Annotated in this window: 49 protein-coding genes; 21 read left to right on the forward strand and 28 right to left on the reverse strand. The window is 73.2% G+C overall.

Features of this window, described 5'->3' with window-relative positions; translation table 11 throughout:
• Positions 1 to 114: 114 nt before the first annotated feature.
• The 6 genes from AC2TEW_RS17585 to AC2TEW_RS17610 all read right to left on the reverse strand — a co-directional run bounded on the left by AC2TEW_RS17585 (position 115) and on the right by AC2TEW_RS17610 (position 3,058).
• Entirely contained in the window at positions 115 to 303 is a 189-nt protein-coding gene (locus AC2TEW_RS17585; protein ID WP_484624302.1) for a hypothetical protein, read from the reverse strand.
• A 121-nt stretch (positions 304 to 424) separates the two neighbouring features.
• The gene (locus tag AC2TEW_RS17590) at positions 425 to 1,597 is read right to left on the reverse strand and encodes a methyltransferase domain-containing protein (protein WP_484624303.1); all 1,173 of its coding nucleotides are present in this window, start codon (positions 1,595 to 1,597) and stop codon (positions 425 to 427) included.
• Positions 1,598 to 1,600: 3 nt separating this feature from the next.
• Complete coding sequence (locus AC2TEW_RS17595) at positions 1,601 to 1,780, reverse strand: hypothetical protein (RefSeq protein ID WP_484624304.1); 180 nt, start codon at positions 1,778 to 1,780, stop codon at positions 1,601 to 1,603.
• 258 nt (positions 1,781 to 2,038) lie between these two features.
• Positions 2,039 to 2,173: a hypothetical protein gene (locus AC2TEW_RS17600; RefSeq protein ID WP_484624305.1), complete on the reverse strand. Its 135-nt coding sequence runs from the start codon at positions 2,171 to 2,173 to the stop codon at positions 2,039 to 2,041.
• Positions 2,170 to 2,436: a DUF7848 domain-containing protein gene (locus tag AC2TEW_RS17605; RefSeq protein ID WP_484624306.1), complete on the reverse strand. Its 267-nt coding sequence runs from the start codon at positions 2,434 to 2,436 to the stop codon at positions 2,170 to 2,172. The genes AC2TEW_RS17600 and AC2TEW_RS17605 overlap by 4 nt, the downstream gene beginning before the upstream one ends.
• 364 nt (positions 2,437 to 2,800) lie before the next feature.
• On the reverse strand, positions 2,801 to 3,058 hold the full coding sequence (locus AC2TEW_RS17610; protein WP_484624307.1) for a hypothetical protein: 258 nt from the start codon (positions 3,056 to 3,058) through the stop codon (positions 2,801 to 2,803).
• Positions 3,059 to 3,207: 149 nt separating this feature from the next.
• Between AC2TEW_RS17610 and AC2TEW_RS17615 the strand changes: the two genes are divergently transcribed.
• Both AC2TEW_RS17615 and AC2TEW_RS17620 read left to right on the forward strand, forming a co-directional pair.
• Positions 3,208 to 3,951, forward strand: coding sequence for an XRE family transcriptional regulator (locus AC2TEW_RS17615; protein WP_484624308.1), 744 nt, complete (start codon positions 3,208 to 3,210; stop codon positions 3,949 to 3,951).
• Positions 3,952 to 3,955: 4 nt separating this feature from the next.
• Positions 3,956 to 4,426 (forward strand): NUDIX domain-containing protein, encoded by a 471-nt coding sequence (locus AC2TEW_RS17620; RefSeq protein WP_484624309.1) that lies wholly within the window; start codon positions 3,956 to 3,958, stop codon positions 4,424 to 4,426.
• 81 nt (positions 4,427 to 4,507) lie between these two features.
• On the opposite strand, the gene AC2TEW_RS17625 is transcribed toward AC2TEW_RS17620, so the two are convergent.
• The 5 genes from AC2TEW_RS17625 to AC2TEW_RS17645 all read right to left on the reverse strand — a co-directional run bounded on the left by AC2TEW_RS17625 (position 4,508) and on the right by AC2TEW_RS17645 (position 9,897).
• Positions 4,508 to 5,002 carry a phage terminase small subunit P27 family gene (locus AC2TEW_RS17625; protein WP_484624310.1) on the reverse strand — a complete coding sequence of 165 codons (495 nt, stop codon included), beginning with the start codon at positions 5,000 to 5,002 and terminating at the stop codon, positions 4,508 to 4,510.
• Positions 5,003 to 6,247: 1,245 nt separating this feature from the next.
• A complete protein-coding gene (locus tag AC2TEW_RS17630) occupies positions 6,248 to 6,745 on the reverse strand; it encodes a hypothetical protein (RefSeq protein ID WP_484624311.1) in 498 nt (165 codons plus the stop codon).
• A 2-nt stretch (positions 6,746 to 6,747) separates the two neighbouring features.
• Positions 6,748 to 6,996 carry a hypothetical protein gene (locus tag AC2TEW_RS17635; protein WP_484624312.1) on the reverse strand — a complete coding sequence of 83 codons (249 nt, stop codon included), beginning with the start codon at positions 6,994 to 6,996 and terminating at the stop codon, positions 6,748 to 6,750.
• A 131-nt stretch (positions 6,997 to 7,127) separates the two neighbouring features.
• A complete protein-coding gene (locus AC2TEW_RS17640; protein ID WP_484624313.1) occupies positions 7,128 to 7,403 on the reverse strand; it encodes a hypothetical protein in 276 nt (91 codons plus the stop codon).
• Positions 7,404 to 8,454: 1,051 nt separating this feature from the next.
• Complete coding sequence (locus AC2TEW_RS17645) at positions 8,455 to 9,897, reverse strand: recombinase family protein (protein WP_484624314.1); 1,443 nt, start codon at positions 9,895 to 9,897, stop codon at positions 8,455 to 8,457.
• A 53-nt stretch (positions 9,898 to 9,950) separates the two neighbouring features.
• On the opposite strand from AC2TEW_RS17645, the gene AC2TEW_RS17650 reads away from it, so the two are divergent.
• Both AC2TEW_RS17650 and AC2TEW_RS17655 read left to right on the forward strand, forming a co-directional pair.
• Positions 9,951 to 10,736, forward strand: a complete 786-nt coding sequence (locus tag AC2TEW_RS17650) for an MmyB family transcriptional regulator (protein ID WP_484624315.1) — start codon at positions 9,951 to 9,953, stop codon at positions 10,734 to 10,736.
• A gap of 13 nt (positions 10,737 to 10,749) precedes the next feature.
• Positions 10,750 to 12,303: a hypothetical protein gene (locus tag AC2TEW_RS17655; RefSeq protein WP_484624316.1), complete on the forward strand. Its 1,554-nt coding sequence runs from the start codon at positions 10,750 to 10,752 to the stop codon at positions 12,301 to 12,303.
• A 63-nt stretch (positions 12,304 to 12,366) separates the two neighbouring features.
• On the opposite strand, the gene AC2TEW_RS17660 is transcribed toward AC2TEW_RS17655, so the two are convergent.
• The 3 genes from AC2TEW_RS17660 to AC2TEW_RS17670 all read right to left on the reverse strand — a co-directional run bounded on the left by AC2TEW_RS17660 (position 12,367) and on the right by AC2TEW_RS17670 (position 16,862).
• Entirely contained in the window at positions 12,367 to 14,001 is a 1,635-nt protein-coding gene (locus tag AC2TEW_RS17660; RefSeq protein WP_484624317.1) for a DEAD/DEAH box helicase, read from the reverse strand.
• 205 nt (positions 14,002 to 14,206) lie between these two features.
• On the reverse strand, positions 14,207 to 14,410 hold the full coding sequence (locus AC2TEW_RS17665; protein ID WP_033817632.1) for a cold-shock protein: 204 nt from the start codon (positions 14,408 to 14,410) through the stop codon (positions 14,207 to 14,209).
• Positions 14,411 to 14,699: 289 nt separating this feature from the next.
• Positions 14,700 to 16,862: an MMPL family transporter gene (locus tag AC2TEW_RS17670; protein WP_484624318.1), complete on the reverse strand. Its 2,163-nt coding sequence runs from the start codon at positions 16,860 to 16,862 to the stop codon at positions 14,700 to 14,702.
• A 533-nt stretch (positions 16,863 to 17,395) separates the two neighbouring features.
• Here AC2TEW_RS17670 and AC2TEW_RS17675 point away from each other — a divergent pair.
• The 3 genes from AC2TEW_RS17675 (at position 17,396) to AC2TEW_RS17685 (ending at position 21,798) form a co-directional block, all read left to right on the forward strand.
• Positions 17,396 to 19,615 carry an MMPL family transporter gene (locus AC2TEW_RS17675; protein ID WP_484624447.1) on the forward strand — a complete coding sequence of 740 codons (2,220 nt, stop codon included), beginning with the start codon at positions 17,396 to 17,398 and terminating at the stop codon, positions 19,613 to 19,615.
• 188 nt (positions 19,616 to 19,803) lie between these two features.
• The gene (locus AC2TEW_RS17680) at positions 19,804 to 20,700 is read left to right on the forward strand and encodes a phosphotransferase (protein WP_484624319.1); all 897 of its coding nucleotides are present in this window, start codon (positions 19,804 to 19,806) and stop codon (positions 20,698 to 20,700) included.
• Between the two features lie 99 nt (positions 20,701 to 20,799).
• Positions 20,800 to 21,798: a polysaccharide deacetylase family protein gene (locus tag AC2TEW_RS17685; protein ID WP_484624320.1), complete on the forward strand. Its 999-nt coding sequence runs from the start codon at positions 20,800 to 20,802 to the stop codon at positions 21,796 to 21,798.
• Between the two features lie 43 nt (positions 21,799 to 21,841).
• Here the strand turns inward: AC2TEW_RS17685 and AC2TEW_RS17690 are convergent, their stop codons facing one another.
• From AC2TEW_RS17690 to AC2TEW_RS17700, 3 genes are all read right to left on the reverse strand, one after another.
• Positions 21,842 to 22,543, reverse strand: coding sequence for an exonuclease domain-containing protein (locus tag AC2TEW_RS17690; protein ID WP_484624321.1), 702 nt, complete (start codon positions 22,541 to 22,543; stop codon positions 21,842 to 21,844).
• A gap of 130 nt (positions 22,544 to 22,673) precedes the next feature.
• Complete coding sequence (efeB, locus tag AC2TEW_RS17695) at positions 22,674 to 23,909, reverse strand: iron uptake transporter deferrochelatase/peroxidase subunit (protein WP_484624322.1); 1,236 nt, start codon at positions 23,907 to 23,909, stop codon at positions 22,674 to 22,676.
• A gap of 163 nt (positions 23,910 to 24,072) precedes the next feature.
• Positions 24,073 to 25,332, reverse strand: coding sequence for a DUF5919 domain-containing protein (locus tag AC2TEW_RS17700; RefSeq protein WP_484624323.1), 1,260 nt, complete (start codon positions 25,330 to 25,332; stop codon positions 24,073 to 24,075).
• Positions 25,333 to 25,736: 404 nt separating this feature from the next.
• Between AC2TEW_RS17700 and glgX the strand changes: the two genes are divergently transcribed.
• From glgX to treZ, 3 genes are all read left to right on the forward strand, one after another.
• Positions 25,737 to 27,854 carry a glycogen debranching protein GlgX gene (glgX, locus tag AC2TEW_RS17705; protein WP_484624324.1) on the forward strand — a complete coding sequence of 706 codons (2,118 nt, stop codon included), beginning with the start codon at positions 25,737 to 25,739 and terminating at the stop codon, positions 27,852 to 27,854.
• Between the two features lie 112 nt (positions 27,855 to 27,966).
• Positions 27,967 to 30,372: a malto-oligosyltrehalose synthase gene (gene treY, locus AC2TEW_RS17710; RefSeq protein WP_484624325.1), complete on the forward strand. Its 2,406-nt coding sequence runs from the start codon at positions 27,967 to 27,969 to the stop codon at positions 30,370 to 30,372.
• Positions 30,369 to 32,114, forward strand: coding sequence for a malto-oligosyltrehalose trehalohydrolase (gene treZ, locus AC2TEW_RS17715; RefSeq protein ID WP_484624326.1), 1,746 nt, complete (start codon positions 30,369 to 30,371; stop codon positions 32,112 to 32,114). The genes treY and treZ overlap by 4 nt, the downstream gene beginning before the upstream one ends.
• 219 nt (positions 32,115 to 32,333) lie before the next feature.
• Here treZ and AC2TEW_RS17720 read toward each other — a convergent pair whose 3' ends face one another.
• Both AC2TEW_RS17720 and AC2TEW_RS17725 read right to left on the reverse strand, forming a co-directional pair.
• The gene (locus AC2TEW_RS17720) at positions 32,334 to 33,251 is read right to left on the reverse strand and encodes a transketolase family protein (protein ID WP_484624327.1); all 918 of its coding nucleotides are present in this window, start codon (positions 33,249 to 33,251) and stop codon (positions 32,334 to 32,336) included.
• A 78-nt stretch (positions 33,252 to 33,329) separates the two neighbouring features.
• Positions 33,330 to 34,049 (reverse strand): thiamine pyrophosphate-binding protein, encoded by a 720-nt coding sequence (locus tag AC2TEW_RS17725; RefSeq protein ID WP_484624328.1) that lies wholly within the window; start codon positions 34,047 to 34,049, stop codon positions 33,330 to 33,332.
• A 56-nt stretch (positions 34,050 to 34,105) separates the two neighbouring features.
• Between AC2TEW_RS17725 and soxR the strand changes: the two genes are divergently transcribed.
• The 3 genes from soxR to AC2TEW_RS17740 all read left to right on the forward strand — a co-directional run bounded on the left by soxR (position 34,106) and on the right by AC2TEW_RS17740 (position 36,057).
• The gene (gene soxR, locus AC2TEW_RS17730) at positions 34,106 to 34,594 is read left to right on the forward strand and encodes a redox-sensitive transcriptional activator SoxR (RefSeq protein WP_484624329.1); all 489 of its coding nucleotides are present in this window, start codon (positions 34,106 to 34,108) and stop codon (positions 34,592 to 34,594) included.
• Between the two features lie 156 nt (positions 34,595 to 34,750).
• Positions 34,751 to 35,602, forward strand: coding sequence for an SAM-dependent methyltransferase (locus AC2TEW_RS17735; protein WP_484624330.1), 852 nt, complete (start codon positions 34,751 to 34,753; stop codon positions 35,600 to 35,602).
• A 65-nt stretch (positions 35,603 to 35,667) separates the two neighbouring features.
• A complete protein-coding gene (locus AC2TEW_RS17740) occupies positions 35,668 to 36,057 on the forward strand; it encodes a VOC family protein (protein ID WP_484624331.1) in 390 nt (129 codons plus the stop codon).
• A gap of 560 nt (positions 36,058 to 36,617) precedes the next feature.
• Here AC2TEW_RS17740 and AC2TEW_RS17745 read toward each other — a convergent pair.
• Together AC2TEW_RS17745 and AC2TEW_RS17750 are read right to left on the reverse strand one after the other, a co-directional pair.
• A complete protein-coding gene (locus AC2TEW_RS17745) occupies positions 36,618 to 37,340 on the reverse strand; it encodes a rhomboid-like protein (protein ID WP_484624332.1) in 723 nt (240 codons plus the stop codon).
• A 211-nt stretch (positions 37,341 to 37,551) separates the two neighbouring features.
• Positions 37,552 to 38,496, reverse strand: a complete 945-nt coding sequence (locus AC2TEW_RS17750) for a LysR family transcriptional regulator (protein ID WP_484624333.1) — start codon at positions 38,494 to 38,496, stop codon at positions 37,552 to 37,554.
• 120 nt (positions 38,497 to 38,616) lie between these two features.
• On the opposite strand from AC2TEW_RS17750, the gene AC2TEW_RS17755 reads away from it, so the two are divergent.
• Positions 38,617 to 39,444, forward strand: a complete 828-nt coding sequence (locus AC2TEW_RS17755; protein WP_484624334.1) for a CTP synthase C-terminal region-related (seleno)protein — start codon at positions 38,617 to 38,619, stop codon at positions 39,442 to 39,444.
• On the opposite strand, the gene coaE is transcribed toward AC2TEW_RS17755, so the two are convergent.
• A complete protein-coding gene (coaE, locus tag AC2TEW_RS17760) occupies positions 39,432 to 40,031 on the reverse strand; it encodes a dephospho-CoA kinase (protein ID WP_484624335.1) in 600 nt (199 codons plus the stop codon). The two genes, AC2TEW_RS17755 and coaE, sit on opposite strands and share 13 nt — an antisense overlap.
• Before the next feature lie 267 nt (positions 40,032 to 40,298).
• Between coaE and AC2TEW_RS17765 the strand changes: the two genes are divergently transcribed.
• Positions 40,299 to 41,183: an alkaline phosphatase family protein gene (locus AC2TEW_RS17765; RefSeq protein ID WP_484624336.1), complete on the forward strand. Its 885-nt coding sequence runs from the start codon at positions 40,299 to 40,301 to the stop codon at positions 41,181 to 41,183.
• 78 nt (positions 41,184 to 41,261) lie between these two features.
• On the opposite strand, the gene AC2TEW_RS17770 is transcribed toward AC2TEW_RS17765, so the two are convergent.
• Together AC2TEW_RS17770 and AC2TEW_RS17775 are read right to left on the reverse strand one after the other, a co-directional pair.
• A complete protein-coding gene (locus AC2TEW_RS17770) occupies positions 41,262 to 41,873 on the reverse strand; it encodes a hypothetical protein (protein ID WP_484624337.1) in 612 nt (203 codons plus the stop codon).
• Positions 41,874 to 41,950: 77 nt separating this feature from the next.
• Positions 41,951 to 42,595 carry an MBL fold metallo-hydrolase gene (locus AC2TEW_RS17775; protein ID WP_484624338.1) on the reverse strand — a complete coding sequence of 215 codons (645 nt, stop codon included), beginning with the start codon at positions 42,593 to 42,595 and terminating at the stop codon, positions 41,951 to 41,953.
• Between the two features lie 62 nt (positions 42,596 to 42,657).
• Between AC2TEW_RS17775 and AC2TEW_RS17780 the strand changes: the two genes are divergently transcribed.
• Positions 42,658 to 43,074, forward strand: a complete 417-nt coding sequence (locus tag AC2TEW_RS17780; protein WP_484624339.1) for a MarR family winged helix-turn-helix transcriptional regulator — start codon at positions 42,658 to 42,660, stop codon at positions 43,072 to 43,074.
• Between the two features lie 136 nt (positions 43,075 to 43,210).
• A complete protein-coding gene (locus tag AC2TEW_RS17785; RefSeq protein ID WP_484624340.1) occupies positions 43,211 to 43,360 on the forward strand; it encodes a hypothetical protein in 150 nt (49 codons plus the stop codon).
• 52 nt (positions 43,361 to 43,412) lie between these two features.
• Here the strand turns inward: AC2TEW_RS17785 and AC2TEW_RS17790 are convergent, their stop codons facing one another.
• Positions 43,413 to 45,626, reverse strand: coding sequence for an MMPL family transporter (locus AC2TEW_RS17790; protein ID WP_484624341.1), 2,214 nt, complete (start codon positions 45,624 to 45,626; stop codon positions 43,413 to 43,415).
• A 190-nt stretch (positions 45,627 to 45,816) separates the two neighbouring features.
• Complete coding sequence (gene rpsA / locus AC2TEW_RS17795; RefSeq protein WP_033819128.1) at positions 45,817 to 47,307, reverse strand: 30S ribosomal protein S1; 1,491 nt, start codon at positions 47,305 to 47,307, stop codon at positions 45,817 to 45,819.
• 483 nt (positions 47,308 to 47,790) lie between these two features.
• On the opposite strand from rpsA, the gene AC2TEW_RS17800 reads away from it, so the two are divergent.
• On the forward strand, positions 47,791 to 48,624 hold the full coding sequence (locus AC2TEW_RS17800; protein ID WP_484624448.1) for a class I SAM-dependent methyltransferase: 834 nt from the start codon (positions 47,791 to 47,793) through the stop codon (positions 48,622 to 48,624).
• A 21-nt stretch (positions 48,625 to 48,645) separates the two neighbouring features.
• Entirely contained in the window at positions 48,646 to 51,144 is a 2,499-nt protein-coding gene (gene hrpB / locus AC2TEW_RS17805) for an ATP-dependent helicase HrpB (RefSeq protein ID WP_484624342.1), read from the forward strand.
• A 136-nt stretch (positions 51,145 to 51,280) separates the two neighbouring features.
• Here hrpB and AC2TEW_RS17810 read toward each other — a convergent pair whose 3' ends face one another.
• Positions 51,281 to 52,015, reverse strand: coding sequence for a hypothetical protein (locus tag AC2TEW_RS17810; protein WP_484624343.1), 735 nt, complete (start codon positions 52,013 to 52,015; stop codon positions 51,281 to 51,283).
• 59 nt (positions 52,016 to 52,074) lie between these two features.
• A complete protein-coding gene (polA, locus tag AC2TEW_RS17815) occupies positions 52,075 to 54,753 on the reverse strand; it encodes a DNA polymerase I (protein WP_484624449.1) in 2,679 nt (892 codons plus the stop codon).
• Between the two features lie 226 nt (positions 54,754 to 54,979).
• On the opposite strand from polA, the gene AC2TEW_RS17820 reads away from it, so the two are divergent.
• Entirely contained in the window at positions 54,980 to 55,432 is a 453-nt protein-coding gene (locus tag AC2TEW_RS17820) for a PaaI family thioesterase (protein WP_033820207.1), read from the forward strand.
• An 85-nt stretch (positions 55,433 to 55,517) separates the two neighbouring features.
• On the forward strand, positions 55,518 to 56,210 hold the full coding sequence (locus AC2TEW_RS17825) for a Tat pathway signal sequence domain protein (RefSeq protein ID WP_484624344.1): 693 nt from the start codon (positions 55,518 to 55,520) through the stop codon (positions 56,208 to 56,210).
• Positions 56,211 to 56,309 lie beyond the last annotated feature (99 nt).

Here is a 56,309-nt window from a genome sequence, read left to right on the forward strand (position 1 = left end):
TGGCTCGAACCGTACACCCCTCGGGATACTCGGGGAGTGGCATCCGCCTGAGCAGCACGAAGCCCCGCCCCAGCCAGCAAGGGCCAGTAGAGGGCGGGGCCAGAAGGGCCGGTGTCAGCCTCCGATCCGGATCTTCACCTTCCAGAGATTCAGCGACCCGGAGGTCACCTCGCCGTCCGCCTCGTTCCCTTCCCACTCGTTCTCAGAGTTCAGCGTGGCCCAAACGCTTGCAGGGATCTCGATCACGAGGTTGTCGGCGTCGTCGAAGCCGGAGGACCGTTCGATGTTGAGAGAGTCAGCCATGGCAGATGAGACTACCGTCACACTGCCCTCGCCCGCCTGCCGAATTCTGCGCCGACGCCCCGACCCTGATGTTGGTTCCGCTGCTACCGGGATCAGGGGTCGGGGCTCTGCGCGTACGGGGTCAGGCTCGGGTGGGCACCGGGTTGTCCGGGCTGTCGAGCCACACGGTGTGGCCGTCCGGGGTGATCGTGAGCCCGAAGCGGTTGAACCCGGGGCGGCCCTGGTCGTCCCACCAGTGCCATGCGGTGGACACTTCGCCCCAGAGGCTGCGGGGGCCGGACTGCACCACCTCGTAGCGTTCTCTGTCGGGCTCCCAGTCGGCCGTAGCCCACGACGTGACGGCCGTGTCGTGCAGCCACAGCGTGTAAGACCCGTCGTCGTACCGCTCGATCAGGGGAAACGCGCCGGGCACCTGAACCCCGATGGCGAACATCTCCTGCCATCCACCAAGTAGCTCCGGGGATAGTGAAGTTGAGGACGCAACCCCGTCAGCCGGCCAAGGCGCCGAAAGGTAGGCAAGGCTGTTCGGCTGGTCGGTGCGCTGCTGCCGGAGCCGCATGAACGCTGATGACCCGACGAACCGTCCGGATGCCTTCCCGTCGTCGCCGACCGCGAGCCGGACGATTGCTTCGCCGCCGTACTCCGGGCCCCACGGCGCGACGACCACCCCGCCGGACCGTGACTGCTCGACCCACGTGTACGGCAGGCTCCCGACCGAACAGGTGGCAATGATCCGGTCGTACGGTGCCGCCTTCGGGTACCCCTCTGCCCCGTCCCCGACCACGGGCACGGGCGAGTACCCAGCACGGGCGAGGCGGCGTTGCGCGCTGGCCGCGCTGTCTTCGTCCACCTCGACGGTGACGACGCTGCCCGACCCGAGGTGGTGGGACAGGAGAGCGGCATTCCAGCCGGTTCCGGTGCCGATCTCCATCACCGTGTTGCCGTCCTCGACGCTGAGGGCATTGAGCATCGAGAACACCATGGTGGGCATGCTGCTGGACGACGTGGGCATGGTGCCGCGCGTGCTGCCCGCATGCTCTCCGTCGTCCCACTGTGTGGTGAGCGGTACATCCGAGTAGACAGCGTTCCACCACTCGGCGGGGTTGATGCTCTTGTTGATCGCCTCGCCCTGGCGCACACCGTCCGCCTGTCCCGGCCAGATCGTGTCAGGCACGAACAGGTGACGCGGCACGGCGTTGTAGGCAGGCAGCCAGTCCGTAGTCAATGACCCGTTGGCGATGAGCGCGGAGGCCAGCCGGGTCCGACCGGCCTCCGCTTCGTGCTCGCTGCTCACCGGTTAGCGGCCCGTCGCCGGACCCTGGCCGTCCGAGGTGTTACCACCCTCGTCCGACCCGCCACCGCCGTGCTTGTTGCCGCTGCTGGAGTCGTCCTGCTGACTGCCGCCCGAGCCGGAGCCGGAACCCCCGCCGTGCTTGCCGCCCCCGCCGCTCCCGCCGCTGCTCCTACCCCATGCCATGCGTGAACTCCTGTCTTCTGTCGGTTAGTTGGTGCCGCTAGTTGGTGCGCTGCCGGGGCCGCGCGCAGCTTCGCGCCGTGCCCTGCGTGGTACCGGGTCCGGTGTCGCCCGGCGGGCGCTCGGTCGGAGTACTCATACTGGTAACTCCTCACATCGTGTCGGGCCGGACCGCCGGTCGGTGTCCGGGTCGTGCGGTGTTGCGGAGCCCGCTCCGGTCGGCTGCCTGCCAGGGATGACGGCCGGAGCGGGAGTCTTGAGTCAGTGCGGCCGGGCCAGCGCGAGCAACGTCACCGCGAGCAGCACCACAGCAGCCACCGACACCCCGTAAGCGGCCCGCCGGCTGACCGGCTCGCTCCGGGCGCGCCGATACTCGTCCTGGTCGGCTCCGGTCACGACGGTTCCTCCTCGGGGATCATCAGCCACGGCACCTCGGCGACATGCGCGAAGCTGCGGTGGTCCTGATGTTCCCGCAGGTGCTCGAACGGCCAGCGCTGCGCTTCCTGGAAGTCCTCGATCACGGGCCCTTCCGCGCCGCACGGCTTGCCGTCCTCGTCCTCCCCGAGACACCGGAACATGTGCCATGTCGGGGGCGCGTCGGGCGCGCTGTCGTGAGTGACGGTCCAGTTCAGAAACCGGTACCGCTTGCGAACCGCCACAGGCGCGCCTTTCCTCGTTCTCCGGGGCCCACACGGGCCGCCCCTGCGCCCACCACGGAACAGGCGGGGGCAGCCCGGTCCGGGCCCGGCGCTGGCCCGCCCAGAGGCCGCCGATGCCGAACACTGGTGACTCATAGGGATCAGGCATCAGCGCCGCCGGTGGATAGTCGGGCGCAAGTGCGCATCTGCTGGTCGAGCTTCCGGCGGAGCTTCATCCGCCGGGCAAGCGTCCTTCGGTAGGGACTGAACATCGTTACAGGCCAAGCGAATTGGATGTGGGCACCCCACATCCAAGCGACCGTGTTACGCGGTTCGGTCACCAGCGCCCGGAGCACACGACCCATGATGACCAGGCGAGAGGGCCTCACGACCCGATCAGCTCCGGCGCCCGGCGCGGGGCGCTCGGATGCATGACAGGGATCAGCTCCGGCACACCCGGCAAAGCTTCGATCTCGGTCGGGTAGGTCTCCCACTCCTTCCCACCCCCTCGGGGGCGGAGATAGACCATGCCGCCCACGGTGCCCATGTAGGTGCCCTCCGCGCCCTGGTGGGCGCGGTCCCGGACCACCTCTCCGACCTTGGGTAGGTAGATCGCCCCTCGGGTCGTCCTGCGCGTCGCCATCGGCCCCGCTCCTCTCCTCCGCCGAGTTGACACCAAGATCTGGCAGTCACCCGGGACGGTGGAACCTCGCTCAAAGGACACTTCAGAACGTCCCTCGTGCGGTAGAACGTCCCTACAAAAGGTCCGTGATGTGTGGGGAGACAAACGAGATGCCGAACGAGAGACTGAAAGACGTTATGGCGTCGGGAGGTTGGACGTGTTCAGCCCTGGCCGAGAGAGCCGGCGTGGACACCAAGTCGGTTGAGCGGTGGGCCAATCAGAACCGCACGCCTCGGTTAGGTACAGCCCGCTTGGCTGCCGAAGCCCTCGGAGAAGACATGTTCGCACTGTGGCCGAGTCTGCGGCAGCCGCGCGCCGCACGCGCGATAAGCCCTGAACTGGTCGCCCTGTACGAACAGCGAGCCGATCTACCGGTATCCGTCTTCGTGGACTTGCTCGGAAAGGCCACGGAGCGCATCGACGTGCTGGTCTACGCTGCCGTATTCCTTCACGAGGCGTATCCCCGGCTTAACGATCTACTTCGTGAGCGCGCCGCCGAAGGATGCGTGGTCCGGATCGCCCTCGGCGCCGCCGACAGTGAGAACGTCAAGCAACGCGGGGAAGAAGAGAGGTTCGGCCACGGCATCGAGTCCCGGTGCAGGCTCGCCCTCATGCACTACCGCCCGCTGCTCGGCACGCCCGGCATCGAGATCCGCACCCACGGAACCACGCTCTACAACAGCCTCTACCGCGCAGATGACCAGGTGCTGGTAAACGCCCATGTGTGGGGGGTCAACGCCTTCGGAGCGCCGGTCTGGCACCTGCGCCGAACCGGGGCAGGGACGCTGTTTGACACCTATGCTGCGAGCTTCGACGCAGTGTGGAACGCCGCCCTGCCGGTTGAGGAGAGCTGATCACGTGGCACGCACCGAGTTCTACGACGATCCCAACGCGCCCATGCCAAACCGGCTGGTGGTGGCAGCGTCCGCAGTGGTGACGGATGACGAAGGGCGCGTCCTGCTCCAACGGCGCACCGACAATGGTCTGTACGCGCTGCCGGGCGGCACGATGGATCTTGGTGAGTCTCTTCCGGGAACGGCGATTCGGGAGGTCCGCGAAGAGACCGGCCTTGATGTGGAGATCACTGGACTCGTCGGCACGTACACCGATCCCCGACACGTGATCTCCTACTCGGATGGCGAGGTGCGGCAACAGTTCAATGTTTGTTTCACCGCGCGTATCACGGGCGGTGAACTCCGGATCTCCGACGAGTCGACCGATCTCCAGTTCGTAGCTCCGGACGACATCGGCGACCTGCCGATGCACCACACCCAGCAACTCCGGCTTCGGCACTTCCTTGAGCACCGGGCGACTCCCTACCTGGGGTAGGGCGCGGACGACGAAGGGCCCCCGCCCCAACCACCCGCTGAGGGAGGAAGGGACGGGGGCCGTCATGGTGCTCGGGACCGGTCAGTCCCAGATATCGGAGTCGTCGCCGGACTCCGGCGGGGCAATCGCCACCCGAGCACTCGGCGATAGCCCCAACTCTCGTATATAGCGGGAGAGTTGGGATCGGTACTGTGCTGCGATGGTGGCAGCGCCGTTCTTCACTGTGCCGCGTTCGGCGGTGACCATGAGCCCGCGTGTCGACAGGTCCCGCTCGGCCTGGTCGATCCGGGCGACGCAGACGCACAGATCCTTGACGGTCGAGTGATCCACTTCGCCGAGACCGGCGGCAACTTCGAGGATCGGCACGACGCGCCGCCACTCGGCGGACGCGACTTCCCTGCACCGGATGTTCGCTTGCTGCGTCTCGGTGGCCGGTGAGTCCTTGAAGATCTCTCGCCAGTTGGGTTCAGCGAGGACGGCGCGCGGGACAATCACCCCCTCTTTGATTTCGGTCTTGGACGGGTTTCCCTCTCGGGCCCGTGCGGCTGATGGTTTCGGTCGGTATCGGTCGGCCATGGTCTCCTTTCGCATTCCGTGGCGGGCACGGCGGGCTGCCAAAAACGGCCGCAGCTCCGGCGAGAGTTTTTTGCCTCCCTGCCGTGCAATCTCAGACGACTCAGGGGGCACCCCGCCTGGGTCGGGTCAGCGGCGAATTGGCTTGACGTTTGCCGCAGCCCATCCGCCTGGCTGATTTCTCGCCGTCTCTTTGTTGTGACACGGCGTGCACAATGGGCGCAGGTATTGCGGTACATCCGGGTTGGCAACGCCGTCCGCGATAAGTTGCTTTCGGGATTTCGGGAAGTGGTCCGCCACGGTGGCGACTCGCCCGCACAGCAGGCACCACGAGTTCGCGTAGAGGTAAGCCCGGCGAACCCTGGGCCAGTTCGGGCCGTACGCGCTGCCGCCTGGCGTCTGGCGGTTCCTGGTCGCCTCGCGCTCATGAGCGGGGCAGCGTCCGCCCGTGGTCAGCTCGGGGCAACCCGGGACTGAGCACGGGGGGCGGGGTCTACGCGGCATAAGAACCTTTTGTCTCATCAAGTTACGCTTGGGGTATTTCAGTTGGATTGACGGGTACGGAAGATAGAGGGCGGCCTGATTTCGCCCGCCATTCGGCGTACTCGCGGGCGCGAGTGTTTGCCATATCGGAGATTCGTCGCTCCAATGGAGTAGTCGATGACCCCATTGAGAACCGCGTATCCAGTGCGGAACCTGGACCGGAGCAGCCATGCCTGAACGCACACCCCGACCTGCCTTCGAGCTTCGGTTCGGTGGAATCCACTTGACTATCCAGCGCATCCCTCCGTGGCTCGTCACGGCAACGGCAGCAGGAGGTACGGCGTTCACCGCCTGGTGGGCGCGAAAGTGAGCCAGTCTGGGACCGACGGCCAAGGATCCGAAGTCGGCCGCTGTCTTTCCCGGCGGCAAGTGCTATACAAGGTCCACGCGTTCTCCCACTTGGTGAGCGGCGGGCGGGATGGTTGGCCGTGTGTCGGACCAGCGCCTCATGCCGGAGCGCCCGGAGGGAAGACCGGCGGGTTGATCGGTTCGCCGTCCTGTCGCCTCGGCGTCACGTCCACGGCCAGCAGCCGGCCGGGGTTCCTCGGGTCGCGCATCTGCTGGACTCCGCGCGGCATCGGCGCCCCACCATTTAGCACTGGCAGGCCGGTTGGGGAATCCGACCACACGGGCCGCCCCCGCGCATCCCGAGGGAAGTGCGGATAGGTTCCGTCCGGGCCGGGGTCAAGTGCGTCAACGGCCATGTCAGTCCGCCGCTTCGATGTAGGCGTTCCGGGCTGTGTCCAGTTCCTCGGCGTAGGCCGCGCCGATTGCCGCAGCGGCATTGTCCACAGCGCTGGTGACGTCCTCGATGATGCGCAGGTCGTACCAGCGCTGTTCGGGGACAGTTCGCGCCTCGCCGAGGTGGGCCTGTGCGCTCTGCGCGGCGGTCAGGATCTTCTCGCGCTTGTACCGCTCGGCACGGTGTGCGACGTACGCCTGAAACCACGGCTCGGCGGACAGGAGTTCAAGGAACTCCGCGTGCAGCTCATTGCCCCGGTCGGACCGCTCGCTGGCCTGCGCCGTCCACGTCTTGAGGAATGTGCGGTCGTACTCGGCGGCGCGCTCGGCGCGGCGGGCCTGCTCAGCCTCCTGGGCGGCCACCAGGGCGGCTTCGGCATCCGCCACTGGACCAGCGAGCCGGTCGGCCTGTGCGCGCAGCTTGGCGAGCTTGTCAGCGGCTCGGGAAACGTCGTTGCTCATGGTCAGACCTCACGATCGGTAGGGGCGGAGACGTCGCGGCCGAGCTGCACGGCGGCAGCCTTCGCGGCCTCGTAGTGGCCGAGCGACAGGTGAGCGACAGCGCCCATCTGGTCGTACTGCTCGGGGCGGTCGCGCTTCATCTCGGCAAGCCGCTCCATAGCGGCGCTGTACTGGAAAGCGTCTGCGCGAAAACGGAGCCTCTTGGTCTCCCTGTCCTCGTAGGAGTAGGCGAAGCTGCCAGGGTCGATCACGGTGCTACCTCCGGTAGGCCACCTGTCGGGTGGAATGGAAAAGCCCCTGCCCGGGTCGGGAGGGGCGAAGATCGTCACGTGACGGTGTTCAACGTGCCGACATACTCACGTGCGTATGTTCGGTGGGGCGGCTACGCGGCGTCCGCCTTGCGGGCCCAGTACGCGGCCTGCTGGCATGCGTCGCAGCAGTAGAGGCGGCGGCGTCCGATCGTGCGGTTGACGACCCGGTTGGGGCAGCCCTCGCGCTGGCAGGGACCGCCGTCCCGGGTGGGTGCCAGCAGGCGCGCGGCTTCGGTGGCCTGGCGGTGCGCTTCGCCGGCTGCCGCCGCATCGCCGGACAGGGCCCGCAGAACGATCGCCTCTGCGCTGCGGATCAGCTCAAGCGCACGGGCGTGGTCGGTGTTCATCTCGAAGCCTCCAAGGCTGTTGGTGGTTGGGCGGACAGTGGGGTCTGCTCGGTCGTCGCGCGTCCCTTGCTTCCACGTGGGGCGGGACGATTGCTTGTCCTGCCCCAAGTAGGGAGGGACGATTCCTCTCTCACCCTGTAGTGGACGGGGAGGGATTCCTTGGGCCGGGATCGCACGGGTACTTGAGTGCACGGGATTCCTGGTTGCCATGACTGATACGCCGAGGGCCCGAAGATAGGAGAGGGGGACGAATTCCCCTCGCCGGGCTTGTAGGGACCGACGGTTTCTCCCTCTACTGCTGTGGAGAGTGGGCAGATGGCCCGCATATTGGGGCATTCGGGCAATCTCGGACATGTGATCTGCGTCTCACTTGGCGACGTGACGAATGACGGTCGAAGCGGTCCGGCGGCTATCCCCTTAGGACTTCCATAGGGATACCTGACTTGGCATCCAGGGCGTCACTCATCACAACTCCCAGGTCAGCGCCCCTGTGACGCTCAGCCGGCGAAGCCCTCGCCGTCACCTCCGCCACGCTGGCTCCGAAGTCCGGGAGGCAAGGTGTGCCCCGCAGGCGGCACAGCGCGGGCCCATCATGTTGGGGGACCAGAAATTTCCTACACGCTGCTTCCTGCCTCTCACTGGTTAGGGAGAGCAGATCTTCCGTCCGCGTCCGCCCGCCACGGCGGCGGCGCCCGTGCGCGTCTCGACCAACGCAGGTGACGGGGTGACGTTCAGCGGGGTGATTCTGGGTTCTCTTCTCTGCGCGGGATCTAAGAGAAACCAGAACCACCGCCTCAAACGTCACCCCGTCACCCTGGCGGTCCCACCGCGCTGCTCCGGCACGGCGAGGTGACGTGGTGACGGTTGAGAGGCGGATTTCAGTTCTCTCTAGACATGTCAGAGAGAACCAGAACAAGCCCGAGAACCGTCACCACGTCACCCGAGGTCCCGCCGCTGACCGGCGAGCCCCTGAGCGGCCTGCTGCGGGCACGAAAGAGCCCCGGCGGTCTTCGTGGGACCTGCCGGGGCTCTGGCTTCGCCGTACGGGCCGTCAGGCGGCTATTGCGCGGCGCTCCGCGACCGTGACCGGCCGGGTGGGCTTGCGCTTCTCCCTCGGGGGCTTGCTCCACTCGATCGTGACACGCCCGCCGGGTGTGCCCTGCGGGTGGATCGTGACCCGAAGCCCCTTCTCGGCGAGGTGGACGCGCTGAGTCTCTTCGTCGCTGCCCTCCCACGCGTCGTACAGGGTGGAGTCGAGCGGCACGTACGTGGTGGTCACGGTCGGGTCGTGTTCGGCCGTGAGCCGCGCCGTGCTCTCGGTGATCTCGGTCAGCTTGGCGGTCAACGCTTCGAGCGCGGGACCCTCGACCTTGGCAATGGCAGCGATCACCCGATTCTGAGACGCCGCGAGATCGGCGAGCGCGCCGGAGTGGTCGATGCCGCCCGTGTGAACGGCGCGCATCAGTTGCTCGCCGCCGAACCGCTCGCAGAACGCGGCGTCCACCATGGGCTCAAGGATGCTCGCCATGATCGACCCGTGCCCGTTCTCGCACTTGTACAGAGCCTTCTTCTTGCTCGACTTGCCGCCGTTGAAGCCGCAGGCCTGCGCGCAGACGACGAACCCGGCCAGGAATGGGGCGTCCGAGCGGGGTGCGTTCTCCGTGCGGGCAAGCTCCTTGAGTCGCTGCTGCACCCGCGCAAAGGTCACTGCGTCCAGCACCTCCGGGGCGAACTGCACCGGGGTGACCCCGTCGTCCTTCACGATCAGCTCGCCCTTGTGCTTGCGCCACCCGCGCAGCGTCACGCCGGACAGTAGCTTCTTCCACTGCTGGCGGCCGATCGGCAGCGGCTTGGACGTGCTCGCCAGCGTTCCGCCCGCCAGCAACTCCCCAACTGCCTTGATGACCAGCGGGATCATCTCGCTGTCCGCGTCCAGGTAGGCCGGGGCCTTCGGGTTCTCGCGCACGGTCATGAACGGGAACGGCGCGAACCCGGAGATCCACCGACCCTGTTCCCGCCGCTCCTGGTGGGCGGCAAGGATGCGCTCGGTCATCATCTGGCGTTCCCACTCCGCGAGCGCCACCAGGATGAGCGCGATCAGGCGTCCGCCGGGGGTGCCCGTGTTCAGCGAGCCGTCCGCCGTGGCCAGGATCACGCGCTTGTTCGGGGTCTCCGCCCACTCGACCAGGTGCAGGAACTCCCGCACGCTACGGCTGTAGCGGTCCAGCTTCCACGCCCACACGTGGGTGGGCTGGTAGGCCATGAGTTCCGACATGCCCTCGCGGTCGGTGAGCGGCGTAGCGCCGGACACGCCGTAGTCGATGAACTCGACCGCCTTGGACGGGTCGTGCCCGGCGGCCCGGATGGAGTCGTGGCACGCCTTGCGCTGCACGTCCAGCGAGGTAGAGGCGTCGTCCGCACGGGACAGACGCAGGCTGATCGCAATCCGGATCTCAGGGTGGAACGTGGCGGGGACCAGCGCGGTTGTGCTCATCGGTCGCACGGTAGTGGTCATCTGTTCGAATCTCCAGGGAAATAACCCGACGGGTGTGCACTTCCCTGGAGCAGGGGCGGGACATCAATCCGTCGCCGGAGGTGCTGTCCAGCCTGGCGAGGACGCTGCGGCTGGACCCGGCGGAGACGGCGTACCTGTTCCGGCTGGCGGGCTGTCAGGTGCAGCCCGCGGCGGTGGAGCCGGCCGTGGAGCTGCCCGGGTCGCTGGTGCGGATGGTGCGGGCGCAGTCGCCGTTCCCGGCGTTCCTGGTGGACGCCGACTGGGCGGTGCGGGCGTGGAACCCGGAGGCGGAGGCGCTGTTCGAGTTCTCCCGGTGGTCGGCGGAGGACTGCAACCTGGCCTGGGTGGTGTTCGCCAACCAGGTGCACCGGCGGCGGGCGGTGGACTGGGAGCGGCACGCCCGCCGGGTGCTGGCCCAGCTGCGTGCGGCGTACGCGGAGCGCGGTGGCGACGCCTCGCCGGGCGGGCGGCGGATCGCCGCGCTGCTGGAGCGGCTGCGGACGGGCTTCCCGGAGGCCCGGCGGTGGCTGGAAGAGCACCAGGTGGAGGAGCGGGCCGGGGTCGAGAAGGACCTGGAGCACGAGGTGCTCGGTCCGCTCCGGTTCGACCAGGTGGTGCTGAGCGCGCCCGGGGAGCTGGAGCTGGTGGTGTTCTCGCCGCGGGAGGCGGGGACGGCGGCCCGGGTGCGGCTGCTGGCCCCGGCGGGTCGGCCGTCGGCGGCACAACGCGGGGGTGGGGGAAACGCGCTTGCGCCCGCCGTCCCGACTGGCCATGATCGCCCGCAGACGTCGAATGTGCGTTCACGCATCAGGGGGTAGTCAGTTGAGGCAGATGGCAAGGTTCCCGGTCGCCGCGGCGACCGCGGCGCTCACCGCGGCCGCGGGTCTGTGCGCGGCCACGGGCGCGAGCGCGGCCGAGGCCGCACCGGTGAGCGCTCCGCTGACCGCGCCGGTACCGGGCTTCGCCGGCACCGGGCAGCAGGCCGGCTGCGGGAGCACCGGTGAGCCCGGGTGGATCGGGACCGGTGCACCCGTCCTGTCCGTGACCGCGAGTGTGCCCGAGGTCCGTTTCACGGTGCGCGACGACGCGACCGCCGCGCACACCAAGGTGTACGACACCACCGTGGCGACCGACTCCGGTACCGCACGGGCGGCGGTCACCGGCCTGGTCGACGGCCACGCCTACAGCTGGCGGGCCAAGGGCGTGCACGCCGACGACCCGACCGACGCCTGCCGCTTCCGGGTCGACACCACCGCGCCGTCCCAGGTCACCGTCGGTTCCGCGGACTTCCCGTCCGAGGGCACCCCGGCGAAGTACGCCCGCCAGGCCGGCACCTTCACCTTCGGTGGCACCGACGCCACCTCGGGGGTCGCGTGCTACCACTACACGCTGAACGGCACGCCCTCCGTGGGCTGGAGCTGCCAGGACCCGGGCAGCGTCCCGGCCGGCCCGGGCGGTACGGCGAGCGTGGCGATCACGCCGACGAGCTGGGGCAGCAACGTCCTGTCCGTGCAGGCCATGGACGAGGCGGGCAACGTCTCGCAGCCGGTCCCGTACGCGTTCTACGCGCCGTGGAACCCCAACCCGCCGAAGGCGCCCGGGGACGTGGACGGCGACGCCGTGCCCGACATCCTGGTGCCGGACGCCGCCGGGAACCTGCGGGTCGTCGGCGCGGCCGCGGCCAGCACCGCGGGCGCCACCGTGATCCCCGCCAACCGCGCCCCGGACCAGACGAGTTGGGCGAACGCCCTGCTGGCGCACCGCGGCTGGGACCAGAGCCACGACCCGGTCGACGACCTGTTCGCGGTCCGCCCGCAGAACGGCCTGTACGTGTACCGCAACAGCGACTTCGGTGCGTTCGCCCGTCCGGCGACCTACTACGGCAGCGTGTCCGGCTACACCCCGGGCTGGGCGGGCACCGAGCAGATCGCCGCGGTCGGGGCGCTCGGCACCGACGAGCGCAGCTCGCTGCTGACCGTGGCGACCGGCGGCGACCTGTGGCTGCTGACCAAGCCGGGCGTCGGCTACGGCTACCGTTCGGCGCAGCGGCTGGCCGCCGGGAGCTGGGCCGGCTTCGATCTGATCGCCCCCGGCAAGGCGGCCGACGGTTCGCTCACGGTGTGGTCGCGCGAGCGCGCCACCGGCGCCCTGCGGTCCTACCCGGTGGTGCGGGGCGCCGACGGCAGCTGGGACCTCTCCGCGCTGGCGGACCCGGCGGCGGGCGGCGTGATCGGCAGCTTCCCGGCCGCCGACTACCCGACCCTCGGCAGCTCCGGCGACGGGAACGGCGACGGCCGCCCGGACCTGTACGCCGTCACGGCCGGCGGTCACCTGCTGACCTTCGACGGCGTCGGCACGCCGAAGGACCTCGGCTCCCTCTCCTGATCGCCCGAAAGCCCGAGCCCGTCCGGTCGTGACCGGACGGGCTCGGGCTCGTGGTGGGACGGGTCAGTCGGACTTGCGGCGCTGGCGGCCGGTGCCGTAGTTGGAGCCGGACTTCGAGCCGGAACCGGGCTGGGCCCGGCCGGAGGACTTGCCGATGAACCCGGCGGCCTGACGGCGGCCGCCCGGGGCCTCGGTGCGGCCCGCGGCGGTGGCGCCGAGGCGCTGCTTGGGGCGGGGGCGGCGCGGGTTGCCGTTCAGGTCGACGTCCTTGGGCAGCCCGGAGCGCTTGGACTGCGGGCGGCGGCGGCCCTGGCCGTCCGCCTTGGCGGCCGCGGCGGCCTGGGCCGCCACCTGGGTGGGGGCCAGGATCGGCAGCACCGCGACGCCGCTGGGCGTGCGGGCGCCGGTGATCCGGTGGAGCTCGCCGTCGCCGGGGCGGACCTTGGTGACGGTCGGGCGGATCCCGGCGGTGGTCATCAGCCGGGAGACCTCGCGGCGCTGCTCGGGCAGCACCAGGGTGACCACGGTGCCGGACTCGCCGGCCCGGGCGGTGCGGCCGCCGCGGTGCAGGTAGTCCTTGTGGTCGATCGGCGGGTCGACGTTGACGACCAGGTCGAGGCCGTCGATGTGGATGCCGCGGGCCGCGACGTTGGTCGCGATCAGGGCGCTGACCTGGCCCTCCCGGAACTGGTCCAGGGTGCGGTTGCGCTGCGGCTGGGACTTGCCGCCGTGCAGTGCGGCGGCCTGCACGCCGGCGGCGCGCAGCTGCTTGGCGAGCCGGTCGGCGCCGTGCTTGGTGTGCACGAACATGATCACGCGGCCCTCGCGGGCGGCGATCCGGGCGGTCGCCTCGGCCTTGTCGGCCGGGTCGATCTGGATCACGTGGTGGTCCATGGTGGTGACCGCGCCGGCCGAGGGGTCCACCGAGTGGGTGACCGGGTCGGTGAGGAAGCGGGTCACCAGGCGGTCGACGTTGCGGTCGAGGGTGGCGGAGAAGAGCATCCGCTGCCCGCCGGGGGCGACCTGCTCGAGCAGCTTGGCGACCTGCGGCAGGAAGCCCATGTCGGCCATCTGGTCGGCCTCGTCGAGCACGGTGATCTTCACGTGGTCGAGCCGGACGTCGCCGCGGTTGATCAGGTCGTCCAGCCGGCCGGGGGTGGCGACCAGGACCTCGGTGCCGCGGCGCACCTGGTTGGACTGGCGGGTGATCGACATGCCGCCGACCACGGTGGTGATCCGCAGGTTGAGGCCGATCGCGTACGGGCTGAGCGCCTCGGTGACCTGCTGGGCCAGCTCGCGGGTGGGCACCAGGACCAGGGCGAGCGGGTAGCGGGAGTCGGCGCGCTGTCCGGCGGTGCGGGCCAGCAGCGGCAGGCCGAAGGCCAGCGTCTTGCCGGAGCCGGTACGGCCGCGGCCGAGCACGTCGCGCCCGGCGAGGGCGTCGGGCAGGGTGGCGGCCTGGATCGGGAAGGGCTCGGTGACGCCTTCCCGGCCGAGCGCGGTGAGCAGCGCCTTCGGCATCTCCAGTTCGGCGAAGCTCGCCGCCGGCGGGCGCGCCGGGGTGCCCTGGACGACGGTGAACTCCTCGGACGGGCGCGGGGTGGCAGCGCCGCGGGGCCGGGAGGCGCCGGCCGGGCGGCGCGGCGGGCGGCCGCTGCCGCCGGTACGGGTGCGCGGGGTGCGTGCGGGGTCGGTCATGGTGCTCCAAATCCTGCTCGGCCGACGGCCACGGCGGCTGCCGTGGCGGTAGGGCCCTGGTGGGCACCCCCGGCCTGGGCTGGGGGAGGGTCGGCCGTCGGAGGAGTGGAGTGCGCCGCCCCGGCCGTTCGGCGGCATGGGCGAGGGCCCGCACCCTGCGGTACGGGCCCTCGCGCAGCACTGGTGAGTCGGCTGGAAGCCGGTCTCAGATGGTGCGGATGTTCTCGGCCTGCGGGCCCTTCTGGCCCTGCGTGACGTCGAACTCGACCTGCTGGCCCTCGATGAGCTCGCGGAAGCCGTTGGACTGGATGTTCGAGTAGTGGGCGAACACGTCAGCGCCGCCGCCGTCCTGCTCGATGAAGCCGTAGCCCTTTTCGCTGTTGAACCACTTCACGGTGCCGGTAGCCATAACCGTCTCCATTTTTCACTGGGGCGTCAGGGGCCCACACCTCGTGGACCCCGAGTAGCCGCGATCCCCATCCGGAGACAAAACACCGGACAAAACAAATGCGCCTGTTGGTTGGTACCAGCAGGCGCACACACACGTTCATGGGAACCAATACTGCAACTGCGTCGACTGTAGCACGCCCGATCCGTATGGTGATCGGAACGTTTCCCTGGTCACACCATGTTTGCCCGGCGCGGCGAGGGGGCACCCGGACGGCTTCCGGGTGCCCCCTCGTACGGCGCGGGCGGGCTCAGCCGCGGCCGGCCGGCTCCAGTCGCCGGTCCTCGGCCCCGGCGGACGGCGCCCCGGCGGACGGCTCGGTCCGGCCCGGCCACCAGGCGGCCCGGCCGAGCAGCGCGGTGAGCGCCGGGGTGAAGAACATCGCCATCACGAAGGCCGACACCGCGATGCCGAAGGCCACCGAGAAGCCGATCTGGCTGAACAGCGAGTTGCCGGCCAGCAGCATGGTCGCGAAGGTCAGCGCGAGGATGCTGCCCGCCGCCGCGACGGTCGGGCCGCCGTGGCGCAGGGCCAGGCCGGCCGCCTTGCGCGGGCTGTGGCCCTCGGCCGCCTCCTCGCGCAGCCGGGCGATCATCAGGATGTTGTAGTCGGTGCCGATCGCCACCACGAACAGGTAGATGAACATCGGCAGCATGAACATCAGGCCGGCCTCGCCCTGCATCTTCTGGAAGACCAGGCTGGTGGCGCCGACGGTGGCGCCGAAGCCGAGGCCGACGGCCGCCATCAGGTACCAGGGGGCGACGATGCTGCGCAGCAGCAGCGCCAGGATCAGCATGATCAGCAGCGCGGCGACCGGGAAGACCAGCGAGTAGTCGCGGGCCATCGCGGTGTTGATGTCCTTGTACACCGAGGTGATGCCGCCGACCTTCGCCTCGCTGCCCTGCGGCGCGGAGCCGTGGGCGACCTTGCGCAGCCCGTCGATGGTGTCGATGGCCTGGTTGGTCGCCGGGGCGTCCTTGAGCATGACGGTGATGTCCGCGACGGTGCCGTCCGCGTTCAGCTGCGGCTTCGCCCCGACCTGGGCCACCCCGGGCACCTTGCCGAGCTCGCCGATGTAGCCGGTCAGTGCGGCCGGGTCGAGCTTGGCGCCGTTCTTGCTCTCCACGTAGACGTGGCTGGGGTCGGCGGCGCCGGCCGAGAAGGCGGTCATCAGGGTGTCCTGGACGACCATCGACTCCTTGGTCTTCGGCATCGAGCCGGAGGCCAGGTCGAAGGTGCCCTTGTAGCCGAAGGCGGCGAAGGAGAGCACCACCAGCATCGCGCCGGAGACCAGGGTGACCAGCAGCGGCTTGCGCTCGACGGTCCGGCCGATGGCGGCGAAGCGGGCGTTGGCGGGCTCCTTCTGCCAGGCCTTGGAGGGCCAGAACAGCACCTTCTCCGGGATCAGCGAGAGGATCGCCGGCACCAGGGTGACCGAGGCCAGGGCGGTGACGAGGACCGCGATGGCCAGCGAGGGGCCGAGCGCCTGGAACATGCCGAGGCTGGAGAGCAGCAGCACGCTGAACGCCACGATGACCGCGCCGGCCGCCGAGGCGATGGCCTCGCCGACCCGGCCGACCGCGTTGACCACGGCCTCCTTGCGGTCGTCACCGGCCCGCAGCCGTTCGCGGTAGCGGAACATCAGGAACAGGAAGTAGTCCGTCCCGACGCCGAACAGCACGATGATCAGGATGGCCGAGACCGAACTGTCCGCCTTGAGGCCGAAGGCCTTGCTGGCGTCGGCGATCAGGCCGTTGGCGACCATCGAGAAGACGAAGATCGACAGGATCGGCAGCAGCGCGATGATCGGGCTGCGGAAGATGATGCCCAGCGTGAGCAGGATGATCACGATGGTGCCGACGCCGATCAGCGTGTTGGCCAGCTTCGAGGAGTCCTGCTGGTCCAGGTTCTGGGCGGCCTGGCCGCCCAGCTGCACCTTGAGGTTGCTGCCCGCGGCCAGCTTCTTGGCCTCGTCGCGCAGTTCCTTGGCGGAGTCGGCGGCCTCGGGCTTGTGCGCCGAGTTCTTCTCCATGCCGACCATGGACAGCGCGTAGCGGCCGTCCTTGGAGGTGGACTGGTCGCTGATCGGGAGGACCTTCTCGACCAGCTTGACGTGCTGGTCGGTGAGGCCCTGGACCACCTTGCCGGCGGCCGCCTTGTCGGCGTCGTCCAGCTTGCCGCCGTCGGTGCGCTCGAAGAGCACCATCGCCGCCGGGGTGAAGTTGGCGGGGAAGGCCTTCTCCTGGACCATCGAGGCCTGGATGGACTCGTAGTGCTTGGGCAGGAAGGCGCTCTCGTCGGTCTGCGCGGTCAGCGCCGGCGCGGTGGCGACGATGGCCACGGCGGCCACCAGCCAGCCGAGGATCACCCACCACGCCCGCTTGACGACGAATTGTCCTATTCGGTGGAACATGCTCGTGTGCCTCCTGGGCATGGTTCACCGCAGCCCTTGGGGGACGGGACACCGGGCGACGGCAGGACCGGGCAGGGAGCGGCAACGGCAGCCCTTAGCCGGTCGGCAGGTAAGTACGGTCAGCATCCTACGGGCATTTACTTGCCGCCCGGCAAGTGAGTTACCGCGGGAGGGGCCGGGGCCACCCGGCCCCGCAGGCAGCCCCTAGGGGTGGCCCTCGACCATCCTCACCTGCGCACACCCTGCGACACCTCGTGCTCCGGGTGGAGATCCCTCCCCCTCAGGGTGGAGCCGGGTCCGCCCGCGAGGAGGAGATCCCGGGGACGCAGGTAGGGGAAACCCCACCACGGGGGTGGGGGAAGGCCCAGGGACGGCTCCCCCGCAAGCCGGATGTCGCTCGCGGACGCCGCTTCCTAGCCTCGGTGGTGCAGCTTCCACAGCGCGCCGGACCACCGCCGGCGACCGCTCCCGGCGGTACCGCCGCCGCTCTTCCTGGGGGAAACACAGCAGTGAAACTCGGACTCGCCGCGACGATGGGCGCCTGGAGCGCCCGGCACAGAAAGACGGCCGTCTTCGGCTGGCTCTTGTTCGTGGTCCTCGCCGCCTACCTCGGCGGACTGCACGGCAGCACCAAGGTCGAGCAGTCCGAGTCGATGCCCGGCGAGGTGGCCCGCGCCGCCAAGATCCTGGACGACGCCGGGATCAAGCGTCCCGCCGGCGAGACCGTCCTGGTCCAGAGCGCCGCGCTGACCGCCGACGACCCGGCCTTCCGCGCCGTCGTCGACCAGGTCGGCGCCGCCGTCGACGGCACCGGCAAGGCCACCGACCTGCACAGCCCGTACGACAGCGGGGCGATCTCCGCCGACCGCCACTCGGCCCTCCTGCAGTTCACCGTCGCCGGGGACGACGACAAGGCGGTGGAGAACGTGCCCGCCCTGCTCGACGCGGTCGGCAAGGTGCAGGCCGCCCACCGGGACCTCACCGTCGAGGAGTTCGGCGAGGCCAGCTCCGGCAAGTGGTTCCAGGACCAGTTCACCAACGACTTCAGCCGCGCCGAGTGGACCGCCGTACCGCTCGCGCTCGGCATCCTGCTGATCGCCTTCGGCGCGCTGGTCGCCGCCGTCCTGCTGGTCGTGCTCGCGCTGACCGCCTTCATCGCGGCCGGCGGCCTGGTCGCCCTCAGCAGCGGCCTGCTGCACACCAGCGACGACGCCAGCTCGGTGATGCTGCTGGTCGGCCTCGCCGTCGGCGTCGACTACTGCCTGTTCTACCTGCGCCGCGAGCGCGAGGAACGCGCCGCCGGACGGGACGCCGCCACCGCCCTGCAGATCGCCGCCGCCACCTCCGGCCGGGCCGTCCTGGTCTCCGGCGTCACCGTGGTGGTCGCGATGGCCGGCATGTTCCTCACCGGGATCGCCGACTTCCAGGCCATGTCCCTGGCCACCATCATCGTGGTGATCACCGCCGTGCTCGGCTCGCTGACCGTGCTGCCCGCCCTGCTCTCGATGCTCGGCGACCGGGTCGACAAGGGCCGGATCCCGCTGCTGCACCGGCTGCGCCGCGCCGACACCGGCAACGGCGGCCGGGTCTGGAACGCCCTGCTCACCCCCGTGCTGCGCCGCCCGCTCGCGGCCACCGTCCTGGCCGGCGGCCTGCTGCTGGGCCTGGCCGCACCGCTGCTCACCATGCACACCGCCAACCTGACCTTCCAGCAGCAACTGCCCAAGGGCAACGCGCTGGTCGCCACCTCGGCCAGGATCGAGGCCGCCTTCCCCGGCAGCCCCTCCCCCGCCACCGTGGTGGTCAAGGCCGGGGACATCGGCTCCCCCGAGATGACCCGGGCCCTCGCCGACTTCCAGGCCGCGGCGCTCGCCACCCCCGGCGTGCACGGCCCGATCCAGCTGACCGTCCACCGGGCGCAGAACGTCGCCACCCTCGACGTCCCGCTGCCCGGCAGCGGCAACGACGCCACCAGCACCGCCGCGCTGCGCGCGCTGCGCACCTCGGTGGTGCCGCAGACCCTGCTCAAGGTGCCCGGCACCGAGGCACCGGTGACCGGCCAGACCGCGGGCTCGCACGACTTCAACCAGCAGATGTCCGACTCGATGATCCCGGTCTTCGGCTTCGTGGTGGCCTTCGCCTTCCTGCTGATGCTCACCTCGTTCCGCTCGCTCGGCATCGCCGTCACCGCCGTGGTGCTCAACCTGCTCTCGGTCGGCGCGGCCTACGGCGTGCTGGCGCTGGTCTTCCAGCACGGCGTCGGCGCCTCGCTGCTGGGCACCGCCGGGGTCGGCGCGGTGGAGTCCTGGGTGCCGCTGTTCCTGTTCGTCATCCTGTTCGGCCTGAGCATGGACTACCACGTCTTCGTGGTCTCCCGGATCAAGGAGGCGCACGACCGCGGCCTGTCCACCAAGGCGGCCGTCTCGTACGGGATCCGGTCCACCGCCGGGGTGGTGACCAGCGCGGCCGTGATCATGGTGGGTGTGTTCGCGGTCTTCGGCACCCTGTCCATGCAGTCGATGAAGCAGATGGGCGTGGGCCTCGCGGTCGCCGTCCTGATCGACGCCACCGTGATCCGGGCCGTGCTGCTGCCCGCCGCGATGAGCCTGCTCGGCGAGCGCAACTGGTACCTGCCCCGCTGGCTGGCCTGGCTGCCCGACCTCTCGCACGGCGAGAGCCTGCCGCCGGCCGCCACGGCCCAGGCCGGACCGTCCGGCCGCCACGCCGCCGAACGGCAGCACGCCGGGATCTGACCCACCCCCACCGGGGGCGGCGGACCCCGGGTCCGGCCGGCCGCACCGGGGACGGCCGGCCGGACCGCACCGCACCGCCCCACCGCACCACCCCTGCACGGGCCCCGCGCGTCGCGCGGGGCCCGGCGCCGTTCGTGCCCGACACGTGCGGCAGGATGGGGCGGCACCCGCCCGGACGGAGCCGCCCGATGACCACCCCCGCCGCCGCCTTCGACGAGGCCCGCGCCCGCACCCTGCTGGCCGCCGCCTGCGCCGCCGCCGACCTGCCCGACCCCGCCGACGCCGTCCTGCTGGCCCTCGGCGAGAACGCCGTCTTCGACCTGGGCGGCCCCGCCGTGGTGGCCAAGGTCGGCCGCGGCCCCGCACTCGGCGCCCGGGCCGCCCAGGAACTGGCGGTCACCGGCTGGCTGGACGGCCAGGGCATCCCCGTGGTCCGCCCGTACCGGCCGGAGCCGGTCGCCGCGCAGGGCCACCCGGTCACCTTCTGGCACCGGCTGCCCCCCGCCACCGGCCCCGCCCGGCCGGTCGACCTGGCCCCGCTGCTGCTGGCCCTGCACCGGCTGCCCGCACCGCCCTTCGCACTTCCGCCGCGCGACCTGCTGGCCCCGGTCGACCGCTGGCTGGCCGCCGCCGACGGGCACATCGACCCCGCCGACGCCCGTTTCCTGCGCGAACGCCGGATCCGGGCGGCCGAGGCCGTCGCCGGGCTGGCACCCCGGCTGGAACCCGGCTTCATCCACGGCGACGCGCTGCCCCGCAACGTCCACCTCGGCCCCGACGGCCCGGTCCTGCTCGACCTGGAGTACGTCGCCGAGGACCTGCGCGAGCACGACCTGGTGGTGCTGGCGCTCAGCCAGGACCGGTACGGCGTCCCGGCCGAGGAGTACGCCGCGTTCACCGCCGCCTACGGCTGGGACGTCCGGGAGTGGCCCGGGTTCGCGGTCCTGCGCGGCGCCCGGGAGACCGCCAGCGCCGCCTGGGTGGCCCAGCAGGCGGCCGCCTCGCCCGCCGCGCTGGCCGAGTTCCGCCGCCGGGTCGACTCGCTGCGGGCGGGCGACACGACGGTCCGCTGGTACCCGTTCTGAGCCGCCGCCGGCGGCGGAACCGGCGCCGGACGCCGGGCGTCATACGCCCAAGAAACGGGCCGCCCCGAGGCGGCCGGTGAGACCTCAGGAGTCGTCACCTTGCTGCTCCCGCACCAGCTGTCACAGCACCGCCGTGCCGTCGGCGCTGCCGCCGCCGCCCTGCTGCTGCCCGCCCTGCTGGCCGGGTGCGCAGCCGATCCGGCCGCCCGGGCCGCCGGTACGCCCGCCGCCCCGCCCTCGGGCCCGTCGGCCGCACCGTCCGCCCCGCCGTCCGCGCTCCCGGCACCGGGCCCGACCGGCACCACCACCGCCGCCGCCGCCCCGGACACCGCGCCGAGCAGCGCCCCGGCGCCCGCCACCACCCGGCCCGCCACCCCGGCCGGACCGACCACCACCCGGCCCGCCGCACCCCGGCCCGGCACCCCGGCGCCCGGCACCGCCACGCCGTCCGCGGGCAGCCCCGCGCCCTCCGCCCCGCAGGCGCCGCCACCGGCCGGCGCCACCGCGCTGATCCGCTCCACCGCCTCCGGCGGCCGGACGGTGGCGCTCACCTTCGACGACGGACCGGGGCCCGCCACCGGCCAGATCCTCGACCTGCTGGCCCGCTACCACGCCCACGCGACCTTCTGCCAGATCGGCCCCAACGCCACCGCCTACGCCGCGACGGTGCGCCGGATCCTCGCCGAGGGCCACCGGCTGTGCGACCACACCGTGCACCACCCGCAGCCGCTGCACACCCTGCCGCACGACCGGCAGGTGTCCGAGATAACCGCCGCCAAGGACATGATCACCGCGGCCGCCGGGCCAGGCGCCGAGGTCGGCTGGTTCCGGGCCCCGGGCGGCGACTTCACCGCCGAGAACGAGCAGATCGCCGCCGCGGCCGGCATGCGCTCGCTCAGCTGGTCCGTCGACCCGCGCGACTGGGCCCGGCCCGGCGTGGCCGCCATCGTCGCCAACGTCCAGCGCACCCTGCGGCCCGGCGGCGTGGTGCTGCTGCACGACGGCGGCGGCGACCGCAGCCAGACCGTCGCGGCCCTCGCCCAACTGCTGCCCTGGCTCACCGCACAGGGCTACCGCTTCGACTTCCCCGCCTCCTGACACCCTCCCGGCCACCGGCGCGCCGGGGAGCGCCGGACCCGCCTCAGCGCAGCGGCCAGCGCTGGTCGACCACCGCCCCCGGCTCCTTGCCCTGCCGCAGCCAGGCCTGCAGCCCCTCGGCCCAGGCCCGGTACCAGTCGATCTGGCGCTCGTGCAGCTGCTCCGGGGTCAGCTCCCCGGCCTGCGCCGGGTACCGCTCGCCGATCGCCACCGCGACCCGGACCGCGGCCAGCGCGTCGCTGCCCGCCTGGTGCGCGTCGGCCAGCTCGACCCCGTACACCTCGCAGACCCGCTGCAGGGTCCGGGACCCCTTGCGGTACTTGTCGACGGTCCGGTCGATCACCAGCGCGTCCAGCACCGGGCCGACCCGGCCGCCGAGGCGCTCGGCCAGGCCCGGGAGGCCGTACCGGCGCAGCTCCGCGTCGAGCAGCGAGAGGTCGAACGGGGCGTTGAAGAGCACCACCGGCCGGCCGGCCGACAGCCGCTCGCACAGTGCGCCGGCGATCTCCGCCACCCCTTCGGCGGCCGGGCGGCCCCGGCCGCGCGCGTCGGCGTCGGCGATGCCGTGGACGGCCGTCGCCTCGGCGGGTATCGGCACGCCGGGGTCGAGCAGCCAGCCGGTGGCGGCCTCGGTGCGGCCGCCCAGCGTGTCCACCAGGGCGGCGCTGACGATCCGGGAGTGCTCCGGATCCGTGCCCGTGGTCTCCAGGTCGAAGCCGGTCAGTGGCCCCTTCCACCAGCTCATGTGGCACGTCCTTCCGTCTGTGCTGCCGTGACGGGCTCCATCATGGCCTGCACCTGTGACAGCCCGGCCGCCGGGCCGCCGTTCGCGGACGGACGGCGGCCCGGCGGCCGGGGCGGAGGGACGGCGGCGGTCAGCCGGTCAGCAGGCCGCGTCCGAGCCAGTCCTCCGCGTCCCGCACGCCCGGCAGCGCGAAGAAGTAGCCGCCGCCGGTGGGCACCGTGAAGGCGGCCAGCGGCTCGCCGTCGAGCCGGGTCTGCACGGCCTCGAACTGGCGGGCCACGTCCTGCTGGTAGCAGCAGAACAGCAGGCCGAGGTCGAGTCCGCCGGCGGCGTCGGCGCCGCGGTCGTAGTTGTAGCCGCGGCGCAGGATCCGGCTGTCGGCGCTCTCCCGGTTGCGCGGGTTGGCCAGCCTGATGTGCGCGTCCGGCGGGACCGGCGAGCCCTGCGGGGTGGTGGCGAAGTCGGGCTGGTCGGTCTCGGCGGCGCCGCCGAGCGGGGCGCCGCTGTCCTTGTGGCGGCCGATGACCGCCTCCTGGGCGGCGAGCGGTACGGCGTCCCAGGCCTCGGCGCGCATCCGGATCACCCGGATCACCTGGTAGCTGCCGCCGACCGCCCAGGCGGGCTCGCCCCTGCCCGGGCCGACCCAGACCAGCCGGTCCATCTCGCGGTCGGAGCCGGTGTCGGGGTTGGCGATGCCGTCCTTGAAGCCCATCAGGTTGCGCTGGGCGCCGTCGGGGCGGGAGGCGTTCTGGAAGCCGTCGACCCGCCAGCGCAGCTGCAGCGCGCCCGCGCTGTGCAGCAGCAGGTCGCGCAGTGCGTGCAGCACGGTGTCGCGGCTGTCCGCGCAGATCTGCAGCGAGAGGTCGCCGTCGGTGGCGCCGTCCTGCATCCGGTCGCCGGGGAAGGACCGCATCGCGGTCAGCCGCACCGGCCGGGCGGCGGACAGGCCGTACCGCTGGTCGAACAGCGAGGCGCCGACGCCGACCGTGACGGTGAGGCCGTCCGCCGGGACGACGGGCCCGAGCATCCCGCTGTCCCCGGCCGGGTCGGGCGGCGGGCCGCCGGCCGTGAGGTAGCCGATCCGCCGGGTCAGGGTGCGCAGCAGCTGCTCGAGCGCGGCCCGGTCGGCGGCCTGGACGTTGCAGGCGGCGAACGTGGCGAAGGGCTGCGCCGGGGTGGTGACCCCGGCCTGGTGCGGGCCGAGGAAGGGGATCCGCCGGGTGGCCGGGGCCGGTTCGGCCGCCCCGGCGGTGGGTGCGGTGGTGGCGGCGGTGACCGGCAGGGCGAGGGCGCCGGTGGCGAGGGCGGCCGTCCTCAGCAGACTGCGGCGGTCCGGGCCGGCCTCGGTGGCGGGCTGACTGGTCATCGGGCGGGCTCCCTGGGTCACGGAGGTGCGGGCCGCGGCCGTCCGGATCGGGGGGCGGGCCGCTCACCTGTTGGTATCCGTGGTGATCGGCGGCGGCAACCCGCGCTGGGCCGGCTGGCGCAGGCCCGTGGCCGGGGCGCCGGGCGGCCCGGCCGTCCGACGGTCAGGAGACCGCCCTGGAGTCCGCCCAGACGCCCTCGAACTCCTCCCGGTAGACCTCGAGCAGGCCCGGTTCGGTGCCGCCCGGCTCCTGCCCGGCCCCGCCGCGCAGCACCAGGGCCGGCGACTCGATGCCGCGGGCCCGGCGCAGGTAGGGCTGGACCACGCCGTAGTCGGTGGAGCGGCGGCGGCCGCCGGGCCCGGCCGTGCGCGGGCCCTCGACCAGGTACGCGGTGAAGCGGGGCATCTCGTCGAAGACCCGGATCTCGAAGCCGCCCTGGTCGCGCAGCCGGGCCCGGACCCGGCGCACGTGCATGATGTTCATCTCGATCGAGCGGGACAGTTCGCCGCGGCCGATGCCGAGCTCGCGCTCGCGGCGGCGGACGGCGCTGGAGGCGGGGTTGAGGAACAGCAGCCGGACCCGGCAGCCGTCGGTGGCGAGCCGGACCAGCCGCTTGCCGGTGTAGTTCTGGCAGAGCATGCCGAGCCCGATGCCGACCGCGTCCAGCCGGCGGGCGCCGTCCAGCAGGTCCTCGACGGGCAGTTCGCGCTGCAGGCCGACCCGGTCGGCGTGGACCGCGACCACGTCGGCGTAGCGGCCGGCGACCAGTTCCTCGACCACGTCGGCGGGCACCCCGCCGTGGCCGCCGTCGAGCAGCGCGAGCAGCCGGGCGGCGGCGCGCTCGGTCTGATCGAGCACGGTCTGCGACAGGCTGCGGTTGCGGGAGACCACGTGCCGGGCGACCTCCAGCTCGTCCAGCGCCAGTTCGACCTCGCGGCGGTCCACCAGGTACGGCTCGAAGCAGGGCCAGTGCTGCACCATCAGCTCGCGCAGCTGGGGCAGGGTGAGGAAGACCAGCGGGTCGTCGTCGGCCGGGTCGAGCAGGTAGCCCTTGCGGCGGCTGACCTCGCGGACGGCGGCGGCGCGGTGCACCCACTCCTCGCCGGCCGGTCCGGCCGCGGCGGTGACCCAGTCCTCGCCGTGCGCGGGCGCGTACAGCGGGCGCAGCACCACGTCGACCAGGGCGCGCATCTTCTGCTCGACCAGGTTGAGCCAGACGTAGGCCCGGCCGGCCAGCCGGACCCGGCGGTAGGCGCTCTCCCACTCGCCGGCGGTCCAGGCCATCAGCGGGCCCTCGACCGGGCCGGCCTGGCCCGGGACGGTGGTGCGCGGGCCGCCGGAGGGCCGCATCACCAGGGTGGGCGCCTCGCTGCGCCGGGAGCCCTGCTCGGGCCCGCCCTGGCCGTCGGCGGGGAACCCCATGCGCCACCTCACCTCTCGGCCTTCCGCTCACCGGGGTGACGGGCCGTCCACTGACACGGTCTCAACCGTGGCGGCCCGGGTGGTGTCCTGGGCCGGCACGCGGTCCGGTGGGCGTGCCGGACGATCAAGGGTACTGCCCCGCTCACGCGGGGCGCAGCCCGTTGGCGGCACGACGATCCGATCAACTGACCGGTCACGCGCGTCGAAACACCGTCACTTTCGGCCAACGGACACCCGTTCGGGCGAACAAGTGGTGAATGGGTTCGGTCTGCGGGCAGCCGTTGGGGAGTATGCGACATGTGCCGTGCGTCACGGTACGGACGGGTGGTACATGCCGCGGGGCTCCGCCGGGAACACCGGCTTGGGGCGCCAATGACCGTCCGCTACACGGAAGTTGAGGACATATGCAGGTCTGGCCAGGGCAGCCGTACCCGCTCGGCGCCACCTACGACGGAGCCGGCACCAACTTCGCGGTGTTCTCCGAGAGCGCCGACCGGATCGAGCTGTGCCTGATCGCGGAGGACGGCTCGGAGACCGCCATCGAGCTGCGCGAGACGGACGCCTTCGTCCGGCACGCCTACCTGCCCGGCGTCCAGCCGGGCCAGCGGTACGGCTTCCGGGTGCACGGCCCGCACAACCCGGGCCTCGGCCAGCGGCACAACAGCGCCAAGCTGCTGCTGGACCCGTACGCCAAGGCGATGAGCGGGAACATCGACTGGGACGAGTCGGTGTACGGGTACCACTTCGGCGCCCCCGAGCGGCGCAACGACCTGGACTCCGCCCCGCACACCATGCACTCGGTGGTGATCAACCCGTACTTCGACTGGGGCACCGACCGGCCGCCGCGCACCGACTACCACCGCACCGTGCTCTACGAGGCCCACGTCAAGGGCCTGACCAAGCTGCACCCCGGCATCCCCGAGGAGATCCGCGGCAGTTACGCGGCGCTGGCCCACCCTGCGGTGATCGAGCACCTGGCCAAGCTGGGCGTCACCGCCATCGAGCTGATGCCGGTGCACCAGTTCGTCCGCGACCACCGGCTCCGGGACCTCGGCCTGTCCAACTACTGGGGCTACAACACCATCGGTTTCTTCGCCCCGCACTCCTCGTACTCCTCCACCGGGGACCGCGGACAGCAGGTGCAGGAGTTCAAGTCGATGGTGAAGGCGCTGCACGCGGCCGGCATCGAGGTGATCCTCGACGTGGTCTACAACCACACCGCCGAGGGCAACCACCTCGGCCCGACGCTCTCCTTCCGCGGCCTGGACAACGTCTCGTACTACCGGCTCGCCAAGGACCAGCGGTTCTACGAGGACACCACCGGCACCGGCAACAGCCTGCTGATGCGCAGCCCGCACGTCCTACAGATGATCATGGACTCGCTGCGCTACTGGGTCACCGAGATGCACGTCGACGGCTTCCGCTTCGACCTCGCGGCCACCCTGGCACGGCAGTTCCACGAGGTCGACCGGCTGTCCTCGTTCTTCGACCTGGTCCAGCAGGACCCGGTGGTCTCCCAGGCCAAACTGATCGCCGAGCCCTGGGACCTCGGCGAGGGCGGCTACCAGGTCGGCAACTTCCCGCCGCTGTGGACCGAGTGGAACGGCATGTACCGCGACACCGTCCGCGACCTGTGGCGCGGAGAGACCGCGACACTGGCCGAGTTCGGCTCCCGGCTGACCGGCTCCTCCGACCTCTACCAGGACGACGGCCGCCGCCCGATCGCCTCCATCAACTTCGTCACCTGCCACGACGGCTTCACCCTGCGCGACCTGGTCTCGTACAACGACAAGCACAACGAGGCCAACCACGAGGACAGCCGGGACGGCGAGTCCTTCAACCGCTCCTGGAACTGCGGCGCCGAGGGCGACAGCGAGGACCAGGCCGTGCTCGCGCTCCGCGCCCGCCAGCAGCGCAACTTCATCGCCACCCTGATGCTCTCCCAGGGCGTCCCGATGCTCTCGCACGGCGACGAGCTCGGCCGGACCCAGCAGGGCAACAACAACGCCTACTGCCAGGACAACGAGCTCACCTGGGTGCACTGGCCCGAGGGTCGCGGGCCGCAGGCCGAGCTGCTGGAGTTCACCCAGGGCATGATCTGGCTGCGCCGCGACCACCCGGTGTTCCGGCGCCGCCGCTTCTTCCACGGCCGCCCGGTCTCCGGCACCCACGACGACCTCACCGACATCGCCTGGTTCACCCCCGCGGGCGAGGAGATGACCAAGCGGGACTGGTCCACCAGCTACGCCAAGTCGCTGACCGTCTTCCTCAACGGCAACGCCATCTCCGAGCCCGACCGGCGCGGCGGGAAGATCGTCGACGACTCCTTCCTGCTGCTCTTCAACGCCAGCTCCGAACAGCTGGAGTTCACCGTCCCGGCCGGCCACGGCGAGGCCTGGGTGGTGGTGGTCGACACCACCCTGCCGGTGCTGCCCGCCCCCGGCACCGGCACCCGGGTGAAGGCCGGCGACACCCTGTGGCTCGCCGACCGCTCCCTGCTGGTCCTCCAGCGGCCCGCCTGAGCCGCCCCACCCCCGGCCCCGGCCCGGCCCTGGCCCCCGCCACCACCGCCGCACTGCGCCATTCGTACCAGGACGGAGGTAACCCGCCCGCCGCACGGGTAGGCATCACCGCATGACCTCAGCCGCCGCCCGACCGCCGACGGCCAGCTACCGGCTCCAGCTCCAGCCCGGCTTCACCCTGCACGACGCCGAGCGCGCGGTGCCCTACCTGGCCGCCCTCGGCGTCTCGCACCTGCACCTGTCGCCGCTGCTGGAGGCCGTCCCCGGCTCCACCCACGGGTACGACACCGTCGACCACACCCGGATCAGCGAGCAGCTCGGCGGTGAGCAGGCGCTGCACGCGCTGGCCGCCGAGGCCCGCCGGCACGGCCTCGGCCTGATCGCCGACGTGGTCCCCAACCACATGGCGCTGCCCGTCCCCGAGCAGCTCAACCGGCCGCTGTGGGAGGTCCTGCGCGACGGCCCCGACTCGCCGTACGCCCCCTGGTTCGACATCGACTGGACCGCCCAGCCCGGCCCCGAGGACGCGCCCGGGCGCGGCCGCCTGCTGCTGCCGCTGCTCGGCGACCGGCTCGGCGCCGTCCTCGACCAGCTCACCGTCGACGGCGACGTGCTGCGCTACCACGACCACGCCTTCCCGCTGCGGCCCGGCACCGAGGCGCTGCCGCTGGAGCGGCTGCTGGCCCGCCAGTGGTACCGGCTGGCCTGGTGGCGGCTGTCCTCCGAGGAGCTGAACTACCGGCGGTTCTTCACCGTCAACGAGCTGATCGCGGTCCGGGTCGAGATCCCGGAGGTCTTCGAGGCCACCCACCGCACCCTGCTGCGGCTGCACGCCGAAGGGGTGCTCGACGGCTTCCGGATCGACCACCCCGACGGCCTCGCCGACCCGCGCGGCTACCTGCGGCAGCTCGCCGCGGCCACCGGCGGCGCCTACACGGTGGTGGAGAAGATCCTCACGGGTGACGAGCGGCTGCCCGCCGACTGGCCGTGCGCCGGCACCACCGGGTACGACGCGCTGCGCCGGATCGACGGCGTGCTGACCGACCACGCCGGTGCCGAGCGGCTGGTCACCGCCTACCAGCGGGACGTCGCCGACCGGACCGGCGCCGCCGAGGCGGGTCGGCTGGCCCGCGCCGAGCTGACCGCCCCCGACGGCGAGCTGGCCGCCGAGGTGGAGCGCGCCGTCCGGCTCGCCGCCCGGATCTGCGCCGCCGAACCGGCCCTCGCCGACCACGGCGCGGGCGAGCTGCGGCACGCCCTGCGGGCGCTGCTCACCGAGTACCCGGTCTACCGGCCGTACGTGGTGCCGGGCGAGAGCGCCCCGGCGGAGGCGGTCGGGGAGTTCGACACCGTCTTCGAGGCGCTGCGCGAGACCGGCGAGGAGCCCGGGCCGACCGTCGCCCTGGTCCGCGACCTGGCGCTCGGGCGGCTCGGGCGCAGCCCGGCGAAGGACGAGTTCTGCGCCCGGTTCGGGCAGACCGCGTCGGCGGTGGCCGCCAAGGGCGTCGAGGACACCGCGTTCTACCGCTGGACCGCGCTGCTCGCCCTGAACGAGGTCGGCGGCGACCCCGGCCGCCCGGGGGTGCGCCCGGCCGACTTCCACCGCTGGTGCACCGAGCTGGAGCGGCACCGGCCGTACGCCATGACGGCGCTGTCCACCCACGACACCAAGCGCAGCGCGGACGCCCGGGCCCGGCTGGCCGTGCTCACCGAGCTGCCCGAGCTGTGGGCGGCCGAGTGCGCGGCCTGGACCACGGCCGCGGGCCCGTGCCCGGACCGCCCCACGGCCTGGCTGCTGTGGCAGACCCTGGTCGCCGCCTGGCCGATCGGCCCCGAACGGCTGGTCGGCACCCTGCTGAAGTCGGCCCGCGAGGCCAAGGTGCACACCTCCTGGACGGCGCCCGACGAGGGGTTCGAACGACGGCTGACCGAGTACGCCCGGGGGGTGCTCGGCAACATCGGGCTCTGCCCGCGGATCGACGGCCTGGTCCAGCTGCTGGCGCCGTTCGCCCGCAGCAACAGCCTCTCCGCGGCGCTGCTGCAGCTGGCCGCGCCCGGGGTGCCCGACCTCTACCAGGGCAGCGAGGAGCCGCTGTACACCCTGGTCGACCCGGACAACCGGGCGCCGGTCGACCTCGGCGCGCTCGCCGTCCGGCTGACCGACTCACCGGCCGACCGGCCCGGCGACCTCGCCCGCGAGAAGCTGCACCTGACCACCACCGCGCTGCACCTGCGCCGCACCCGCCCGTTCGGCCCGTACCGCCCGCTGGCCGCGACCGGCCCGGCCGCCGAGCACCTGCTCGCCTTCGGCCGCGGCGAGGACGTGCTGGCGCTGGCCACCCGGCTGCCGTACGGGCTGCACCGGCGCGGCGGCTGGGCGGACACCGCGCTGGCCCTGCCGCCGGGGTCGTGGACCGACGAGCTGACCGGGCGCCACTTCCCGGGCGGCCCGGCGCGCGTCGCCGAGCTGCTGGAACACCTCCCGGTCGCGCTGCTGACGCCGGGGCCGCGGCCGTGACGGGGGCGCGGCGGTACGAGGTGTGGGCGCCGGCCGCCGGCCGGGTCGAGGTGGAGGTGGCGGGTACGGCGCACCCGCTGCGGCCGGACGGCGGGCGGCCCGGCTGGTGGCAGGGCGAGGCGCCCGCCGGGGACTACGGTTTCCGCCTCGACGGCGGTCCGGCGCTGCCCGACCCGCGGTCGCCGCGCCAGCCGTACGGGCCCGACGGCCCCAGCCGGGCCGTCGACCACTCCGCCTTCGCCTGGTCGGACTCCGCCTGGTCGGGCCGGGCCCTGCCCGGGTCGGTGCTGTACGAGCTGCACGTGGGGACGTTCACCCCGGCGGGGACCTTCGACGCGGCCGCCGAGCGGCTCGGCCACCTGGTCGGGCTGGGGGTTGACCTGGTCGAGCTGATGCCGGTCTGCCCGTTCCCCGGCCGGTACGGCTGGGGCTACGACGGGGTGTCGCTGTGGGCGGTGCACGAGCCGTACGGCGGCCCGGACGGGCTGAAGCGGTTCGTCGACGCGGCGCACCGGCACGGGCTGGGCGTGGTGCTGGACGTGGTCCACAACCACCTCGGGCCGTCCGGCAACTACCTGCCCGCGTTCGGCCCGTACTTCACCGAGCGGCACCACACGCCGTGGGGCGCCGCGGTCAACCTGGACGCGCCGGGCTCCGACGAGGTCCGCGACTACCTGATCGGCAGCGCCCTCGGCTGGCTGCGGGACTACCGGATCGACGGGCTGCGGCTGGACGCCGTACACGCCCTGGCGGACGACCGGGCGCTGCCGTTCCTGGAGGAACTCGGCACCGAGGTCGACCGGTTGGCGGCGGCGACCGGCCGGCCGCTGTTCCTGGTCGGCGAGTCCGATCTGAACGACCCGCGGACCACCAACCCGCGCCAGGCCGGCGGCCTCGGGCTGACCGCGCAGTGGAGCGACGACTTCCACCACGCCCTGCACACCCTGCTGACCGGCGAATCCCAGGGCTACTACGGCGACTTCGCCGAGGACCCGTACGCGGCCGTGGCCAGGACGCTGACCCGCGGGTTCTTCCACGACGGCACCCGGTCGACGTTCCGCGGGCGCCGGCACGGCCGCCCGTTCCCCACCGGGTACGGGCACCGGCTGCTCGGCTACCTGCAGACCCACGACCAGGTCGGCAACCGGGCCACCGGGGACCGGCTGTCCGCCTCGCTGCCGCAGGGCCGCCTCGCGGCGGGCGCGGCGCTGGTGCTGACCTCGCCGTTCACGCCGATGCTCTTCATGGGCGAGGAGTGGGGGGCGGCCACCCCCTGGCAGTACTTCACCGACCACACCGACCCGGGGCTCGCCGAGGCCGTCCGGCAGGGGCGGCGACGGGAGTTCGCCGAACACGGCTGGGCCGCGGAGGACGTCCCCGATCCGCAGGCCCGCTCCACCGTCCTCGGCTCCACCCTGGACTGGTCCGAGCCCGCCCTCCCCCGGCACGCCCGTCTGCTCGACTGGTACCGGCAGCTGATCCGCCTGCGGCGCACCGCGCCCGAGCTGATGGACCCCGACCTCGCGGCGGTCCGGGTCGACCACGACCGCGCGGCGGGGGTGCTGGTGGTGCGGCGCGGCCCGTACCGCGTCGCCGTGCGGATCGGCGGCACCGGGACCACCGCCGTCCCCCTCGACGCCCCCTACGCACAGACCCTCGCCGCCTTCGGCGAGGCCCGGCCCGGCGGCGACGGGACACTGGTGCTCGGCCCCGACTCGACGGCGGTGATCCGCGTCGGCTGAGACCCCCGACTGCCCCCCCAGGGGCGCGGGGAACTGCGCGGAACGGGAACACCCCCCCGCCCGGACACGGCGAACGACGCACACCCCCGCCCACCGGGCCGACCGGCCGAACTCTCCGCTCCGACGGGCACTCCCCAGGGGCGCGGGGAACTACGCGAACCGGGAACACCCCCGCCCCACGACGGCGACGGCGCGAACGGCCCGCCCGGGCCCCGGGTCTCACACCGCGCGGCCGTGGTCCAGGAAGTCGGTGATCCGCCGCCGCAGGCCCGCCGCGTCGAGGCCGTACGCGGCCAGGTGCTCGGGGATGGTGCCGTAGTGGCGGTGCTCCTCGCGGGGGACGCCGAGGGCGAGGACGCGGTGCGGGAGGTGGGCGAGCGCGTCGTGGGCGGCGTTGGCGGAGGTGCCCGCCAGGTAGGGCTCGACCAGGACCACGTCGGCGGCGCCGCCGAGGGCGCCCCGCAGGCCCGCCGCGTCGAACGGCCGGACGGTGGCGGCGTACAGCACGGTGACGTCCAGCCCGTCGGTGGCCATGAGCACCGCGTCCAGCATCGGCCCGACCGCCAGCACCACCGGCCCGTTGCCCTGCCGGACCGTCAGGAAGCGCCCGGGCTCGACCGGCAGCGCGTGCGCGTTGCTGTGCACGGACAGCCGCACGTACTGGAGGCTGTCGCCGGCCGCCACGGCGTGCCGCAGCAGCGCCTCGGCCTCGTCGGGGTGGCCGGGGACGTGGACGTTCCAGCCGGGCAGGGTGTCGAGCAGGGCGACGTCCCCGGGTGCCATGTGGGTGCGCCCGCCGGCCGGCCAGTCGTACGAGCCGGAGGCGCTCACCAGGACCGCGCCGACGCCCTGGTGGCCGAGGTCGAGCTTGACCTGTTCGAAGGGGCGCTCGACCAGGAAGCTGGCGAAGGTGTGCGCGACCGGCCGCAGGCCCGCCAGTGCCAGCCCGCCGGCCGCGCCGATCAGCAGCTGCTCGCGGATGCCGACGTTGATCACCCGGTGGGGGTGGCGGACGGCGGCGTCCGCGAAACCGGCCGCGCTGATGTCCGCGAGCACCACCGCCAACCGGGGATCGGTGTCGAGCAGGCCGGCGGTGATGTCGATGAAGCGGTCTCGCATGGTCTCGACGGTGTCCATCTGGGTTCCTCTGCGGGTGGTGGCGGGATCGGCGGGGCGGGAGCGGCGGGCGTCAGCGGAGGCGGGGCAGTGGGCCGTTCAGGCGTTCTTGGGCTCGACCCGGGCGATCACCGCGTGCGGGCGGCCCGGGTGCGGGGCGGTGAACGCGCGGTACAGGGCCTCGTGGTCGCGCCCGTCGACGGTCTCGGCGGACCAGCCCTCAGCCTCGAACCGGGCAGCGATACCGCCGCGCCAGCCGTGCGTGGCGGAGTCGTTGTCGATCACGACGGTGTGCAGCCGCTCCAGCCCGGCCGCGCCGGCGTAGGCCACCGCCTCGTGGTTGCTGCCCTCGTCGAACTCCGCGTCGCCGAGCAGCACCCACACCGCCGGGTCGGTCAGCCCCCGGGCCCGCAGCCCGAGCGTGGTGCCGACGGCGAGCGGCAGCCCGTGCCCGAGCGAGCCGGAACCGATCTCGGCGCCCGGGACGAGCAGCCGGTCCGGGTGGTGGCCGAGCGGGGAGTCGTAGGTGCCGAAGCCGGTCAGCAGGTCGACCGGCAGGAAGCCCTTGGCCGCCAGCACGGCGTAGTAGGCCATCGGGCCGTGGCCCTTGGAGAGCAGGAACCTGTCCCGGTCGGGGGCGTCGGCGGTGTCCGGGGAGATCCGCAGGACCCGGTCGTAGAGCACCCACAGGACGTCGAGGGTGGAGGTGGCGGCCGCGCCGTGCTTCTCGGCGCCGGTCATCAGGGAGAGCAGGTCGGGCAGGTCGGCGAAGCCGTGGGAGGCCGCGGACTGCCGCTCGGTGGTGGCTGCGGTGGTCATGGCAAGATCCTGCAACTTGAAGTGAGCTTCAGGTCAAGCCGCTATTCTCGGCAGTCATGGGACCGTCCCGGCACGACCTCCTGACCATCGGCCAGCTCGCCGCCCGCAGCGGCCTGGCCGCCTCCGCGCTGCGCTACTACGAGCGGATGGGCCTGATCCACGCCGAGCGCACCACCGGCAACCAGCGCCGGTTCGCCCGCTCCACGCTGCGCCGGGTGGCGTTCGTCCGGGCCGCCCAGCAGGTCGGACTGTCGCTGGAGGAGGTCAGGACGGCGCTGGACCGGCTACCGGTCGACCGGGCCCCCAACCACGAGGAGTGGAACGGCGTCGCCCGGACCTGGCAGGGCCGGATCGACCAGCAGATCGCGGAGCTGGAGCTGATGAAGCGCAAGCTGACGGGCTGCATCGGCTGCGGCTGCCTGTCACTGACCCGCTGCGCGCTCTACAACGCCGACGACCGGGCCGGCCTGGCCGGCAGCGGCGCGCGCTACCTGCGCACCGGGGACCCGGAGGCCGGCCCCGAGCCACTGCCGGAGCACGGCTGACGGACCCGGGTGGACGGACGGCGGCGGGCAGCGGCGGGCAGCGGCGGGCGGCTCTCCGCGGATGCCGGGCGGACCCAGTTGTCCGTTGTGCCCCGGCAATCCCGCCGGTCCCGTCTATGCTGCCTGCGACAGCACGAGCACAACGGGGGGAATCCGATGACCGACCATCAGGACGTCTCGCTGGACTGGATGTCGGGCGAGGACGAGGAGCCGCACGTGCCGGTCGACCTGCGTCCCGACGTGCCGCACCCGGCCCGGATGTACGACTACTACCTGGGCGGCAAGGACAACTTCCCGGCCGACCGGGAGGCCGCCGAGCAGGTCGTCTCGCTGGGCCCGCTGGTACGGATCAGCGCCCGCGCCAACCGCGCCTTCCTGCAGCGCGCGGTGCGGCACCTCGCCGAGCAGGGCATCACCCAGTTCCTGGACATCGGCACCGGCATACCGACCGCCGGCAACACCCACGAGGTCGCCCAGGAGATCCTGCCGCAGGCCCGGGTCGCGTACGTGGACAACGACCCGATCGTGCTGGTCCACGGCCGGGCCCTGCTGGCCGGCTCGGCCGGCGGCAGCGTCAGCGTGGTCCAGGGCGACCTGCGCGACCCGAAGGCGATCCTGGCCGATCCGGAGGTCCGGGCGGTCATCGACTTCGACCGGCCGGTCGGCCTGCTGCTCTTCGCCGTCCTGCACTTCATCGACGACGCGGACGACCCGTACGGCATCGTGCGCACCCTGCTGGACGCCCTGCCGGCCGGCAGCCACCTCGCGCTCTCGCACGCCACCGGGGACTTCACCACCCCGGAGCAGGCCGCGAAGGGCCCGGCGGTCTACCGGGCCGCCACCGCCCAGCTCAGCATGCGCAGCCGGGAGCAGGTGGCACGGTTCTTCGAGGGGCTGGAGCTCGCCGAGCCGGGCCTGGTCACGGCGCCGCTGTGGCGGCCCGACCAGGAGCCCGAGCCGACCGACCACGAGGTGGCGATCTGGGCGGCGGTCGGCCGCAAGGCGTAGCCGGGCGCGGGCCGGGCGGGGCCGGGCGCGGGCCCGGCCGGCGGGGACCTGGGAGAATCGCGGGCATGTCCCACATCTCCCTCACCGCCCTGCTGGTCCGCGACTACGACGAGGCGATCGCGTTCTACGTCGGCTCCCTCGGCTTCGAGCTGCGCGAGGACACCCCGCGCGGCGAAGGCAAGCGCTGGGTGGTGGTCGCCCCGCGCGGCTCCCGCGAGTCCGGCCTGCTGCTCGCCCGGGCCGACGGCCCCGGGCAGGAGGCCCGGATCGGCGACCAGACCGGCGGCCGGGTCGGCCACTTCCTGATCACCGACGACTTCGCGGCCGACCACGGCCGGATGACCGCCGCCGGGGTCCGCTTCCTCGAGGAGCCGCGGTACGAGCCGTACGGCACGGTCGCGGTCTTCGAGGACCTGTACGGCAACCGCTGGGACCTGCTCCAGCCGAAGGACTGATATCCCCGCGGGCGCGTTCGCAGAGTCGCGTCGGAGGGGGCCGCGGCTCCCCCGGCCTTCGGCCGGGAGGTACCCCAGCCGCCCGGCCGGGCGTGCGCCCGGATCGCCCTCGTACCGGGTCGTACTCGGCTGATCCCGGCCGCGTCCAGCAACGGCGGTGACCTGTTCGCCATCGACCTGACGCCCGGCCCGGGCCGGTGACCGGCACGACCCGGCCGGCCTCGGATCCGCCGCGCATCCGGACCAGGGGGTCGTGAGGATCCTCCGCCGGAGCGGCGGGACCCTCGCTCTCGCCCCCACCGCCGGGCTGCCGAGGGTGCGCAGCCTGGTGGCGCTCCCCGGCACGCTCACCGATCCCGCCGGAGCTCGCCGGCCTGGCCGGCCTGGAGTACCCGGCGATCGGGCCGGACGAGTGCCGGGCGCTCCTCGACGCCGGGGCGGTCCCGCGGGGGCTGTCGGCCGCCGATCACCCGCACCGCCCGTCGAGGGGCGCCCCGGAGCCGCGGGCCCGTCCGGCCGCCGGCCTCCGGACCGGTCCCGGACCGGCGCCCGGCCGGGCGCTAGGACCGGTGCGGGCCGGCCGCGGGCTCGGCCGCCGGGGCGGTGGCGGTGCGGGTGGCACGGCCCCAGCGGGTCTCGGGGCGGGCCAGCAGGAGGGCGAAGCCGAGGGCGGCCGCGAGGAGGTGGCCGATGGTGGTGAAGTCCGGGAGCGGCTCGGACCAGTCGACGCCGCCGAGCGGCCAGGCCAGGACGAAGGCCGCCCACGGCAGCCGGGCCCAGCGCGGCAGGCCGGCGGTGCAGGCGGCCAGCACGGTCTGGGCGCCGTAGCTGATGCCGAAGTCGAGGGTGTCCCGCACGCTGTCGTCGTACCAGCCCTGCCGGAGCGCGAGGACGATGACCACCGCGGTGAGCAGCGTCGCGCCGATGTGGCCGGCCAGGAAGACCCCGAACGCGCGCAGCGCCCCCCAGCGCCGTTCCGCGCGGGCGAGGAAGCAGCAGACGCCGAGGCCGAGGGTGATGAAGGTGGCGGGGAACTCCAGCGAGGCCACGTCCGTCAGGGTGCCGTCGAAGAACAGCGTGCTGCCGATCAGGGCCTGGACCGGGTGGTCGGCGAGATTGGTCAGGTTGGTGCTGATGTGGCGCAGGAGGGACGCGGAGCGGTCGGCCGGCAGCCCGTAGCTGACCCAGGCGTGGGTGGCCAGCAGCACGCAGACGTAGCCGAAGGTCACGGGTGAGTGCTTCGGGTAGGCCAGGACGGCGTGCAGCGGGCGGCGGGGTGCCACTGGAGGGCTCCGATCTGGGCGTCGGCCTCCGTGGGGGAACCCAACTGCCCGTGGTGCGGGGGACGGTGACGGGGCGCCCGGTCCGGGCTGTGGCGACGCCGCCTCCCGGGTGTCCGGCGTCCTCCCGGGGCCGGAAGGACTCCCCCGTGATCTGATCATGGCATGTGACGGTCATACCTTGACCAGATCCGGCACCGATGTCACACCATCGTCAGAATTGTGATCCTTGCACCCCGTCCGCCCCCTCCGCCCCCTCCGGCCCCTCCGCCCCGGCCGTGTCGAGCAGTTCGGCGAGGCGGGCCGCCGGGCTCCCGGGTACCGGCACCGGATGGACCAGTTCGGTGCGGTGCACCAGCCGTGGCGAGCGCAGTGGCACCCCCACCACCCCGGGTGCGTCCCGCAGGACGGCGGCCGGGAGCAGCGCGAGGCCGTGGCCGGCGGCCACCAGGGCGAGCAGGCCGCGCAGTTCGCCGCCCTCGTACCGGGCCGCCGGGCGGAACCCGTCGACGCCGGTCGCCGTCCGCAGCCGGTCCAGCGGCATGGCGGTCTCCGGGGCGTCCAGCCAGCGGGCGTCGGCGAGGCCGGACAGGGCGAGGTGGGTGCGGCCGGCCAGCGGGTGTCCGGCGGGCAGGGCGACGGCCAGCGGTTCCTCGGCGACGGCCCGGGTGAGCAGCGGGCCGACGTCCGGGTGGCCGAGCGGGTCGCTGGGGGCGGCCACGCCGTCGACCAGGCCGAGGTCGGCCGTCCCGGTGGCGACCTCGGCGGGTACCGCCGCACGCGGCAACTGCCGCAGGGTCAGGTCGAGCTGCGGGTGGGAGCCGCGGACCCCGGCCAGTGCCCGGGCCAGCCGGTCGGTGACGGCGCACGCCGACACGCCGACCACCAGCCGGGCGGGCCGCGCCCCGGCCAGCCGCCGGATGTCCGCGCGGGCGGCGTCCAGCCGCAGCAGCAGTGGGGCGGCGTGTTCCAGCAGCCGCTCCCCCGCCTCGGTCGGCCGGACCGGCCGGCGCTCCAGCAGCACCGCGCCCAGGTCCGTCTCCAGGGCCGCCACCTGCTGGGAGACCGCGGACTGGGTGTACCCGAGTTCGCGGGCCGCGGCCGAGAAGGAGGCCAGCCGGACGACGACGGTGAAGGTGCGCAGGAAGACCGGGTCCATGAGCCCATTGTGCGGGCCCGGACGGTGTCGGCCGGTCGGGACCTGTCCATCAGGGGAGCTGATCGGGCGGTCATGGATGATCGTTGGCGCTGATGCCGCTCGGCGGCCCAGGATGGCCGTATGACCGACCACAGCACCACCGACCGCATCACCACCGGCCACGCCACGACCGGCCACGCCACGACCGACGGCACCACCACCGACCGGGCCACCGCCGGCCCCGCCACCGCGTACCGCGTCCCGCGGCTCGCCCTGGTCGGCGACCGCTCCGCCGGTGTCCGGTCGCACGCCCGCATCCCCGCCCTGCTGGACGTCCTCGCCCGGCGCGACCGACTGCCGCTCGACGCCTACTGGATCCCCACCGAGGAGGCCGCCGAGCCGGACGCGGTGGCCGGCTTCGACGCCGTCTGGCTGGTGCCGGGCAGCCCGTACCGCAGTGAGGCGGGAGCTGTGGCGGCGGCCCGTACGGCGCGCGAGGGGGCCGTCCCGTTCCTCGGCACCTGTGGGGGTTTCCAGCACGCGGTGCTGGAGTTCGCCCGGACGGTCTGCGGCCTGGCCGGGGCCGCGCACGCCGAGAACGACCCGGGCGCGGCGGACCCGCTGATCGAGCCGCTGGCCTGCTCGCTGGTCGGCCACGAGGGCGTGGTCACGCTCGACCCGGGCTCGCTGGCCGCCCGGCTGCTGGGGGCGCAGCGCACGGTCGAGCGCTACCACTGCTCGTACGGACCGAGCGGTCCGAAGCTGGCGGCGCTCCAGGCGCACGGGTTGCGGTTCAGCGGGCGGGACGAGGCGGGCGAGGTGCGGATCGCGGAGCTGCCCGGGCACCCGTTCTACCTGGCCACGCTGTTCCAGCCGGAGCTGGCGGGCGACGGGACGACCGTGCACCCGCTGATCCGGGGGCTGGCCGCGGCGGCCGGGCGTCGGGCGGCGGCGGCTCAGCCCGCCTGACGCTCCTTCAGCCGCTGCCAGACCTCCTGCACCCGGGGGGCGAGGTCGGCCAGCGGGCCGCTGTTGTCGATCACCAGGTCGGCGACGGCGAGCCGGGCCTCGCGGGTGGCCTGGGCGGCCATCCGGGCCCTGGCCTCGTCCTCGGCCATGCCGCGCAGCCGGACCAGCCGGTCCAGCCGGATGCCGTCCGGGACGTCGATCACCACGACCAGGTCGTAGAGCGGGGCGAGGCCGTTCTCGGCGAGCAGCGGCACATCGTGCACCACCACGTCGCCCGGCCCGGCGGCGGCCTCGAGTTCGGCGGACCGGGCCCGTACCCGGGGGTGGACGATCGCGTTCAGTGCCGCCAGCCGGTCCGGGTCGGCGAACACGATCCGGCCCAGCGCGGGCCGGTCCAGCGAACCGTCGGCCAGCAGCACGCCGGGCCCGAACTCGGCCACCACCGCCCGCAGGCCGTCGGTGCCGGGGGCCACCGCCTCGCGGGCGATCAGGTCCGAGTCGACGATCACTGCGCCGAGCTCGGCGAGCTGTCGCGACACCTCGCTCTTGCCCGCGCCGATCCCGCCCGTCAGTCCGATCCTCAGCATGCCGACCAGGCTACCGCCGGCCCGCCCGGGCCACGGCGGCGGCCCCGGCGGGAGCCCGGCGGCGGGGCCGGGGATGTGGCCGGGTGGGGTGGCGGCGGTCCGCCGTCCGGCGGGTGCGGGAGAACTCCGGCCGAACATCCGGCGGACATCGGGCGAACTCTGCGGCTGTCGACCCCGCAGTCCCGGGCCGGGGGCGTTCCGACGGCACGTCAGTCCGGTTAGGGTGCCGGGCAGGCCCCCACACCTGTACGGATGGAGCACCTCCCCATGTCCAGCCTCTGGCCCACCGGCCCGCGCCGGGTCCTGGTCGTCGGCATCGACGGCGTCCGCCTCGATCTGCTGCCCGAGCTGCACACCCCGCACCTGGACGCGGTCGCGAAGGCCGGCTTCCTGGCGCCGGTGATGGTCGACGACGCGACCCCGACCATGTCGGGACCCTGCTGGGCGACCATCGTCACCGGGGTCGGCCCGGCCAAGCACGGGGTGCTCGGCAACCACCTCGGCGGGAACCGGCTCGACGTGTTCCCCGACTTCACCACCCGGCTGGCCGCCACCCACCGCCGCCGGACCTTCGCGGCCGGCGGCTGGGAGCCGCTGTTCCTGGCCCGCAGCGGCGGCCCGCTGTTCACCGCGCCGGGCCGGCTGTCGTACATCGCTCCGCTGGAGGACACCCCCGCGGCCTGGGAGGTCGTCGACGAGCGGGTCACCGCGGAGGCCGAGTACGTGCTCGGGCGCAGTGACGACGACCCGCAGGCGTCCTTCGTCTACCTCGGCGCGGTCGACGAGACCGCCCACTTCACGGGCTGCGGCGCGGAGTACCGCCGCTCGGCCGAGGCCGCCGACCGCCGCCTCGGGCGGCTGCTGGCCGCCGTCGAGAGCCGCCCCGGGTACGCCGCCGAGGAGTGGACGGTGATCGTGGTGACCGACCACGGCCACGTCGACCAGGGCGGCCACGGCGGGCGCAGCGAGGTGGAACGGACCGCCTGGATCGCCGCCAGCGGCCCGGACATCACGCCCGGCGCCCCGGTCCTGCCGCTGCACCACACCGATGTCGCGGCGCACGTCTACGCGGCGCTGGAGATCGTCCCGGATCCGCACTGGACGCTGGACGGGCGCCCGTTCACCGCGGCCCCGGAGCCGGTCACGGCCTGAGCCGTCCGCGCCCGCCGCACCGCCCGCCGGCCCGGCCGTCCGACCTGACGGGCGGTCGGGCGCGCGGGCGGCCGGTGCTCAGCGGTGGACCAGCAGGGCCGTCACGGCGCCCGCCGCGTCGCGGACGGGCACCAGCCGGAAGCCGTCCAGGTCGACCAGGAGCGCCAGCGCCGGTCCGCCTGACGCCGCGTCGGGCAGCAGCAGGTGGCCCTCGGCGAAGTCCCCCGGTTCGCCGTCGACGGGCGGCCGGTCGGCGGACAGGTGTCCGGCGAGATGGTCGGCGCGGCTCCAGTGCTCGGTCGGGGTCTCGCGGCGCAGCGCCGCAAGGGCCCGGTCGACCAGGGCGGGCACCTTGGCCGGCGGGAGTCCGTGGAGCAGCAGCAGGCCCGAGCCGGTGGGCACGGGGTCCCCGGTGTCGTCGGCCTCGACGGGCGCGGTGGCCCCGAAGTGCAGGAGGGCGGCGAGCACTTCGGGCCGCTCGACGTCCTCGTCGACCACCAGGTAGACGGGGTGCGGGCCGGGTCCGACCCCGGGGGCGTACGCGCTGCCGCCGAGCGGGTCCTCGATCACGCACTCCCCCGTCGGCGACAGGTCCAGCAGTCCGGCGCGGCGCAGCCGCCACGGCCCGGGCGGTGCGGTGCCCGCGTCCAGGGCGGGCAGCGCGGCGAGGAGTTCCGGCAGGTAGTCCATGCCTGGGGGGACGGATCCGCCGGACCGCCCGGTTCCGCCCGGCGGGAGTGCCGGGCGGGTCGGCCGGGTCAGCCGAATCAGCCGGGCAGGTCGACGCCCTCGCCGACGCCCAGCTGGGTGAGTTCCGCGCCGGTACCCGGGCCGCCCTCGCCGAGCAGCCGGCCGTGGACCATCCGGCCGACGTCGCTGAGGACGGCCTCGTGGATCGCCAGCGCCCGCGACGGCCCCGCCTCGCGGACGTAGTCGATCAGCTCGGAGACCTTGGCCCAGGGACCGGCGATCGGCAGCAGCAGGGTCTCCACCGGGTGCGGCGGCAGGGTGAGCGCGTCGCCGGGGTGGAACAGGCTGCCGCCGAGCAGGAAGCCGATGTTGCCGACCCGGGGGATGTCGGGGTGGATCTCCGCGTGCCACTCGCCGTGCACGCTCACCTCCAGTCCGTCGATCTCGAAGGCGTCGCCCTCGCCGACCACCGTGACGTGCGCGCCGATCCCCTCCAGCCGCCCGGCCACCGCCCGGTTGGTGAAGATCCGCAGGCCCGGGTCGGCCGCGACGGCGGCCCGCAGCCGGTCCTCCGCGAAGTGGTCGAAGTGTTCGTGGGTGATCAGGACGGCGTCGGCGCCGCGCACCGCGTCGGCCTCGGTGAACATGCCGGGGTCGATCACGACGGTGGTGCCGCCGCGCTCGATCCGGACGCAGGCATGGCCAAGCTTCGTCAGTCGCATGGGGGGAACAGTACAGCAAGGCTGTGCAGTTTTGCTGCAGGCACAGGCGCTAGGCTGATCACATGGAGAACGTCGACCCCCTGGAACTCGCCGCCGAGCTCCGACTCGCCCTCGGCACCCTGGTCCGCGGCCTGCGGGTCGGCGACGAGCTGCCGCAGAACCAGGCGGCGGTACTCGGCTGGCTGGTCCGCGAAGGCCCCCGCACCACCAGTGAGCTGGCCGATCTGCAGCGGGTGCGGCACCAGTCGATGGCCCGCACCGTCGCCCTGCTGACCGAGGCCGGCCTGGTCGAGCAGCAGCCGCACGCCAGCGACGGCCGCAAGGTGCTGATCGCCGCGACCGAACGCGGCACCGGCGCCCTGCACGCCCAGCGGGCCCGCCGCGAGGGCGCGATGGCGGCGGCCATCGCCGAGCGGCTCAGCCCGCCGGAGCAGCAACTGCTGCGCGAGGCCGTCCCGCTGCTGCGCCGGCTGGCCTGACCCGCCCGCCCGCCCGGGTACGGGACGGGACACCGCACCGGACCCCCACTACGCCGAACGGGCGAGTGCCGCATGCCCGGAGCGCGCCTCGGGCGTTGTGCTGGGCAGCAGTCCACCCAGAGAGGCAGTCCCCGCCATGAGCAGCACCACCCGCTCCGCCCTGATCCTCGCCGCCGCGCTGTTCGGCCTGCTGGCCGCCGGCACCGGCTCGGCCTCCGCCTGCGGGGTGCTGGACGCGGCCACCGCGCTGACCCCGAGCTACGGCAACGCCTGCGTCAACCGCTGAGCCGGCGCCGCGAGCCGCGCCCGTTCCGAGCCGCCCGCGGCCGCCCCGCTGCTCAGTCGGCGGCCGGGGCGAGCGGCCGGACGCCGGGCAGCCGGGGCGCCGGCAGCCGGCCGGGCAGGGTGAGCGGGGGCAGCTTGATGTGCTCGCTCAGCCCGATCACCCGGTGCAGGCTGCGCAGCGGGGCCGGGGCCCACCAGTTGAGCTTGCCGAACAGCGACATGGTGGCCGGGACCAGCAGGCCGCGGACCAGTGTCGCGTCGACCGCGACGGCCACCGCCAGGGCGATGCCCATCTGTTTGACCATGAGCATCTGCCCGGCCGCGAACCCGGCGAAGACGATCACCATCAGCAGAGCGGCGGAGGTGATGATCCGGCCGCTGCGCTGGAGCCCGAGCTGGACGGCCTTGGTGGAGTCGTACCCCTGGTCGTGCAGCTCCTTGATCCGTGCGAGCAGGAAGACCTCGTAGTCCATCGAGAGGCCGAACGCGAAGGCGAAGACCAGGACCGGGATGAAGGTCTCCAGTCCGCCGGTCGGGGTGAAGCCGAGCAGCCCGCTGAAGTAGCCGTGCTGGAAGACCAGGGTGAGGGCGCCGAGCGAGGCGCCCAGCGAGAGCACGTTCATCAGCAGCGCCTTGACCGGCATCACCACCGAGCCGGTCATCATGAACAGCAGGATCAGCGTGCCCGCCGCGACCAGGCCGAGCGCCCACGGGCCGCGGCTGGAGATCTCGTGCTGGAAGTCGACCACCGAGGCGGCGTCACCGGTGACGTAGGTGGTCAGCCCGCCGCGGTTCTCCCGCAGCTCGTCGACCACCTTCTTCGCCTCGGCGCCCTGCGGGTCGCCCTTGACCAGGACGTCCACCGTGCTGAGCCCGTCGCCGACCGGGGCCACGGCCCGGACGCCGCTCACCCCCGGCAGCTGGGCGACCACCCGGTCGGCGTACGCCTGGGCCTTGGCCTGGTCCGCCTCGACCACGACGGTGACCGGGGCGGGCGCCTGCTGCGGGAAGCGCTGGTCGACGGTCTGCGCCACCTGCCGGGCGGCGAAGGACTTCGGCAGGACGTCGGCGCCGGAGTTGCGCCACTGCGAGCCGAGGAACGGCGCACCGGCGGCCAGCAGCAGCGCGACGCAGGCGAGCATCACGGGCACCGGACGCTTCTGCACCACCCGGACCACCCGGGAGAAGAATCCCTCGTCCGGCACCGGGGCGCTCGGGGTCTTGATCCGGCGTCCGACGACGCCGAGGAGCGCGGGGATCAGGGTGAGCGCCGCCGTGACGGCGATCACCACCACGGAGACGCCGGCCGCGGCGACCGCCCGGAAGACCGGGCTGGTGAAGACGAAGAGGCCGGACAGGGCGACGGCCACCGTCAGCCCGGAGAAGGCGACGGTCCGCCCGGCGGTGGCCGAGGTGCGTTCGACGGCCTGCGCGATGGTGGCGCCGTTGCCGCGTTCCTCGCGGAAGCGGTTGACCATCAGCAGCGCGTAGTCGATCGACAGGCCGAGGCCGAGCACGGTGGCGATCGGCAGCACGCTGGTGTCGATGTCCATGATCTGGCTGAAGCCGAACATCGCCAGCAGGGCGCCGCCCACCGAGGCGATGGCGCCGATCCCGGGCAGTCCGGCCGCCGCCAGGCCGCCGAAGACCAGCACCATCACCAGCAGCGTCAACGGCAGCGTGACGATCTCACCGAAACGGGTGTCCTTCTCGGTCTGGTCCTTGACCTCCTGCTGGAGCACCAGGTCGCCGCCGACGGTGACGTGCGCGCCCGGGGCCTCGATGCCGGCCAGCCGGTGCGTCACGGCGTCCAGCTGTGCGGGCGTGGAGGAGTCGGCCATCCGGACGGAGACCAGACTGGCGTTCCCGTCGGCGGAGGTCAGCGCGGTCCCGGCACCGTAGGTGTCGGCCACCGAGGCCACCCCGGGGAGGGCCGAGATCTCGGCGGTGGCCGCCGTCACGGCGCCGCGCACGGCCTGGTCGGCGACGGACGCGCCGTCCACCACGGCCGTGACGGTGCCCTTGACGGGATCGGCCGCCTCGACGACCGCCGTGCCCCGCGCCGACTCGGAGCCGCCGGCCCCGGTCGAGGCGACGGTGCCTTCGAAGACCCGGCCGCCGATCAGCACACCGAGGGCGAGGACCACCACCCAGAAGCCGAGGACCCAGCGTCGGTGGCGGTGACAGGCCCGGCCGAGGGCCGCGAGCCGCCCACCGACCTTGACGTCGGCGGGCGCGTGCGGTGCAGCAGTGTGCGAGTGGCGCATGTGCAAGGAGGCCTTTCGGACAGTTGCCCCAAAGGTATGCGCATCACCCGGACGGGCCTAGAGCAGGGCCATGAGCCTCATATCACACTTTCCTGCACATAAAGACCACATAAGCAAAAAAGGAACCCCCGCCCGGTCTCCCGGGCGGGGGTTCCTCAGCAACGGACCGTCAGTGACGGGCCATCAGCGATCAGCTCTGGCCGCCGGCCAGCTTCTCGCGGAGCGCGGCGAGCGCCTCGTCCGAAGCGAGAGCGCCGGAGCCCTCGTCGCTGCTGGAGGAGTACGAGCCACCACCGGAGACCGGGGCCTCCTCGCCGGCCTCGGCGGCAGCGGCGGCGTCGGCCTCACGGCTCTTGATGACCTGGGCCTGGTGCTGCTCGAAGCGGGCCTGCGCCTCGGCGTACTGGCGCTCCCACTCCTCACGCTGCTTCTCGAAGCCGGCCAGCCAGTCGTTCGCCTCGGGGTCGAAGCCCTCCGGGTAGATGTAGTTGCCCGCGTCGTCGTACGAGGCAGCCATGCCGTACAGGGTCGGGTCGAACTCGACCGACGCCGGGTCGGCACCGAGGGACTCGTTGGCCTGCTTCAGCGAGAGGCTGATGCGGCGGCGCTCGAGGTCGATGTCGATGACCTTGACGAAGATCTCGTCGCCGACCTGGACGACCTGCTCCGGGATCTCCACGTGGCGCTCGGCCAGCTCGGAGATGTGGACCAGACCCTCGATGCCCTCGTCCACGCGGACGAACGCACCGAACGGAACCAGCTTGGTGACCTTACCCGGGACGACCTGGCCGATCTGGTGGGTCCGGGCGAACTGCTGCCACGGGTCCTCCTGGGTCGCCTTCAGCGACAGGGAGACACGCTCGCGGTCCATGTCCACGTCGAGAACCTCGACGGTGACCTCCTGGCCGACCTCGACAACCTCGGACGGGTGGTCGATGTGCTTCCAGGACAGCTCGGAGACGTGCACCAGGCCGTCGACGCCACCCAGGTCCACGAAGGCACCGAAGTTGACGATCGAGGAGACGACGCCGGAGCGCACCTGGCCCTTCTGCAGGGTGGTGAGGAAGGTCTGGCGGACCTCGCTCTGGGTCTGCTCCAGCCAGGCACGGCGGGACAGGACCACGTTGTTGCGGTTCTTGTCCAGCTCGATGATCTTGGCCTCGAGCTCCTTGCCGACGTACGGCTGGAGGTCGCGGACGCGGCGCATCTCGACCAGCGAGGCCGGGAGGAAGCCACGGAGGCCGATGTCGAGGATGAGACCACCCTTGACGACCTCGATGACGGTACCGGTGACGATGCCGTCCTCTTCCTTGATCTTCTCGATCGTGCCCCAGGCACGCTCGTACTGAGCGCGCTTCTTGGACAGGATCAGACGACCCTCCTTGTCCTCCTTCTGGAGAACCAGGGCCTCGATGTTGTCGCCAACGGAGACAACCTCGTGGGGGTCGACGTCGTGCTTGATCGAGAGCTCGCGAGACGGGATGACACCCTCGGTCTTGTAACCGATGTCGAGGAGCACCTCGTCACGGTCGACCTTCACGATGACGCCCTCAACGATGTCGCCATCGTTGAAGTACTTGATGGTCTCGTCAATGGCGGCGAGGAAGGCCTCGGCGTCGCCGATGTCGTTGACCGCAACCTGCGGGGTGGTGCTGACAGAGGTGTCGGTGGGGCTCGTCATTAGGAAAAGGGCTCCGGTACGGACATGAAGTCGTAGGTAATGCCACGCGGGGGGCCCGTGTCGCTCCCACCGAAAGCCGGACAGCCAAGAACACGGCGCACCGTCCTGGAGAACCAAGGGGTGTCCGTCTTGCGACCGTGGGGTCTTCGACAGATGCGAGCGCGACCTGCTCCGTCCGAGGCGCGCAGGCCCGCAGCGCAACTTGTAGCATACGGGGACAGCCGGGCACGGTCAACGCCGGAGGAGGCGGGACCGGTAGAGGCCGGGATCGATCAGGCCATATCCTCCGAAGGCGCAGCTCACACCGGAGGTGTGAGGCAGGCAGCCGAAGGGGCCCACCCCGGATGCCACTGCCCGATGCCGGCCCTTGCGGGGCCGGTCGCGGCAGCAGCGCTTCCGCACTCCATACCCTACGCGACGGGCACTACCACCTTGGCCACCACCCCCGACCTCCAGCCCGACGACCTCGACGACCTCGACGACCTGCCGCCCGCGGACCTGGACGACGAGGACGACGGCGACGCCGTCCGCCGCACCGCAGGCCTGGCCGAGAGCAGCCACGCCAGCCGGCACTGGTGGGACCGCAACGCGGACGAGTACCAGGACGAGCACGGGGAGTTCCTCGGCGACGACCGCTTCGTCTGGTGCCCGGAGGGCCTGGACGAGGCCGAGGCCCGGCTGCTCGGCCCGGCCGGCTCGCTGAAGGGCCTGGCCGTCCTGGAGATCGGCGCGGGCGCGGCGCAGTGCTCGCGCTGGCTGGCCGCGCAGGGCGCCCGCCCGGTCGCGCTGGACATCTCCTTCCGGCAGCTGCAGCACGCCCGCCGGATCGACCTCGGCCGCGGCGACGACGCGGTCGACCTGGTGCAGGCCGACGCCGCGGTGCTGCCGTTCGCCGACGGCTCCTTCGACCTGGCCTGCTCCGCGTACGGCGCGGTGCCGTTCAGCGCCGACACCGCCGCGCTGATGCGCGAGGTGCACCGGGTGCTGCGGCCCGGCGCGCGCTGGGTGTTCTCGGTGACCCACCCGATCCGCTGGGCCTTCCCCGACGAGCCCGGCCCCGAGGGGCTGACGGCCACCGCCTCCTACTTCGACCGCACCCCGTACGTGGAGCAGGACGAGCAGGGCCGGGCGACCTACGTGGAGCACCACCGCACCCTCGGCGACCGGGTGCGCGAGCTGACCGGCGCCGGCTTCCGGCTGCTGGACCTGGTCGAGCCCGAGTGGCCGGACGGGCACGAGCAGGAGTGGGGCGGCTGGAGCCCGCTGCGCGGCCGGCTGATCCCCGGCACCGCGGTCTTCGTGGCCGAACGGGGCTGAGCGGGGGTGCGTCTGCCGGGGGTGGAACTGCCCGTCCGCACCGCCGTACCGGCGCTGCACCGGGCGCTGGCCGAGCGCGGGGTCGCGGTGCTGGCCGCACCGCCGGGCACCGGGAAGACCACGCTGGTGCCGCTGGCGCTGGCGGGGCTCGTACCGGGCCTGGACGGGCCGCCGCGCCGGGTACTGGTCGCCGAGCCGCGGCGGCTGGCGGTCCGGGCCGCGGCCCGGCGGATGGCCTGGCTGCTCGGCTCCGCCGTCGGCGAGGCCGTCGGGCTGACCGTGCGCGGCGAGCGGACGGCCGGGCCGGCCACCGTGGTCGAGGTGGTCACCACCGGGGTGCTGCTCCAGCGCCTGCAGCGCGACCCCGAACTGCCCGGCGTCGACGTGGTGGTGCTCGACGAGTGCCACGAGCGGCACCTGGACGCCGACACCGCGCTCGCCTTCCTGCTGGACGTGCGGGCGGCGCTGCGGCCCGAGCTGCAGGTGGTGTGCGCCTCGGCGACCTCCGACACCGCGGCCTGGGCCGGCCTGCTCGGCGGCGAGGACGGCCCCGCGCCGGTGGTCGAGGCGCACGGCGTCGCGTACCCGGTCGAGGTGGTGTGGGCGCCGCCGCCGCGGGCGGTACGGCCGCCGCAGGGCACCCGGGTGGACCCGGCGCTGCTGGAGCACGTCGCGGCGACGGTCCGGCGGGCGCTCGCCGAACGCGACGGCGACGTGCTGTGCTTCCTGCCCGGCGTCGGCGAGATCGCCCGGGTCGCCGGGTACCTCGGCGACCTGCCGGTGGAGGTGCTGCAGCTGCACGGCCAGGCCCCGCAGGCGGTGCAGGACGCCGCGCTGACCGCCGGCGGGCGGCGCCGGGTGGTGCTCGCCACCTCGGTCGCCGAATCCTCGCTGACCGTGCCGGGGGTGCGGGTGGTGGTCGACTCCGGGCTGGCCCGCGAGCCCCGCACCGACCACGCCCGGGGACTGGCCGGCCTGGTCACCGTACGGGCGTCGCTGGCCGCCGGGCGGCAGCGGGCCGGGCGGGCCGGGCGACAGGCCCCGGGGACGGTGTACCGCTGCTGGGCGGAGGCCGCCGACGCGCTCGCGCCGGGTTTCCCCGCGCCCGAGATCGCGCTCGCCGACCTCACCTCCTTCGCCCTGCAGGCCGCCTGCTGGGGCGATCCGGACGCCGCGTCGCTGGCGCTGCCGGACCCGCCGCCCGGCGGCGCGATGGCCGCCGCCCGCCGGACCCTGGCCGCCCTGGGCGCGGTCGACGCGGACGGCCGGGCCACCGCGAAAGGCCGCCGGATCGCCCGCACCGGGCTGCACCCCCGGCTCGCCCGGGCGCTGCTGGACGGCGCGGCCGCGGTCGGCGCCCGGCGGGCCGCCGAACTGGTCGCGCTGCTCTCCGAGGAACCGCCGAGGGCGCTCGGCGACGACCTGGCGGAGGTCTGGCGCTCGGTGCGCGGCGGCGGCGACGGCTACCCCCGCCGCTGGCGGGAGGAGGTCCGGCGGCTGCAGCGCGCGGTCGACGCGCCGGCGACCGCGCTGTCCGACCCGGCGGCGGCCGGGCTGGTGGTCGCACTTGCCCACCCCGAACGGATCGCCCGGGCCCGCGGGGCCGACGGCCCGTACCTGATGGCCTCCGGCACCGCGGCCGAACTCCCGCCCGGCGCACGGCTGTCGGGCACCCGGTGGCTGGTGGTGGCGGACGCGGACCGGCCGGCCGGTGCGCCGTCGGCCCGGATCCGGCGGGCCGCGGCGCTCGACGAGGACACCGCCCGGCAGGCCGGCGCGACCCTGCTGAGCGAACGCCAGGAGGTGGAGTGGTCCACCCGGGACGGGGAGTTGACGAGCCGTCGGGTGGTGGCGCTGGGCGCGATCGAGCTGGCCGCCGAGCCGCTCAGGTCGCCCGATCCGGCGCTGGTGCGGGCTGCCCTGCTCACCGGCCTGGCCCGGGAGGGAGTGGGCGCGCTGCTCGGCTGGCCGCCGGCCGCGGCCGCGCTGCGCGAGCGGCTGGCCTTCCTGCACCGGACGCTGGGCGAGCCCTGGCCGGACGTCTCGGACCGGGCGCTGCTGGAGTCGGCCGAGCGGTGGCTGGAGCCCGAACTCTCCCGGGCCCGGCGCCGGTCGGACCTGGCCCGGATCGACACCGCGGCCGCGCTGCAGCGGCTGCTGCCGTGGGCGGCCGGCGAGGCGGGGCGGCTGGACGAGCTGGCACCGGAGCGGATCACGGTCCCGACCGGCTCCCGGATCCGGGTCGACTACTCCGGCGACCGGCCGGTGCTGGCGGTCAAGCTGCAGGAGCTGTTCGGCTGGCAGGCCGCCCCGGCCCTGGCGGGCGGACGGGTACCGCTGACGGTCCACCTGCTCTCCCCCGCCGGGCGCCCGGCGGCCGTCACCGGCGACCTGGCCGGGTTCTGGCGCGAGGGCTACAAGGCGGTCCGGGCCGAACTCCGCGGCCGCTACCCGCGCCACCCGTGGCCCGAGGACCCGGCCTCCGCCGAGCCGACCCGCCGGGCCAACCCCCGCAAGTGAGCCCGCCGCTGCCGACGGCCGCCCGGCCCTGCGACACGGGCGGGCCGGTGCCCTGTCCGCGGGATCCTAGCCGAGGTCCGGGGGCGCCCGGCGGCGGGGCCGGAGGCGTGGTCGGGCGGGCGGTTCGGCCGGCGGTTCAGCGGGCGGTGAAGGGGAGCGGGTGGCGGCGCAGGAAGCGCGCGCCCTGGCGGAGGTAGCCGCGCGGGTTGGTGTCCAGGTGGGCCGCCCAGCCGGGCCGGGACTCACCGCGCAGGTGGGCGTAGCAGGCCAGCGCGTAGCCGTACGCCTCCTGGGGCAGGTAGCCGAGCCGGTGGCGGCTGATCCGGTCGCCGTCGACGGTCCGGGTGAAGGCGGCGTTGGCGTTGAAGACGCCGAAGCCGAAGAAGACGGTGAGCAGGTCGGTCAGCGGCTCGCCGTCGGGGCGGTCGGGGTCGGTCCGCCGCTCGGCGATCAGCCGGACGTGCCCCAGCTCGTGGGCGATGGTGGCGACCAGCGAGACGGGCCGGGCGGCCTGTTCCTGGCCGACGGCCACCACCGGGCGCCCGCCCTCGATCCGGAAGTGGCCGGCCGCGCCGCTGGAGCTGACCGTCAGCCCGAGTTCGGCGGCCATCCGGTCGGCCCGAGGGTCGTGCTCCTCGATCTCGATCGACAGCCCGGCCGGGTCGACGCCGAAGTCCCCGCACAGCCGGACCACCAGCGCGCGGATCTGCTCCGGGGAGCCGTCGAACGGCCCGGGGAAGTGCTCCGCCGTCGGCAGTACCGGCGGCCGCAGCAGCACCTCGGGCCCGAACTCGGCCAGCAGCCAGGCCAGCGACTCCTCGATCCAGGCCCGTTCCGCGGGCCCGACCGGGCATCTGGCAGCACCGAACATCCGCGACTCCCCCCGTCGGGCCGGGCGGCGCCCGCCGCTCGGCCCGACGGTAGCGCGGCTCAGTGCGCGGCCGCCTCCCAGTTCGCGCCGACGCCGACCGAGACGTCCAGCGGGGCGCGCAGCGGGTACGCGCCCGCCATCTGCTCGCGGACCAGCGCCTCGACCTGCTCGCGCTCGCCGGGGGCCAGCTCCAGCACGATCTCGTCGTGCACCTGGAGCAGCATCCGGGAGGCCAGGCCGGCCTTGGTGAGCTCCTCGTCGACCCGCAGCATGGCGAGCTTGACGATGTCGGCGGCCGAGCCCTGGATGGGGGCGTTCAGCGCCATCCGCTCGGCCATCTCGCGGCGCTGGCGGTTGTCGCTGGTGAGGTCCGGCAGGTAGCGGCGGCGGCCGAGCAGGGTCTCGGTGTACCCGACCGCGCGGGCCTCCTCGACCACCCGGTGCAGGTACGCGCGCACCCCGCCGAAGCGCAGGAAGTAGGTGTCCATCAGGCCCTGGGCCTCGGCGGGCTTGATGCCGAGCTGCTGGGAGAGCCCGTACGCGGACAGGCCGTAGGCGAGGCCGTAGGACATCGCCTTGATCTTGCGGCGCATCTCCGCGTCGACCGCCTCCGGGGCGACCTCGAAGACCTGCGAGGCGACCGTGGTGTGCAGGTCCTCGCCGCTCTCGAAGGCCTCGATCAGCGCCGCGTCCTCGGACAGGTGCGCCATGATCCGCAGCTCGATCTGCGAGTAGTCCGCGGTGAGCAGCGCCTCGTACCCCTCGCCGACCACGAAGGCGCGGCGGATCGCCCGGCCCTCCTCGGTGCGGACCGGGATGTTCTGCAGGTTCGGGTCCTGCGAGGAGAGCCGGCCGGTGGCGGCGACCATCTGGTTGAAGGTGGTGTGGATCCGGCCCTGCGGCGAGACGGTCTTGAGCAGGCCCTCGACGGTGGTGCGCAGCTTGGCCTGGTCGCGGTGGCGCAGCAGGATGACCGGCAGTTCGTTGGTGGTCTGGCCGGCCAGCCAGGTCAGCGCGTCGGCGTCGGTGGTGTAGCCGGTCTTGATCTTCTTGGTCTTGGGCAGCGCCAGCTCGCCGAACAGGATCTCCTGGAGCTGCTTGGGCGAGCCCAGGTTGAACGGGTGGCCGGCGGCGGCGTGCGCCTCCTCGACGCAGCGCTGGATCTCGGCGGCGAACTGCGTCTCCAGGCCGGTGAGCCACTCCCGGTCGGCGGCGATGCCGTAGCGCTCCATCCGGGCCAGCAGGGCGGCGATCGGCAGCTCCATGTCGTGGAACAGCTCGACCGCGCCGACCTCGGCCAGCCTGGTCTCGAACAGCGCGGCCAGGTCGAGGATCGCCCGGGCCTGCACCATCAGGGCCTGGGCGGCGGCGGTGCCGTCCTCCTCCTCGGCGTCGAACGAGAGCTGCCCGCTCTCCACGGCCGCGGCGGGGGCCAGCGAACGGGCCAGGTACTCCTCGGCGAGCACGTCGAGGGTGAAGGTGCGCCGGCCGGGCTTCTCCAGGTACGCGGCGAGGGCGGTGTCGGCGGTGACGCCGGCGACCTGCCAGCCCTGCTCGGCGAAGGCGCGCAGCACGTGCTTGGCGATGTGCAGGGCCTTGGGGCGGGTGGCGTCGGCGAGCCAGGCGGTGAAGGCGCGGTCGTCGGCCTCGCCGAGCTGCGCCGGGTCGAACCAGGCGGCGGTGTCGCCGGCGGCGAGCGCGATCTCCTGGACCTCGCCGGAGCCGAGCGCCCAGCGGTAGACGGCGGCGAGGGCGACCAGGCCCTTGCCGTGCTGGTCGAGCCAGCCGGCCAGGGCGCCGGGCTCGGTGAGCAGTTCGCCGTCGACGTCGAGGCCGGGCGGGGCCTCGGCGGCGGCCTCGGGCTCGGCGCCGGCCGGGTCGATGCCCTGGATCCGGTCGCGGAAGTTGGGGTTGCGGAACTCCAGGCTCTCCATGAGCCGGCCGACGGCCTCCTTGTCGAAGGGCTCGCGGCCGAGGTCGGTGACGCCGAGCGGCAGTTCGACGTCGCGGACCAGCTCGGTCAGGACGCGGTTGCGCCTGACCGAGTCGAGGTGCTCGCGGAGCTTCTCGCCGATCTTGCCCTTGACCTCGTCGGCCCGCTCGACCAGCTGCTCGAAGGAGCCGAACTGGTTGACCCACTTCGCGGCGGTCTTCTCGCCGACGCCGGGGATGCCGGGCAGGTTGTCCGACGGGTCGCCGCGCAGCGCGGCGAGGTCCGGGTACTGGGCGGGGGTGACGCCGTACTTCTCGGCGACCTTCTCCGGGGTGTAGCGGGTGAGCTCGGAGACGCCCTTGGTCGGGTACAGCACGGTGGTGCGGTCGGTGACCAGCTGGAGCGAGTCGCGGTCGCCGGTGACGATGAGGACCTCGAACCCCTCGGCCTCGGCGGCGGTGACCAGGGTGGCGATCACGTCGTCGGCCTCGAAGCCCTCGACGGACAGCCGCCGGATGCTCATCGCGTCCAGCAGCTCGTGGATCAGGCCGATCTGGCTGCGGAACTCGTCCGGGGTCTTGGCGCGGTTGGCCTTGTAGTCCGGGAACTCCTCGGAGCGGAAGGTCTGCCGGGAGACGTCGAAGGCGACCGCGAGGTGGGTGGGCCGCTCGTCCCGGACGGTGTTGGCGAGCATCGAGGCGAAGCCGTAGACGGCGTTGGTCGGCTGGCCGGTGGTGGTGTTGAAGTTCTCCACCGGCAGGGCGTAGAACGCCCGGTACGCCATCGAATGCCCGTCGAGCAGCATCAGCCGGGGCCGGCCCCCCGCACCCTCGCCCGCGCCTTTGCCTGCACTCTGCGTAGCCACGTCCACGTCCGTCCTGCCGGTTCCACTGCCAGCAACAGATCCTATGGCCCGGCGCCGACAACGGACGTGAGGACGCAGGGCACCGCACCGGGGCCGCCCGCCCGCGCCGGTCGTACGATCACTGGCAGCACCACCCCCGTGACCCTCATCCAGCGGCAGGAGCGCCATGACCGACGAGGCCCCCGTTCTCAACGTGCCCCAGGACGTGCTCGACCACTTCGCCAAGCTCGGCGTCACCGCGCAGACGTTCTCCGGCGGGCACCTGGGCGACAAGCTCGGCATCAAGGTGGTGGAGGCGTCGCCGGACCGGGTGGTGGGGACCATGCCGGTGGAGGGCAACCAGCAGCCGTACGGGCTGCTGCACGGTGGGGCGTCGGCCGCGCTGGCCGAGACGCTCGGTTCGATCGGGGCGATGCTGCACGCCGGTCCTGGCCGTTACGCGGTGGGCGTCGACCTGAACGCCACCCACCACCGCTCGGCCACCTCGGGCCTGGTGACCGCGGTGGCGACCGCCGTCTTCAAGGGGCGCACCGCCGCCACGTACGAGATCGCGGTCACCGACGACACCGGCCGGCGGATCACCAGTTGCCGTCTGACCTGCATGCTCCGCGATCTCTGAGCGGCCACCGCCGCCCCCTCGTTCGAACGCCGGTTTGGTGCTCGCCCCGCCGGGGCAGGCCATGGCCAGACGAGGGGGCGGTGGCATGTCCGGGACACGGCAGGGGCGCGGCGGCGAGCCGCCGGACCGGCACGGTTCCCTCGGCCCGGTCGAGCCCGCCGAGGGCACCCGGGCGACCGCCGCCCGGCCGTCCGGGCCGCCCCGCACCCGGCGCCCGACGCGCCGTCAGATCTACGCCGCGGCCGGGCTGTTGCTCGCGGCGGCCGCGTTCGTCACGGTCCGCCAGGGCTCCGGTCCGCACACCGCCGCCCGGCCCGAGCAGGCGGCCAACTCGCCACCGCCGTACCCCGCTCAGATCACCCACTTCCACTACGCCGGCGTCCGCTCGGCGGCCACCGGGCCGGGCGCCGGGTTCGTGCTGCTGCTGACCGTCGAGGACGAGGGCCCGGGGCCGGTCGACCTGCTGGCCCTGCACCAGGGCTACCGGGGTCTGACCACCGAACTGCTGGGGCCCGTGCCGCGGCGGATCGAGGCGGGCGCGGCGGCCCGGCTGGAGGTGCGCTTCCTGGTGACCGACTGCGCCGCGGCCCCGCCGGACGCCGGGATGCCCTTTCTGGATGTAACGCTGCGTAACACGCGTGCAATCCAGACGGCGAGTCAGATCCTCGGGGACGGCTACCCAGGAGATCTCTCGCGAAACCTCCATATCGCCTGTCCGGATTCCGATATCCGGACGCGGGTGCCCGTTCCGCCCTCCCCGAACACTACTGTCCGATAACCGGACATTCCTTGGGTGAGCAGGGAATCCGGCGGGACAGCCTTCCACAGGACGAGACGCAATCCGCTATCCGGAGCCCGGAAAGGCCCGTTGGCTCAG

This window comes from Kitasatospora sp. NEAU-CNBT7 (assembly GCF_057220535.1).

Excerpts from the sequence above, each read along its gene's own strand:
- AC2TEW_RS17595 (WP_484624304.1), bottom strand. The coding sequence starts at position 1,780 with ATGGCATGGGGTAGGAGCAGCGGCGGGAGCGGCGGGGGCGGCAAGCAC.
- AC2TEW_RS17780 (WP_484624339.1), top strand. The coding sequence starts at position 42,658 with ATGGAGAACGTCGACCCCCTGGAACTCGCCGCCGAGCTCCGACTCGCC.
- AC2TEW_RS17810 (WP_484624343.1), bottom strand. The coding sequence starts at position 52,015 with ATGTTCGGTGCTGCCAGATGCCCGGTCGGGCCCGCGGAACGGGCCTGG.
- AC2TEW_RS17585 (WP_484624302.1), bottom strand. The coding sequence starts at position 303 with ATGGCTGACTCTCTCAACATCGAACGGTCCTCCGGCTTCGACGACGCC.
- AC2TEW_RS17680 (WP_484624319.1), top strand. The coding sequence starts at position 19,804 with ATGACCACCCCCGCCGCCGCCTTCGACGAGGCCCGCGCCCGCACCCTG.
- AC2TEW_RS17725 (WP_484624328.1), bottom strand. The coding sequence starts at position 34,049 with ATGACCACCGCAGCCACCACCGAGCGGCAGTCCGCGGCCTCCCACGGC.
- AC2TEW_RS17750 (WP_484624333.1), bottom strand. The coding sequence starts at position 38,496 with ATGGACCCGGTCTTCCTGCGCACCTTCACCGTCGTCGTCCGGCTGGCC.
- coaE (WP_484624335.1), bottom strand. The coding sequence starts at position 40,031 with ATGCTGAGGATCGGACTGACGGGCGGGATCGGCGCGGGCAAGAGCGAG.
- AC2TEW_RS17640 (WP_484624313.1), bottom strand. The coding sequence starts at position 7,403 with ATGAACACCGACCACGCCCGTGCGCTTGAGCTGATCCGCAGCGCAGAG.
- soxR (WP_484624329.1), top strand. The coding sequence starts at position 34,106 with ATGGGACCGTCCCGGCACGACCTCCTGACCATCGGCCAGCTCGCCGCC.
- AC2TEW_RS17625 (WP_484624310.1), bottom strand. The coding sequence starts at position 5,002 with ATGGCCGACCGATACCGACCGAAACCATCAGCCGCACGGGCCCGAGAG.
- polA (WP_484624449.1), bottom strand. The coding sequence starts at position 54,753 with ATGCTGCTCGACGGGCATTCGATGGCGTACCGGGCGTTCTACGCCCTG.
- AC2TEW_RS17670 (WP_484624318.1), bottom strand. The coding sequence starts at position 16,862 with ATGTTCCACCGAATAGGACAATTCGTCGTCAAGCGGGCGTGGTGGGTG.
- AC2TEW_RS17820 (WP_033820207.1), top strand. The coding sequence starts at position 54,980 with ATGACCGACGAGGCCCCCGTTCTCAACGTGCCCCAGGACGTGCTCGAC.
- AC2TEW_RS17785 (WP_484624340.1), top strand. The coding sequence starts at position 43,211 with ATGAGCAGCACCACCCGCTCCGCCCTGATCCTCGCCGCCGCGCTGTTC.
- AC2TEW_RS17610 (WP_484624307.1), bottom strand. The coding sequence starts at position 3,058 with ATGGCGACGCGCAGGACGACCCGAGGGGCGATCTACCTACCCAAGGTC.
- AC2TEW_RS17675 (WP_484624447.1), top strand. The coding sequence starts at position 17,396 with ATGGGCGCCTGGAGCGCCCGGCACAGAAAGACGGCCGTCTTCGGCTGG.
- AC2TEW_RS17645 (WP_484624314.1), bottom strand. The coding sequence starts at position 9,897 with ATGAGCACAACCGCGCTGGTCCCCGCCACGTTCCACCCTGAGATCCGG.
- AC2TEW_RS17665 (WP_033817632.1), bottom strand. The coding sequence starts at position 14,410 with ATGGCTACCGGCACCGTGAAGTGGTTCAACAGCGAAAAGGGCTACGGC.
- AC2TEW_RS17720 (WP_484624327.1), bottom strand. The coding sequence starts at position 33,251 with ATGGACACCGTCGAGACCATGCGAGACCGCTTCATCGACATCACCGCC.
- AC2TEW_RS17690 (WP_484624321.1), bottom strand. The coding sequence starts at position 22,543 with ATGAGCTGGTGGAAGGGGCCACTGACCGGCTTCGACCTGGAGACCACG.
- AC2TEW_RS17615 (WP_484624308.1), top strand. The coding sequence starts at position 3,208 with ATGCCGAACGAGAGACTGAAAGACGTTATGGCGTCGGGAGGTTGGACG.
- AC2TEW_RS17660 (WP_484624317.1), bottom strand. The coding sequence starts at position 14,001 with ATGACCGACCCCGCACGCACCCCGCGCACCCGTACCGGCGGCAGCGGC.
- glgX (WP_484624324.1), top strand. The coding sequence starts at position 25,737 with ATGCAGGTCTGGCCAGGGCAGCCGTACCCGCTCGGCGCCACCTACGAC.
- AC2TEW_RS17775 (WP_484624338.1), bottom strand. The coding sequence starts at position 42,595 with ATGCGACTGACGAAGCTTGGCCATGCCTGCGTCCGGATCGAGCGCGGC.
- treY (WP_484624325.1), top strand. The coding sequence starts at position 27,967 with ATGACCTCAGCCGCCGCCCGACCGCCGACGGCCAGCTACCGGCTCCAG.
- AC2TEW_RS17630 (WP_484624311.1), bottom strand. The coding sequence starts at position 6,745 with ATGAGCAACGACGTTTCCCGAGCCGCTGACAAGCTCGCCAAGCTGCGC.
- AC2TEW_RS17790 (WP_484624341.1), bottom strand. The coding sequence starts at position 45,626 with ATGCGCCACTCGCACACTGCTGCACCGCACGCGCCCGCCGACGTCAAG.
- AC2TEW_RS17765 (WP_484624336.1), top strand. The coding sequence starts at position 40,299 with ATGTCCAGCCTCTGGCCCACCGGCCCGCGCCGGGTCCTGGTCGTCGGC.
- AC2TEW_RS17755 (WP_484624334.1), top strand. The coding sequence starts at position 38,617 with ATGACCGACCACAGCACCACCGACCGCATCACCACCGGCCACGCCACG.
- rpsA (WP_033819128.1), bottom strand. The coding sequence starts at position 47,307 with ATGACGAGCCCCACCGACACCTCTGTCAGCACCACCCCGCAGGTTGCG.
- AC2TEW_RS17735 (WP_484624330.1), top strand. The coding sequence starts at position 34,751 with ATGACCGACCATCAGGACGTCTCGCTGGACTGGATGTCGGGCGAGGAC.
- AC2TEW_RS17825 (WP_484624344.1), top strand. The coding sequence starts at position 55,518 with ATGTCCGGGACACGGCAGGGGCGCGGCGGCGAGCCGCCGGACCGGCAC.
- AC2TEW_RS17740 (WP_484624331.1), top strand. The coding sequence starts at position 35,668 with ATGTCCCACATCTCCCTCACCGCCCTGCTGGTCCGCGACTACGACGAG.
- AC2TEW_RS17700 (WP_484624323.1), bottom strand. The coding sequence starts at position 25,332 with ATGGGGTTCCCCGCCGACGGCCAGGGCGGGCCCGAGCAGGGCTCCCGG.
- AC2TEW_RS17770 (WP_484624337.1), bottom strand. The coding sequence starts at position 41,873 with ATGGACTACCTGCCGGAACTCCTCGCCGCGCTGCCCGCCCTGGACGCG.
- efeB (WP_484624322.1), bottom strand. The coding sequence starts at position 23,909 with ATGACCAGTCAGCCCGCCACCGAGGCCGGCCCGGACCGCCGCAGTCTG.
- AC2TEW_RS17655 (WP_484624316.1), top strand. The coding sequence starts at position 10,750 with ATGGCAAGGTTCCCGGTCGCCGCGGCGACCGCGGCGCTCACCGCGGCC.